General features: G+C 63.5%; 54 protein-coding genes (2 of these 54 cut by a window edge). 10 read left to right on the top strand and 44 right to left on the bottom strand.

All coding sequences use genetic code 11. The features are described 5' to 3' along the window. The 23 genes from J8I82_RS16155 to rfbB form a co-directional block, all read right to left on the bottom strand. Positions 1-701, bottom strand: the 5' portion of a protein-coding gene (locus tag J8I82_RS16155) for an NAD-dependent epimerase/dehydratase family protein (RefSeq protein WP_209759165.1). 235 nt of this gene lie to the left of the window's left edge; 701 of the gene's 936 nt are visible here — the first part of the coding sequence; the start codon lies at positions 699-701; its stop codon lies beyond the left edge, outside the window. A gap of 23 nt (positions 702-724) precedes the next feature. Continuing rightward, a complete protein-coding gene (locus J8I82_RS16150; protein ID WP_209759163.1) occupies positions 725-2,200 on the bottom strand; it encodes a glycosyltransferase family 4 protein in 1,476 nt (491 codons plus the stop codon). A gap of 22 nt (positions 2,201-2,222) precedes the next feature. Continuing rightward, positions 2,223-3,215 carry a glycosyltransferase family 2 protein gene (locus tag J8I82_RS16145; protein WP_209759161.1) on the bottom strand — a complete coding sequence of 331 codons (993 nt, stop codon included), beginning with the start codon at positions 3,213-3,215 and terminating at the stop codon, positions 2,223-2,225. Further along, on the bottom strand, positions 3,212-4,090 hold the full coding sequence (locus J8I82_RS16140) for an alpha-1,2-fucosyltransferase (RefSeq protein WP_209759159.1): 879 nt from the start codon (positions 4,088-4,090) through the stop codon (positions 3,212-3,214). The genes J8I82_RS16145 and J8I82_RS16140 overlap by 4 nt, the downstream gene beginning before the upstream one ends. A gap of 34 nt (positions 4,091-4,124) precedes the next feature. Beyond that, on the bottom strand, positions 4,125-4,991 hold the full coding sequence (locus tag J8I82_RS16135) for a class I SAM-dependent methyltransferase (RefSeq protein WP_209759157.1): 867 nt from the start codon (positions 4,989-4,991) through the stop codon (positions 4,125-4,127). Positions 4,992-5,113: 122 nt separating this feature from the next. Continuing rightward, on the bottom strand, positions 5,114-6,034 hold the full coding sequence (locus tag J8I82_RS16130) for a glycosyltransferase family 2 protein (RefSeq protein ID WP_209759155.1): 921 nt from the start codon (positions 6,032-6,034) through the stop codon (positions 5,114-5,116). Positions 6,035-6,147: 113 nt separating this feature from the next. Beyond that, a complete protein-coding gene (locus J8I82_RS16125; protein ID WP_209759153.1) occupies positions 6,148-6,966 on the bottom strand; it encodes a cephalosporin hydroxylase family protein in 819 nt (272 codons plus the stop codon). Then, positions 6,953-7,723 carry a formyltransferase family protein gene (locus J8I82_RS16120; RefSeq protein ID WP_209759151.1) on the bottom strand — a complete coding sequence of 257 codons (771 nt, stop codon included), beginning with the start codon at positions 7,721-7,723 and terminating at the stop codon, positions 6,953-6,955. The genes J8I82_RS16125 and J8I82_RS16120 overlap by 14 nt, the downstream gene beginning before the upstream one ends. Next, positions 7,713-8,828, bottom strand: a complete 1,116-nt coding sequence (locus J8I82_RS16115) for a DegT/DnrJ/EryC1/StrS family aminotransferase (protein ID WP_284183079.1) — start codon at positions 8,826-8,828, stop codon at positions 7,713-7,715. The genes J8I82_RS16120 and J8I82_RS16115 overlap by 11 nt, the downstream gene beginning before the upstream one ends. A gap of 10 nt (positions 8,829-8,838) precedes the next feature. Beyond that, positions 8,839-10,068, bottom strand: coding sequence for a class I SAM-dependent methyltransferase (locus tag J8I82_RS16110; RefSeq protein WP_209759149.1), 1,230 nt, complete (start codon positions 10,066-10,068; stop codon positions 8,839-8,841). Next, a complete protein-coding gene (gene rfbC, locus J8I82_RS16105; protein WP_209759146.1) occupies positions 10,065-10,616 on the bottom strand; it encodes a dTDP-4-dehydrorhamnose 3,5-epimerase in 552 nt (183 codons plus the stop codon). Before rfbC (J8I82_RS16105) ends, J8I82_RS16110 begins: the two co-directional genes overlap by 4 nt. Further along, the gene (gene rfbG, locus J8I82_RS16100) at positions 10,613-11,692 is read right to left on the bottom strand and encodes a CDP-glucose 4,6-dehydratase (RefSeq protein ID WP_209759144.1); all 1,080 of its coding nucleotides are present in this window, start codon (positions 11,690-11,692) and stop codon (positions 10,613-10,615) included. The genes rfbC (J8I82_RS16105) and rfbG overlap by 4 nt, the downstream gene beginning before the upstream one ends. After that, on the bottom strand, positions 11,689-12,456 hold the full coding sequence (rfbF, locus tag J8I82_RS16095; protein WP_209759142.1) for a glucose-1-phosphate cytidylyltransferase: 768 nt from the start codon (positions 12,454-12,456) through the stop codon (positions 11,689-11,691). The genes rfbG and rfbF overlap by 4 nt, the downstream gene beginning before the upstream one ends. Continuing rightward, positions 12,453-13,775: an ABC transporter ATP-binding protein gene (locus J8I82_RS16090; protein WP_209759139.1), complete on the bottom strand. Its 1,323-nt coding sequence runs from the start codon at positions 13,773-13,775 to the stop codon at positions 12,453-12,455. Before J8I82_RS16090 ends, rfbF begins: the two co-directional genes overlap by 4 nt. Before the next feature lie 3 nt (positions 13,776-13,778). Then, the gene (locus J8I82_RS16085; protein WP_209759137.1) at positions 13,779-14,609 is read right to left on the bottom strand and encodes an ABC transporter permease; all 831 of its coding nucleotides are present in this window, start codon (positions 14,607-14,609) and stop codon (positions 13,779-13,781) included. A gap of 50 nt (positions 14,610-14,659) precedes the next feature. Next, complete coding sequence (gene fcl, locus J8I82_RS16080; RefSeq protein ID WP_209759135.1) at positions 14,660-15,595, bottom strand: GDP-L-fucose synthase; 936 nt, start codon at positions 15,593-15,595, stop codon at positions 14,660-14,662. Between the two features lie 6 nt (positions 15,596-15,601). Continuing rightward, positions 15,602-16,732 carry a GDP-mannose 4,6-dehydratase gene (gene gmd / locus J8I82_RS16075; RefSeq protein ID WP_209759133.1) on the bottom strand — a complete coding sequence of 377 codons (1,131 nt, stop codon included), beginning with the start codon at positions 16,730-16,732 and terminating at the stop codon, positions 15,602-15,604. A gap of 14 nt (positions 16,733-16,746) precedes the next feature. Beyond that, positions 16,747-18,162 carry a mannose-1-phosphate guanylyltransferase/mannose-6-phosphate isomerase gene (locus J8I82_RS16070; protein ID WP_209759131.1) on the bottom strand — a complete coding sequence of 472 codons (1,416 nt, stop codon included), beginning with the start codon at positions 18,160-18,162 and terminating at the stop codon, positions 16,747-16,749. 116 nt (positions 18,163-18,278) lie between these two features. Beyond that, positions 18,279-19,403 carry a glycosyltransferase family 4 protein gene (locus tag J8I82_RS16065; RefSeq protein WP_284183080.1) on the bottom strand — a complete coding sequence of 375 codons (1,125 nt, stop codon included), beginning with the start codon at positions 19,401-19,403 and terminating at the stop codon, positions 18,279-18,281. Between the two features lie 78 nt (positions 19,404-19,481). Next, on the bottom strand, positions 19,482-20,045 hold the full coding sequence (gene rfbC, locus J8I82_RS16060) for a dTDP-4-dehydrorhamnose 3,5-epimerase (RefSeq protein ID WP_209759129.1): 564 nt from the start codon (positions 20,043-20,045) through the stop codon (positions 19,482-19,484). Then, a complete protein-coding gene (gene rfbA / locus J8I82_RS16055) occupies positions 20,045-20,923 on the bottom strand; it encodes a glucose-1-phosphate thymidylyltransferase RfbA (RefSeq protein WP_209759127.1) in 879 nt (292 codons plus the stop codon). Before rfbA ends, rfbC (J8I82_RS16060) begins: the two co-directional genes overlap by 1 nt. An 8-nt stretch (positions 20,924-20,931) precedes the next feature. Continuing rightward, entirely contained in the window at positions 20,932-21,849 is a 918-nt protein-coding gene (gene rfbD / locus J8I82_RS16050; RefSeq protein ID WP_209759125.1) for a dTDP-4-dehydrorhamnose reductase, read from the bottom strand. Beyond that, positions 21,839-22,903, bottom strand: coding sequence for a dTDP-glucose 4,6-dehydratase (gene rfbB, locus J8I82_RS16045; protein ID WP_209759123.1), 1,065 nt, complete (start codon positions 22,901-22,903; stop codon positions 21,839-21,841). The genes rfbD and rfbB overlap by 11 nt, the downstream gene beginning before the upstream one ends. A 254-nt stretch (positions 22,904-23,157) precedes the next feature. On the opposite strand from rfbB, the gene J8I82_RS16040 reads away from it, so the two are divergent. Then, entirely contained in the window at positions 23,158-24,006 is an 849-nt protein-coding gene (locus tag J8I82_RS16040) for a symmetrical bis(5'-nucleosyl)-tetraphosphatase (RefSeq protein ID WP_209759120.1), read from the top strand. Positions 24,007-24,041: 35 nt separating this feature from the next. On the opposite strand, the gene J8I82_RS16035 is transcribed toward J8I82_RS16040, so the two are convergent. The 7 genes from J8I82_RS16035 to J8I82_RS16005 form a co-directional block, all read right to left on the bottom strand. Next, entirely contained in the window at positions 24,042-24,875 is an 834-nt protein-coding gene (locus J8I82_RS16035; RefSeq protein WP_209759119.1) for a lysophospholipid acyltransferase family protein, read from the bottom strand. Continuing rightward, on the bottom strand, positions 24,872-26,179 hold the full coding sequence (locus J8I82_RS16030; RefSeq protein ID WP_209759117.1) for a dihydroorotase: 1,308 nt from the start codon (positions 26,177-26,179) through the stop codon (positions 24,872-24,874). Before J8I82_RS16030 ends, J8I82_RS16035 begins: the two co-directional genes overlap by 4 nt. 68 nt (positions 26,180-26,247) lie before the next feature. Further along, entirely contained in the window at positions 26,248-27,219 is a 972-nt protein-coding gene (locus tag J8I82_RS16025) for an aspartate carbamoyltransferase catalytic subunit (protein WP_115704367.1), read from the bottom strand. Between the two features lie 97 nt (positions 27,220-27,316). Further along, complete coding sequence (pyrR, locus tag J8I82_RS16020; RefSeq protein WP_209759115.1) at positions 27,317-27,853, bottom strand: bifunctional pyr operon transcriptional regulator/uracil phosphoribosyltransferase PyrR; 537 nt, start codon at positions 27,851-27,853, stop codon at positions 27,317-27,319. Beyond that, positions 27,850-28,275, bottom strand: a complete 426-nt coding sequence (ruvX, locus tag J8I82_RS16015) for a Holliday junction resolvase RuvX (RefSeq protein ID WP_209759113.1) — start codon at positions 28,273-28,275, stop codon at positions 27,850-27,852. Before ruvX ends, pyrR begins: the two co-directional genes overlap by 4 nt. Next, the gene (locus J8I82_RS16010) at positions 28,268-28,840 is read right to left on the bottom strand and encodes a YqgE/AlgH family protein (RefSeq protein ID WP_041681585.1); all 573 of its coding nucleotides are present in this window, start codon (positions 28,838-28,840) and stop codon (positions 28,268-28,270) included. The genes ruvX and J8I82_RS16010 overlap by 8 nt, the downstream gene beginning before the upstream one ends. A 122-nt stretch (positions 28,841-28,962) precedes the next feature. Continuing rightward, a complete protein-coding gene (locus J8I82_RS16005; RefSeq protein WP_209759111.1) occupies positions 28,963-29,670 on the bottom strand; it encodes a 16S rRNA pseudouridine(516) synthase in 708 nt (235 codons plus the stop codon). A 150-nt stretch (positions 29,671-29,820) separates the two neighbouring features. Here J8I82_RS16005 and J8I82_RS16000 point away from each other — a divergent pair, with 150 nt between their 5' ends. Further along, the gene (locus J8I82_RS16000; RefSeq protein WP_209759109.1) at positions 29,821-31,389 is read left to right on the top strand and encodes a cryptochrome/photolyase family protein; all 1,569 of its coding nucleotides are present in this window, start codon (positions 29,821-29,823) and stop codon (positions 31,387-31,389) included. 17 nt (positions 31,390-31,406) lie between these two features. Here J8I82_RS16000 and J8I82_RS15995 read toward each other — a convergent pair whose 3' ends face one another. Genes J8I82_RS15995 through hemC form a run of 3 tightly spaced genes read right to left on the bottom strand, consistent with a single transcriptional unit; the run spans position 31,407 to position 35,838 of the window. Next, the gene (locus J8I82_RS15995) at positions 31,407-32,597 is read right to left on the bottom strand and encodes a heme biosynthesis protein HemY (RefSeq protein ID WP_209759107.1); all 1,191 of its coding nucleotides are present in this window, start codon (positions 32,595-32,597) and stop codon (positions 31,407-31,409) included. Positions 32,598-32,601: 4 nt separating this feature from the next. Continuing rightward, positions 32,602-34,809, bottom strand: a complete 2,208-nt coding sequence (gene hemDX / locus J8I82_RS15990; protein WP_209759105.1) for a fused uroporphyrinogen-III synthase HemD/membrane protein HemX — start codon at positions 34,807-34,809, stop codon at positions 32,602-32,604. A 9-nt stretch (positions 34,810-34,818) separates the two neighbouring features. Continuing rightward, positions 34,819-35,838 carry a hydroxymethylbilane synthase gene (gene hemC / locus J8I82_RS15985; protein ID WP_209759103.1) on the bottom strand — a complete coding sequence of 340 codons (1,020 nt, stop codon included), beginning with the start codon at positions 35,836-35,838 and terminating at the stop codon, positions 34,819-34,821. Between the two features lie 70 nt (positions 35,839-35,908). On the opposite strand from hemC, the gene ppc reads away from it, so the two are divergent. Next, on the top strand, positions 35,909-39,004 hold the full coding sequence (ppc, locus tag J8I82_RS15980) for a phosphoenolpyruvate carboxylase (protein ID WP_209759101.1): 3,096 nt from the start codon (positions 35,909-35,911) through the stop codon (positions 39,002-39,004). A gap of 239 nt (positions 39,005-39,243) precedes the next feature. Here ppc and J8I82_RS15975 read toward each other — a convergent pair whose 3' ends face one another. Then, positions 39,244-39,855 carry a ferritin-like domain-containing protein gene (locus tag J8I82_RS15975; protein WP_209759099.1) on the bottom strand — a complete coding sequence of 204 codons (612 nt, stop codon included), beginning with the start codon at positions 39,853-39,855 and terminating at the stop codon, positions 39,244-39,246. A gap of 144 nt (positions 39,856-39,999) precedes the next feature. Here J8I82_RS15975 and J8I82_RS15970 point away from each other — a divergent pair, with 144 nt between their 5' ends. The 7 genes from J8I82_RS15970 to J8I82_RS15940 all read left to right on the top strand — a co-directional run bounded on the left by J8I82_RS15970 (position 40,000) and on the right by J8I82_RS15940 (position 46,337). Then, the gene (locus J8I82_RS15970; protein ID WP_209759097.1) at positions 40,000-40,599 is read left to right on the top strand and encodes an RNA polymerase sigma factor; all 600 of its coding nucleotides are present in this window, start codon (positions 40,000-40,002) and stop codon (positions 40,597-40,599) included. Further along, a complete protein-coding gene (locus J8I82_RS15965; RefSeq protein WP_209759096.1) occupies positions 40,596-41,342 on the top strand; it encodes an anti-sigma factor in 747 nt (248 codons plus the stop codon). The genes J8I82_RS15970 and J8I82_RS15965 overlap by 4 nt, the downstream gene beginning before the upstream one ends. Positions 41,343-41,475: 133 nt before the next feature. Continuing rightward, on the top strand, positions 41,476-42,888 hold the full coding sequence (gene argH, locus J8I82_RS15960; protein WP_209759094.1) for an argininosuccinate lyase: 1,413 nt from the start codon (positions 41,476-41,478) through the stop codon (positions 42,886-42,888). 196 nt (positions 42,889-43,084) lie between these two features. After that, positions 43,085-43,627 (top strand): TRAP transporter small permease subunit, encoded by a 543-nt coding sequence (locus tag J8I82_RS15955; RefSeq protein WP_209759092.1) that lies wholly within the window; start codon positions 43,085-43,087, stop codon positions 43,625-43,627. Then, a complete protein-coding gene (locus J8I82_RS15950) occupies positions 43,624-45,360 on the top strand; it encodes a TRAP transporter large permease (protein WP_209759090.1) in 1,737 nt (578 codons plus the stop codon). Before J8I82_RS15955 ends, J8I82_RS15950 begins: the two co-directional genes overlap by 4 nt. Positions 45,361-45,697: 337 nt before the next feature. Next, complete coding sequence (locus tag J8I82_RS15945) at positions 45,698-45,934, top strand: FitA-like ribbon-helix-helix domain-containing protein (RefSeq protein ID WP_209759088.1); 237 nt, start codon at positions 45,698-45,700, stop codon at positions 45,932-45,934. Next, complete coding sequence (locus J8I82_RS15940) at positions 45,921-46,337, top strand: type II toxin-antitoxin system VapC family toxin (RefSeq protein ID WP_209759086.1); 417 nt, start codon at positions 45,921-45,923, stop codon at positions 46,335-46,337. The genes J8I82_RS15945 and J8I82_RS15940 overlap by 14 nt, the downstream gene beginning before the upstream one ends. Before the next feature lie 56 nt (positions 46,338-46,393). Here J8I82_RS15940 and J8I82_RS15935 read toward each other — a convergent pair whose 3' ends face one another. The 10 genes from J8I82_RS15935 to J8I82_RS15890 form a co-directional block, all read right to left on the bottom strand. Beyond that, positions 46,394-48,664, bottom strand: a complete 2,271-nt coding sequence (locus tag J8I82_RS15935) for an arginine/lysine/ornithine decarboxylase (protein ID WP_209759084.1) — start codon at positions 48,662-48,664, stop codon at positions 46,394-46,396. A 159-nt stretch (positions 48,665-48,823) separates the two neighbouring features. Then, the gene (gene dcd / locus J8I82_RS15930) at positions 48,824-49,390 is read right to left on the bottom strand and encodes a dCTP deaminase (protein WP_012353647.1); all 567 of its coding nucleotides are present in this window, start codon (positions 49,388-49,390) and stop codon (positions 48,824-48,826) included. 121 nt (positions 49,391-49,511) lie between these two features. Beyond that, positions 49,512-50,342, bottom strand: coding sequence for a formate dehydrogenase accessory sulfurtransferase FdhD (locus J8I82_RS15925; protein WP_209759083.1), 831 nt, complete (start codon positions 50,340-50,342; stop codon positions 49,512-49,514). Positions 50,343-50,406: 64 nt separating this feature from the next. Next, entirely contained in the window at positions 50,407-50,790 is a 384-nt protein-coding gene (locus J8I82_RS15920) for a hypothetical protein (RefSeq protein WP_209759081.1), read from the bottom strand. A gap of 36 nt (positions 50,791-50,826) precedes the next feature. Then, entirely contained in the window at positions 50,827-52,059 is a 1,233-nt protein-coding gene (locus J8I82_RS15915; RefSeq protein ID WP_209759078.1) for a formate dehydrogenase subunit gamma, read from the bottom strand. Positions 52,060-52,123: 64 nt separating this feature from the next. Then, complete coding sequence (locus tag J8I82_RS15910; protein WP_209759076.1) at positions 52,124-52,360, bottom strand: hypothetical protein; 237 nt, start codon at positions 52,358-52,360, stop codon at positions 52,124-52,126. Beyond that, on the bottom strand, positions 52,357-53,091 hold the full coding sequence (gene fdh3B / locus J8I82_RS15905) for a formate dehydrogenase FDH3 subunit beta (protein WP_209759074.1): 735 nt from the start codon (positions 53,089-53,091) through the stop codon (positions 52,357-52,359). The genes J8I82_RS15910 and fdh3B overlap by 4 nt, the downstream gene beginning before the upstream one ends. 26 nt (positions 53,092-53,117) lie before the next feature. Next, positions 53,118-56,156, bottom strand: a complete 3,039-nt coding sequence (locus J8I82_RS15900; protein WP_209759072.1) for a molybdopterin-dependent oxidoreductase — start codon at positions 56,154-56,156, stop codon at positions 53,118-53,120. Between the two features lie 69 nt (positions 56,157-56,225). Continuing rightward, positions 56,226-56,441: a formate dehydrogenase gene (locus J8I82_RS15895; protein WP_209759070.1), complete on the bottom strand. Its 216-nt coding sequence runs from the start codon at positions 56,439-56,441 to the stop codon at positions 56,226-56,228. A 122-nt stretch (positions 56,442-56,563) separates the two neighbouring features. Continuing rightward, positions 56,564-56,598: the end of a TorD/DmsD family molecular chaperone gene (locus J8I82_RS15890; RefSeq protein WP_209759068.1), read on the bottom strand. 598 nt of this gene lie beyond the right edge of the window; 35 of the gene's 633 nt are visible here — the last part of the coding sequence; the start codon falls outside the window, past its right edge — the gene reads right to left on this strand; it ends in the stop codon at positions 56,564-56,566.

Here is a 56,598-nt window from a genome sequence, read left to right as displayed (position 1 = left end):
GAACCGATGTTGTAAATCTCACCCACTCCGCCGCTCTCCAAAACCGCCACGATGCCTCTGGCAACATCCGCCACGTGGATGTAGTCACGGACCGTGCCCGACTCGCCAAATACCGTGACTTCCTGCTGCTGCAGGATCGCTCCCATCGCCGTCGCGATAAAGCCCTGGCCCGTAAATGGCTTCTGCCCCACGCCGTATGCGTTGGCGGGCCTGACAATGCTCACCGGTATGCCATGCAGGCGCTGGAACATCAGCGCATATTTCTCCTGCGTAAGCTTGGTGATGCCGTATGGCGAGACCGGGTTGGTGGTGCTTGTTTCCACGAGCGGCAGCCTGTCGGCATGCCCGTAGACCGTGCCTCCCGAGGAAACCACCACCAGCTTACGCAACAGCAGTTGTCGTGCCGCCTCCAGTAGGCCGACCGTCGGCGGGAGGTTGGCGAGGATGTCGAACACCGGATCGGCATAGCTGGTCTGCGGCACGGTAGCGTAGGCGAGGTCGATCACCTCGTCGACGCCCGCCAGCTTGTCGAGCCAGTTCACGTTTTCCTGGCCAACCGACCCATATGCGACGGCGTCAGACAGGCCGGCAGGGCGTTCTGCACGCCGGCCCAGCACAAGCACGTCCCGCCCTGAAGCAAGCAGTTCCCGTACAAGCCACTGGCCAATAAAACCAGCACCGCCAATTACACAACTACGCATGGTAGGTCCACCCTTTCCAGCCTTCATCCCTGAAGGCGAACACAGCCATCATGATCGGGACGGCAAGGCAACACTGCTTCCGTTTCGACAGCTTGCGCACCACGCAGGATCGCCTCGTAGCGATCGGCTATTCGTGCCCAAGTGAATTGCTGCTGCCAGCGCGCGCGCGCTACGTCGCCGAGTTCCGCAAGCTGGGCGGGGGACTCCATCAGACGCTTCATCTCGGCCGCAAACTGCTCCGGAACTGCACGGGTATAGCCGCGCTCATCCTTGGGCGCGGGACATATCACACCGCCACCGGTCCACCGCGCGATCTCGTCGGCGTTGCCAACGGGAACCGAAAGGAAAGGTGTTCCCGCCGCAGCGGTCTCGAACAGGACCAAAGGCGAGTATTCGATATTCGATGCGAACACGAACAGGTCGGCGTTCATGTAGGCCTGGACCAGTTCCTGACGCCCCAGATTGATCTTCAGCACTTGCTTGTTCGCTTGCCCGCTGGCGCGATCCACCCAAAAACGAATGGGATCTGCAGCCTTGCGCATGCGGCCCGGCAGCCAGTTGATGTGCCCAGCAGCTTCAAGCTGCGCTGCTGCAAGTGCATAGATGCGGGTACGGATGCCGGCCCAGCCTTCGCGTCGGATGACGCCAAACGAACGCCATGCAAGTCCCGACACGCGACGCACGCGCCGTCCGAGCGAGCCCAGCAATCGCTTCGCTGCCGTACCCGCGGCGGACGACTCCTTGCTCCCCGCCCCCTCATTCGCCGGCTCGGGAATCACCACCGCCGGTGCTGGTGGAGGATTGCCGTTCAGGATCAGCGTGACATGGCGGCGCCCGTTGCGCAGCCGGGCAAACGCTTCGGCAATCTCCTTGTGGCCCTTGACGCCGGTGACGCTGCCGACGGTGAGGAAGACGAAGCTGCTAGCCGGGATGTTGTGCCGCCGCCGGAACATCTTGTCCTGTTGCACCGAGAATTCGATCTCGCACGCGCCGTTTGGCAGGATGGTGTGATGCTCGAGGTGATGCTGCCGCGCGAAGTCGATATCCCGATACCGTTCAGCATAGAAGATCAGGTGATCGAACTTGCGCAGCACATCCGGCAATGCTTCAAAGTACTCGGCGTAGGACGGCTCATATAGCCCGGAGAATCCGCAAGGTATGAACACCTTGCGAACGCGGATAAGGTCGAGGACAGGCCACAGGGCGTCGAAGGTCCATTGCTGCGCAGCCTTGATCATCAGCGCATCGCCATCAAAGGCCGTCACGAAGTCCCGGTAGCGCTCCACTTCGCCGTGCATGCCGCGCACCGAGTTGCCGGTCACGCCGAACTCGACGATGTGCACGCCGTTGTGCTCGGTGAAGTCGCGCTCAGCCAGACGTGTCGTGGCAACGGTCACGTGATGGCCCCGTTGCACGAGCCGCTCGGCCAGGTGGCGCATGACTTCCTGGACCCCGCCTACACTCGGGTAATAGAACTCGCAGCAGAATAGTATCCGCATGACATCGTCCCTTGATTTGCAGTCAGCGAGTCAGGATCCCAAGCCGACGGCCAAAATCGCGTACCGCGCGCGCGATCGGCCGGGCCCAGCTCATGTTGTGCTTCTGGATCAGATATTGATGGCGCAGGCTCTGGATGCGAGCTTCCATTCTCTGAGGCACGTCCGATTGCGGCGATTGCGCTGCAAGTCTTTGGCCCGCATCGCGCACGACCTGGCACATGCGTTCAATATCCGGTCGAGGGGACAGGCGATGCAGGGCCGAATGCGTCAGCGCCGCAACATCGAGGACGTATTGCGAGGGCTCGCGCTGTCCCAGTACGGCGGCGATATTCTCCGCACAGATCAGCACCAGGCGCTCCATGAACGGATTCGGCCCCGTACGTGACATGCTCGCCGGCACCTCACGATATATCAGCAAGCGCTCGGCCAGGTTAGCCACTCGTCCGCGCCGTGCCATGCGCGACCAGAGTTCATAGTCCTCGGGCGGTTGCCGCGCCGCATCGGTCGTGTATCCACCAACTGCCTCGACGGTGGCTTTGCGCATCATGATCGAGCTATGCACGAACGGATTGTTGAACAACAACTCGAAGCTGAGTGCGCCATGCTCGGTCGGATGATCGTGGGCACGCTCCGTCGGCGTATCGCCAACCCAGATCTGCGCAGCAGTACCCAGCAAGCCATGCTCCGGATTATTCTCCAGGAACTCCACTTGGCGCGCAAAGCGCTCGGGATGAGACAAATCATCCTGATCCTGCCGGGCAATATAGCGCCCGCGTGCCAGGTCGATGCCTCGGTTCAACGTGCCGGCCAGGCCCATGTTGTCCTGGTGGTACAAGCGAATACGCGGATCGCGCAGGGATTCGAGCACGCTGGCCGAATCATCCTTCGAGCCGTCGTTGATGATGATGAGCTCGTAGTCGGTAAAGGTCTGCGTCAGAATGCTGTCGACAGCCTTCTCTACATCGCCGGCACCGTTGTAGACCGGCAGTACCACGCTGATCAAGGGCGTCGTCATAGTCGGGTCCAGGTAGCCGGAATCAGGTCGCTCGTATCGTGGGAAGCACCGCTGAACCAGCGCTCGGGCGCTACCACGATCTTGTCTGCATGAGGATTAAGCCATGCGCCCCACCAGCTGAAAGAGCTGTTGGCGATGACATGGTGGCGGCATGATTTCATCAGCGCCATATCCCAGACGCCACGATCCGCTCCATTCACGTCGACCAGCGTTACGGCATGGTCAAGCCGGAAATTCTCGCTCACCCATGCATGGTCATCGGAGAAGACAAAGAAGTGCGGGGACGAAACTCGTGCCGCGACGTAATTGACGGCGGCGCGGTAGTAGTCGAGCGAGCACACACCGTGGTACTGCGCAGTTTGCGGATTATTCACGTAGTCGCCGCGGCGGATATGCAGTGACACTGCGCTCGCGCCGGCCTCGCTGATCTGAGCACCGATACGAGAATTTGCCGCGTCGGCGGGCTCCTTCAGCATGAATTCCTGCCGCAGCAAGTCCGCAATCTGAACGAAATAGCGTTCGCTTTGCCAGTAGCCATCGAGGTAAACGGGCGGCGTCACCTGCTCGACGCGTGCGTCGTAGGTAAAGGAAGCTTCCTTGAGCTGGTTTGCCGGCCGGTCGAAGCCCAGCGCCTTGCTGACCCGCTTGAACAGCGTTGGCGCACACGGCTTCACGCCGGCACGCGTGAGTTCATCCTCGGTCGCCACCGTAGCCCGGATCGAAAGTTCGCCCAATTCATAACGGCGCAGATCGTAATGGGCGAACCCGCTAGCATCGAGCAGCAACGGCACACCGTAGCGATGCGCGACGGCCCGGCCTGTGGCGTACTGGAACATCTGGTTTCCAAGGCCGCCGATGAGGTTGGCAATGATCATTGGTTCACGTTTAAGTTGGCTTCCTGAATGTGACTCAGGATGCTAAGTCATTTACACACTTGCGAGCCTCGACAAGATAGCCCACCGTGAACTGCTCAACAAAACACTTGTCGTCCATTTCACTGAGTAATCGCGGCAGCCAATCCGTCATCACGAATCGTTGCGCTGGTGACATTGCTTGCTGTGCCGCTTCCATCGTCCGCGCTACCCTATGGACTTCCTGAGCAACGTGGCGTAGCAATCCCCCGATGGGCTTTATTTCGACGACTTCACAGCCAAATTCGGCCAAAAACTTTCGGTAAAAATACGGCGAGAAACCGCCGTAAAAATGGTATGGCTCCTGATGGATGCCGCTACCAAGCGGCGCGGATAGGAACAGTCGCCCGCTGGGGCCAGTGACACGACAGAGTTCGCGCAATGCTGCAATGGGATCCGGCACATGCTCGAGAACCTCGGTGCACACCACAGCATCGAAGCTGCCGTCTTCAATCGGAAGCTGCGTTATGTCACAAATATAATCGAGCTTTGCATAGTTCCAGCTCTCCTGCAGCGGTCCTTGCTCCGTACCTTCGTACTGCGCGAAATCCTGCGCGTGATATTTTGCATGAGCAAACAGTGATTTGTACTGGCACTGCCCGGCTCCTGCGTCAAGGACTCTTGCGCCGGCTGGCAAGGTTGCGGCCTTTTCGGCAATCCATTTATTGCGCCAATATGCTGAGAAATTTACAATCTCGTCGATATCGTTGTGCGAAGTAGGAGAACCCTTGGAGTCCCCAAGCAAATGTTGAAGTACTGCAGTGCAGTCTTCGGGATGGGTCTTGACGAGTATATCCACAACAGGCGCAGCGTCCGCATAACGAATTCGCGTTTCTTCACTCAGCGACTTCGTCAGCAATTTCAACAGGAAATGCTGAAATAGCCCGCGTGATCTCCGGAGCATCGAGCTTCTCTCTCTATTCACTTTGATCCCGATCATACAAATCAAGTACATCCAACGCTCTTAACCTATGCATTCAGCATAGATTAGAGCGACATAAACCATCGTGGCACCAAGGCCCGGCGCCAAAACCGCCAAACCTGCCTTACGAGGAGGGGACGAGGATCGTCACAATTCTCATGATGCCTGATGAGTCCATATATGGTCCGATTGAAAGCCTTTAGGGCTTCCAGCCTTTCTCGCAACGGCAAGCTTCGCGTCAACAGCATCAGCGCGGCAGTCCGCAGATAGAAAGGAGCATAATCAAATTTCTTAGCATGGGCGTCGACATACTTAATCTCATAAGAAACTGCATCGACCCCCGCAGTGTATAGCACATCAGGAATCGTCTTGACGCCCGGCCCTAGAATCTGTCGGAATACAAAATAACAGTCCACGAAGTCGAACGTGGGCAGCTTATTGAAATACTCTAATGAAGCCCGCTTATGCAAGCCGTAAATCAAACTGGGCTGCATGCATTGGAGAAATTCCTTGACGTTAGCGAGCGCACTGCAGGCCGGATTCAGTGTCGGCACGGGATTGCTTTCGCGCCGATCGGCGATTCGAAAGAGCGTGTCGAACTTACAGGCAACGGTCTCCCCTTGCGCAGATGCCGAAAGACATTTCTCGATAAACAGAGGCGACCACTCGTCATCGTCCGCAGCCCACATGAAATAGTCGCCAGTCGCACTTTGCAATACATATTTAAAGTTTGGCATTGCACCGATATTTGCTGGCTGGCGGATATATCGAACCCGACCGTCCTTCGCCGCGAACTCCCTTCCGACTAGTTCGACCTCCGGGTTAGTCGACGCGTTGTCCGAGACGATTACCTCGAGATTCCTGTGTGTTTGAGCGAGGATCTGACATAAGGTCCGCCGCAGGCCTTCCGGACGATTGAAAGTCGGAATTCCCACGCTTACCAATGGCCGGTGTGCATGCTCAGGCGAACTTTCTCCGATAGACATACTAGTTGACGACCTTTTCTTTACAAAAGTTGGAATATCTCAGACCCTCTACACAAAAGCGATCCACATGCATCAACACCTCGGCACCGCCGGGGGATGGAAACCCACCGACTCTATCGAGCGATCCGCTTCAGAAAACCGTCAGGTGCCACAGTAATAAGCAGTTTGTTTTCAACACCCTTGTCAATCTCAAACGCTAGCGGCGCTCCGTCTTTGCCCATCTCCTTCCCTAAATCAAGTCGACGCAGATACTCGTAGACGGCAGTCTTCGGGTTATTGCCCTTACCCCACGGTCGGTTGACAGAGGCCGCGTCCGGCAAGTCTTCGACCACGGTATCGAACACCACGCAATAGCTGTCCATACTAGCCAGCGGCGCGTAGGCCTCCAACTCTTGAAGCACATGATCATGTGTGTGGTTCGAATCGAGGCATACCAGCACCCGCTCGTATCCCTTGGCCATATCGTGCACCTGACGCACGATGGCCGGATCCACCGACGACCCCTGGATCATGTCGATGCGATGAGCCATCGGATGGGCTTCCATGGCCTGCCGGTTATGCTGGCGAATATCGATGTCGATGCCAATGACACGCCGACGGCTGGCCTTTGGATCAAGCACCGTGCCCTTCTCCACCGCTTCGCAATAGTCAAGCAACGCGAGCATGGATGCGCTCATGATCAGCGAGCCGCCGTGCGCAATGCCGGTCTCGATGATCAGGTCCGGCTTGACCTGCCAGATGATCTCCTGCATTGCAACGATATCCTGCGGATACTGGATGATGGGGCGCGACATCCAGGCATAGTGGTACGAATACTCGTACGTATTCGCCAGATCGAACCACTGCCGCGTCAGCCGCTGCAGCGACTCATCCGCCGCGCCCTTTTCGATCAGCTCTGCATTGCGTCGCTGGAATTCTTCAATCGGCCCCATCTTTCACCTCTTTGATTGATATACGCACTTCATATTTCTTTCCCCCATCATGGAAATAACAGGAGGGATTACCTGTGAAGGTCCGCGCCCGCAGAAGGTTCAGCAACTCGCGCCCCTGGTAGCTCCTGTCGAGAAATATCTCGCTTGCCGGATCCAACTCCCTGGCCAGGTGAAAACTCCCGCTCTTCAGGTCTTGCGGTCGTGCGACGTAGTTACCGGTAACCAAGTCTTCGTAGTGCGATTCGAACAGTGCCACCATCGCCTGCTTGGCGGCGTGATAAAGTGAGCCGCCATCATCCTCCCACGTCTTCTCGATCCGGCTCTGGAAAAGGATATCGCCCTGGTCCACGCCTTCATTTACCAGATGCAGCGACACGCCAAACGGAGTGTCTTCTACGATCGTCCAGAAGTTGTAATGCTTGCCGCGGTTGTATGGCAGCAAGCTGGGATGGAAGTTCACGACGCCGCGGCGAGGGATTTCTATCAGGTCTTTCGTCAGAATTCTGGGCCACCAGGCAAGGACCATCAGATCGATATTGCCTAGCTGCTCCGCTGCCGTAGCCTCCGTAATCTCGTCGACGCAGATCACCTTGCACTGGTGCATCCTGCACAATGCCGCGACGTCGTTGTCACCCGTCGTGACTACATAGCGAACGTCTCGCGGGTGCGTCTCCAGCACGTAACGGACGGCTGCAAGGCCGACGTCCTGGTCCGCGAAAAAACCCACCGAACCGTCACGCGTGAGGTTATCTGGCATAGAAATTCTTCAGCACCGTTGCGACGCGCTCCACCTCGGCCTCACCCATGTCGTGGTAGCTGGGAAGGTTAATCGCGCGTGGGGAGATGCTATGCGCGAGCGGCGTCGAGACATCGGTGGGGACGCCCTCTACACCTAGCTTGCTTAACGGCCAGAAGAAAACCCGACCATCAATATTCTCTGCCTTGAACATGCGCAGCAATGCATCACGATCCAGATTGGCATGCTGATCGAACACCAGCGTCGGCATCCAGTAGCAGTTGGTGGTACCGGCATGCTCTACGTTCATCTGGGTCAGCCGTGCCAGAGGCGCCAGCGCAGCCTTGTACAGCGCAAAAATGCGCCGCTTCTTCTCCACCAGCTCCTCGACGCGCTCGAGTTGCGCGCAGCCTATGGCGGCCTGGATGTTCGACATCTTGTATTTGAAGCCAACACGCTCGGACCAGAACTGCCGGGACTCGCCCCTGGCCCGGCCGTGATTGCTGAGCGTGAGTACACGCTCGTACAGCGCGGGATCGTTCGTCACGAACATCCCGCCTTCACCGGTCGTCATGGTCTTGGTGCCGTGGAACGAGAACGTGCCAAAGGCGCCGATCGAGCCGGCCCGCTTGCCGCGATAGACCGATCCAAGCGCCTCTGCTGCGTCTTCAATTACCGGAATCCCATGGCGACCAGCGATCTCCAGCAGCCGATCCATGTCGCAAAGGCTGCCGTAGATGTGTGTGGCAATGATGGCTTTCGTCCTGGGCGTAATGGCTGCCTCGACCTTCTCCGGATCCAGACACCACGTATCCGGCAGGATGTCGACAAGAACCGGCTTCGCGTCCAGGTGCACGACCGGCGATACTGTCGCAATCCAGTTGATGTCTGCAAGAATGACTTCGTCGCCAGCCCCGATACCGAGAGCTGCCAGCCCCATGTGCATTGCTCCCGTGCAGCTCGACGTAGCAATGGCGTAATCCGTACCGAGGTACCCGGCAAAACTGCGTTCGAACCGCTCGATATACGCATAGCACTGATCGCCCCAGCCATTGGCAGCGGCATCGCTTGCATATTTCACCTCGAGTTCGGTAATTGAAGGCTTGGTGTAGTAAATACGGGACACGAGATTCCTTTCAGAAAACGTGAATCGCAGGAACCGCCACCGCGAACTGCCCGCCCCAGTTGCGGATAAACGCAAGCTGGCCGGCCACTTCGCCAGCGATGTTCCACGGCAGGATCAGTACGATGTCCGGTTTTCCTTCCGCCAGTGCGTCGGGGGATACGATCGGTATGTGGCTACCCGGCAGGAACTTGCCTTGCTTTGACGGTGCCGCATCACAGACGAAGGGCAACAGGTCCGGCTTGACGCCGGCATAGTTCAGCAGCGTATTACCCTTGGCGGCCGCCCCGTAGGCGGCCACCTTCTTGCCTGCTCGCTTTTGCTCGATTAGGAAAGTCAGCAAGCCGTCCTTGACCACGTTGGCACGAGCCTGAAAAGATCGGTAGGCTTCACCCCCGAACTGATCGATGCCACTATGGACTTCCGCTGCAAGGATGCGAGCTGGCGCATCGGTATCCTGCCGCGGGTCATCAGCGTGGCAACCGTAGATGCGCAGGCTGCCACCATGCGTGGGCAGTTCCTCCACATCGCAGATGCGCAAACCCGCAGCCCGGAAGATCGTGGCGACGGTACCAAGAGACAAGTACGAGAAATGCTCGTGGTAGACCGTGTCGAACTGCACCTCCTCGACCAGGCGCATCAAGTGGGGAAACTCCAGCGTAATCGTGCCGCCAGGCTTCAGCGCCAGCCTAAGGCCGGTCGTGAAGTCATTGATATCCGGCACATGCGCATAGACATTATTGCCGATGATCAGATCAGCACGCCGTCCCTGCTCTGCCAGCTGACGGGCAACGTCGGCGCCAAAGAACTCGCGCAGCACCGGGATGCCGAGTTGCTCGGCGGCTTCAGCAGTACTTGCAGTCGGCTCGATACCCAGACAGGGGATACCCGCCGCCACGAAATTGCGCAGCAGATAGCCGTCATTGGCAGCGACTTCGATCACCAGGCTTCTGTCGTTCAGCTTCAGCTGGCCGGTAATCATGTCGGCATAGTTTGCCGCATGTGCAAGCCAGCTGCGGGAGACAGAAGAAAAATACGCATAGTCACCGCTGAACAACTGGTCGGCGCTGGCGTAATCCTCAGTTTGAACGAGGCCGCACTGGTTGCAGACAAACAGCTTCAGGGGAAAACTCGTTTCAGGCGCGCAAAGCGCAGCCTCGCTCAAGTAAGCATTGCTGGGCGGTGCAAAGCCAAGGTCCAGAAAGACGTTGGTCAGGGAACTTGCGCAATGGCGGCACTTCATAGCTTGATTCCGGAGAATTCGCTGGTCAAAAGAGGATGCGAGCGGTCGCGCTGCGAAAGATCGGCAACAGGCAGCGGCCAATCGATACCGAGGCGCGGATCGTCATGGCGCAGACCGCCCTCTGCCTGCGGCACGTAGTGCGAGGTATGCAGATACAAGAGCTCTGATTCGGGCTCAAGCGTCTGGAAACCGTGAGCGCAGCCCTCGGGTATGACCAGCAACCGGCCATTCTGTGGCGACAGTTCCACGGCGTGCCAGTGCAAAAACGTGGGTGATCCCTCGCGCAAGTCGACCGCCACATCCCACACCCTGCCGCGCAGGCATCGCACCAGCTTCATTTCTGCATGGGGAGGAAACTGATAATGCATGCCGCGCACAGCCCCTGTCAGGACGGTTCGCGAGTGATTGACCTGCACGACGCGCCGGCTGCCCAGCACGCCCGCCAGCTCTTTGTCACAGTAAAGGCGTTGAAAGGCACCGCGGTGATCTGAAAAAGCCTGGCCACTCGCCACCATCACACCATCGATCGATGTCGCTTCGATATTCATGGCTGACACCACGCCACGCCAGCATTGCCAGCCGCCTGTACATACTGGTCCAACTGATGCTCACTAAGCACTGTGCCGTCGGCCAGGAATGACCGATACCACGTCGCCGTTGCCGCCAGCGCCGCGTCGAAGCCCCATACCGGACGCCAGTTCAGCCCTGCGCGTGCCTTGGCGCTATCGAGGTAAAGCAGCTGTGCTTCATGCGCGCCGTCATTGCGGGCGACATGCCAACGCAACTCCGGCCAGAGCACAGCAATGCGTTCCATGACAGCCTGCACGGGACGGTTTCCTTCTGCTTCCGGCCCGAAATTCCATGCCGCTGCGACATCTTTCTGCCCGCCTAGCAGACGCTGGCCAAGCAACAGGTAACCGCTTAGCGACTCAAGCACGTGCTGCCACGGGCGCGTAGCGCGGGGCGAACGGATCTCTACCTCGGCATGATTACCGACGGCGCGGACGATGTCCGGAATCAGGCGATCTTCGGACCAGTCCCCGCCGCCGATCACGTTACCGGCTCTCGCCGATGCCAGGGCAGCAACTCCGTCCGCTTGGAAGAATGAGTCACGGTAGCTTGAAACGACCAGTTCCGTGGCTGCCTTCGAAGCACTATACGGGTCGTGGCCGCCCAACCGGTCATTTTCACGATAGCCCCACGCCCATTCCTGGTTCTCGTAGCACTTGTCTGACGTCACGACGAGAATGCCCCGCACTGACGAGATCTGCCTGCAGCACTCGAGCACATTAGCCGTTCCCATTACGTTTACTGCCCAGGTGTCGATGGGTTCGCGATAGGAGCGCCGCACCAACGGCTGCGCCGCAAGGTGAAGCACGAGTTCCGGTTGCGTTTGCGCAATCACACGCGCCAGAGTTTCCTTGTCGCGAATGTCAATGAGGTGAGAGGCCATGTCCAGGCCGAGCAAGTCCCAGTGATTCGGGACAGTCTCCGGCGCCAGCGCAATGCCCGTGACGTCCGCACCAAGCCGCGAAAGCCATAGCGCCAGCCAGCTGCCCTTGAATCCCGTATGCCCGGTCAGCAGGACACGACGGCCACGATAGACATCACCAAACTGGATCATGCCCACACCTTCCATGGCGGGTTCGACGCCCACAGGTCTTCCAAATGGTTCTTGTCCCGCAAGGTATCCATGGCCTGCCAAAACCCGCTGTGCTGATATGCCATCAACTCGCCCTCTCCGGCGAGCCGTTGCAACGGCGTGGATTCCCAACTGGTTCGATCGCTCTCGATGTAGTCGAACACCTTCGGCTCGAGTACAAAAAAGCCGCCATTGATCCACGCACCGTCGCCGGCAGGCTTCTCCTGGAAATTGCTGACCGCGGCGCCGTTCAGGTTGAGCGCGCCATAACGGCCGGGCGGCTGGATAGCCGTCACGGTCGCCAGCTTGCCGTGGTCACGGTGAAATTCAATCAATGCGCCGATATCGAGGTTGGTAACGCCATCACCATAGGTGAAGCAGAACGTCTCATCGCCGATATAGTCGCGCACGCGCTTCAGGCGCCCGCCGGTCAATGTCTCGGCTCCAGTATCGATCAACGTCACCCGCCAAGGCTCGGCATAGCGCTCGTGCACCTCCATGTGATTGCGCGCCATGTCAAATGTCACATTGGACATGTGCAGGAAGTAATTGGCGAAGTACTCCTTGATGACGTAGCCCTTGTAGCCAAGGCAGATCACGAAGTCGTTGATCCCATAGTGGGAATAGATTTTCATGATGTGCCACAGGATTGGCTTGCCGCCGATTTCAATCATGGGCTTCGGCTTCAGGTGCGATTCCTCGCTGATACGCGTGCCCAGGCCGCCGGCCAGGATAACGACTTTCATGCCGATGCTCCGATGTGCCATTGCAGGCGGGGGCGGACGACGCCTGGAATCGCCTGCAAATAACCGTTGCGATAAGACACATCCGAAAGATCGTCGACCACCTCAAAAGTCAGCGCATTCGGCAAGTTCGCATGTACCGTCTGTCCGCAATTGAACGACGTGATGGCAGCCTGGACGGTAAATACTCCGTTATTGAGCAAGTTTGCCGGCAGCGTGCAATCCGCAAAATAAGTGCCCGGATCTAGTGGGCGAACCTCGCTACTGGGAGGCGTGACGACCGAAACGTACGTACCATCGATCGTGCGCACGTGAAGATTGGGAACCAATATGTGTTCCGATTTCTCAAGAACGCGAAACGATAGTCGGATTGAAACCGGAGCATCAATCGGCACAGTGCCATTGGTACGCTCTCCGGGCGTCACAACTTCAATTGCCTCAATCTGCACCAATTCATCTCCCGCTGGCTGCTCCAGGACTCGGCTGCCAACAAGTTCGGGCCCGGCTTCCTCCATGCCCGAAGTACTTTGCTGCGTGTACTCTTCGACAACCTCCTGAGCAGGCCCCATCTGCTTGATTCGCCCTTTTTCAAGATAAATTGCCGTGCTGCAAAACTGGCTGATCGCCGCAGCGCTATGGCTTACGAACAAAATCGTGCGACCATCCTCACTGAACCGGCGCATCTTGTTCATGCACTTCTTCTGAAAGCGTGCGTCACCGACAGCTAGAACCTCATCGAGAATCAGTACCTCCGGATCGAGGTGAGCTGATACGGAAAACGCCAGCCGAACATACATGCCACTCGAATAGTGTTTGACCGGCGTATCCAGGAACCGCTCAACTTCCGAGAAGTCGACAATCTCGTCGAACTTCTTCCGGATTTCGCTGCGAGGCATGCCCAGGATCGCACCGTTCAGGAAGATGTTCTCGCGCCCTGTCAGCTCCGGATGAAACCCGGTGCCAACCTCCAGCAGGCTGGAAACCCGGCCGCGGATCGTGATGCGTCCCCTGGTCGGTTCGGTAATACGACTAAGGATTTTCAGCAGCGTCGATTTGCCGGCGCCATTGGCACCGATGATGCCCACGCGCTCGCCCGTCTTCACCTCGAACGAGATGTTGTTCAAGGCATAGAAGTCTTCGGTTGGCTCGACTTCGCTATCCGGCAGCAGAACCGACGTCTTTCCGTTGCGCCCCAGCATTCGTGCGCCGATGGCGCGCACGCTGCGCTCGAGCGCCACACGCAGCGACTCATCGCGATTCGTGCGCTGGTGCGCAATCGTGTAGCACTTGGAGACGTTTTCGACGTGTATTGCAATAGTCATGGTTCAAATCACATCCGCAAATGTGGATTCCGTTTTGCGGAAATACCAGATGCCTGTCGCGACCAGCGTCACGCTTGTTACCGCGGACACCAGCAGCCCGGGCCAGTAGAGTGTGTATTCACCACCAAGTATCGCCCAGCGGAAGCCGTCGATTACCCCGACCATGGGATTCAGCGAATACACCAGTCTCCATTTTTCGGGGAGGATCTGGCTGCTGTAGCCCACGGGCGAAACATAGACGCCAAGCTGAAGCACGAAGGGAATGAGGTGGCGGAAATCGCGAAATCGCACATTGAGCGCCGCGGTCCACAAGCCGAGCCCGAACGAGACCAGGATCGCCAACAGGATAAAGAGCGGTACGAACACAATATGCCAGGGCGGCAGGAAGCGATGCCATGCCATCACCACGAACAGCAGTACGAACGTGATCAGAAAGTCCACGATCGACACCGCGATCGACCCTACGGGCACGATCAGCCGCGGAAAATAGATCTTCGAGATCAGGTGCGAATTGCCAACCAGACTGTTGCTGCACTCACTCAGGGCATTCGCAAAGAAGAACCACGGCAGCAGGCCAGTAAAGACGACCAGCGAGTACGGTACGTTGCCCGACGCCAGATTCGCGACTTTGCCAAAGACAAAGGTAAATACCAGCATCGTCAGGAACGGCCGGATCAACACCCAGCTGGTGCCCACCACGGTCTGCTTGTAGCGCACAATAATGTCGCGCCAAACCATGAACATCAGCAGTTCGCGATGGCGCCAGAAATCCCGCCAGTAATCCTTGGCAGCGCGTCCGCTTTCAAGATAGGTAACGTTTTCTACCGTACTCATATTGCTCGTTTTTCAGCGTCGGGAGCCGAACCGGGCGTACCCGGCCAGCATTAGGCCTTGCCGTAGTGTTCGACGAACCAGGCGTAGGTTTGCGCGACTCCTTCACGAAGGTCGACGCGTGCCTGCCAGCCAAGGCCATGCAGCCTGCCGACGTCCATCAACTTGCGCGGCGTACCGTCCGGCTTACTCAGATCCTGGACGATGCGGCCCTGGAACCCGGTAACTTCCTTGACGATATCGGCGAGTTCACGAATGGACACGTCGCTGCCCACCCCTACGTTGACGAATGCCTCGTCAGAATATGTCTCCATCAGGAAAACAGCGGCAGCGCCAAGATCGTCCACGTGCATGAACTCGCGACGCGGCGTGCCGGTACCCCACACCACCACCTCCTCGTCCCCACGCACTCTCGCCTCATGAAACTTGCGCAGCAATGCCGGCAGGACATGCGAGTTCTGCAGGTCGAAGTTGTCGCCGGGTCCGTACAGATTCGTCGGCATCAAGGAGATCGCATCGAATCCGTACTGGCGGCGGTAGGCCTGGCACATCTTGATGCCGGCAATCTTGGCGATGGCATACCACTCATTGGTCGGCTCGAGCTCACCAGTCAGCAGGCAGCTTTCCGGCATCGGCTGCGGGGCCAACTTCGGGTATATGCACGACGAACCGAGAAAAAGCAGCTTGCGCGCGCCATGCGTCCACGCCGAATGGATGACGTTGGTCTGAATCGCCAGGTTGTCTCGAATGAATTCGGCCGGATATGCGTTATTGGCGTGGATTCCGCCCACCTTGGCAGCAGCAAGGAACACATAATCGGGCCGTTCGCTCGCGAAGAAGCTGTCCACGGCAGCCTGATCGGTCAGGTCCAGCTCCGCATGGGTACGTTGCACCAGGTTGTCATAGCCGCTCGCGCGCAGGCGACGCACAATGGCCGAGCCTGCCAGGCCGCGGTGCCCCGCCACATAGATTTTGGCTTGAGGATTCATGGCGTCTTACTCGTGGTAGTTGAATGCCTTGAAGCCAGCTTCCTTGACCAGGCTGTCGCGGCGCGCCAGGTCGAAATCGGCCTCCACCATTTCACACACCAATTCCGCAAAGCTTGTACGCGGTGTCCAGCCAAGTTTTTCGCGGGCCTTGGTGGGATCACCCAGCAGCGTCTCCACTTCCGCTGGGCGGAAATAGCGCGGATCGACTCGGACAATCTCCTGGCCTACGGCCACCTTCAGGCCCGCGGCGCTCGCCTTTTGCGCGTCCACGCTGTCGACGATGCCGATTTCATTGACGCCCTCGCCCTCGAAGCGAACACCGACACCCAGCTCGGCTGCGGCAGTACGCACGAAATCCCGCACCGAGTATTGAACGCCCGTTGCGATGACGAAGTCTTCCGGCGTCTGTTGCTGGAGCATCATCCACTGCATTTCTACGTAGTCCCGGGCATGCCCCCAGTCGCGCAGGCTGTTCAGGTTGCCCAGGTACAAGCAGTCCTGCAAACCCAGTGCAATACGGCTGATGGCGCGAGTGATCTTACGAGTGACAAAGGTCTCGCCACGCAGCGGCGACTCGTGGTTGAACAGGATGCCATTGCAGGCATACATGCCGTACGACTCGCGGTAGTTGACAGTAATCCAGTAGCCATAGAGCTTGGCTACGGCGTACGGCGAGCGCGGATAGAAAGGCGTGGTTTCCTTTTGGGGAATCTCCTGCACGAGGCCATACAGTTCAGACGTGGAGGCCTGGTAAAAACGCGTCTTCTTTTCCAGGCCGAGGATGCGGATCGCCTCGAGCAGGCGCAACGCACCCAGCGCATCGCTATTGGCCGTGTATTCCGGGCTGTCAAACGACACCGCCACGTGCGATTGCGCACCGAGGTTGTAAAGCTCGTCAGGCTGAACCTGCTGGATGATCCGGATCAGGTTCGTCGAATCGGTCAGATCACCGTAATGCAGGATGAAATTGCGGTGATCGATATGCGGGTCCTGATACAGATGGTCGATACGATCGGTGTTGAAGAGCGAAGCACGGCGCTTGATGCCATGCACTTCGTAACCCTTGTCCAGCAGAAACTCTGCGAGGTAGGCACCATCCTGACCGGTAATGCCCGTAATAAGCGCGACCTTCTTCATTGCGTATCCTGTTCTTAGGTTCTGCCATAGGAGTCCTCGAAGCGGACGATATCGTCTTCTTCGAGATAGTCTCCGCACTGGACTTCGATCATGACTAGCGGCAATTTGCCGGGGTTCTCAAGCCGATGGCGGTTGCCGGCCGGAATGTAGGTGGACTCGTTGGTATTGACCAGCAATTCCTTTTCGCCATTGACGACCTTCGCCATGCCGCTTACCACGATCCAGTGCTCGCTGCGGTGGTAATGCATCTGTAGCGACAGGGACGCACCCGGCTTGACTTCGATGCGCTTGATCTTGAAGCGCGTTCCACCTTCGAGCACCGTGTATGTGCCCCAAGGACGATGCACCTTGCGGTGGATCTTGCTTGCCGCGTGGCCCTGGGAGTTCAACTGGCGAACAATTTCCTTTACCTCCTGCGCTCGCGCCTTGTCGGCAACCAGCAAGGCATCGGCCGTGTCAACCACGATCAGGTCATTGGTGCCGACCAGGGTGACCAGCCGGTCTTCGCTTCGCACATAGCAATTCGCCGAATCGTGAAGCAGCGCCTCGCCTTCGACCTTGTTGCCGCACGAATCCGCATCGGTCATATCGCTGATGGCTGACCATGACCCCACGTCGCTCCAGCCGATTTCGCAAGGCACCACCGCAACGACGGATGACTTCTCCATCAATGCGTAGTCGATCGAAATATTCGGCGTCGGCTCGAAGGTGTGCGGGTCCAAAGTACGCTGGACCCGCTTGTCCCCGCGCAATTGCTGTGAAGCTGACATGCAGGTCCGCATCGCTTCCAGCACGTCTGGGGCATGCTTTTCAAGCTCAGACAGGACGGTGCCAGCGCGAAAGCAAAAGATGCCCGCGTTCCAGAAATATCGGCCGCTTGCGCAATACTCTGTAGCCTTTTCCAGCGATGGCTTCTCGACAAAGCGACACACCGTCGAGCCATCGGCCTCAATGTAGCCATAGCCGGTCTCAGGACCCTCCGGCTGGATTCCCAGCGTAACGAGGTGCCCACGATCCGCCAGCAAACGGGCCTGCGCAATGGCACTGGCAAACGCAGCCTGATCCTTGATGACATGGTCGGCCGCCAGGATCAGCAGCGTCGCATCGTCGCCATGACGCTCGGCGACGTCAATCGCCGCGGCTGCAATAGCGGCAGCGGTATTCCGCCCAAACGGTTCGAGCAGATATGACGTGGCAATGCCGGAGTCATTCACCTCGCGATACTCATCCTCGGTCTTGAAGAACAGTTCACGGTTGGTCACCGTCAGTACTTCACTGACGTCGGGCAATGCCGCCGCCCGCAGGAATGTCTTCTGCAAAAGGCTATGCGTCCCAGAGAGCCGAAGAAAGGGCTTGGGATGAAGCTCTCGGGACACCGGCCAAAGTCTGGTACCCGCTCCACCCGAGAGAATCACAGGAACAAAAATCATAGAGGTTGCAAGCTCCGGTGTCCGGCTAGTATCCAAATCCAACATGTGTCCATGCCATTCCACTAGTGAAATTCGCGGTCATACGGCGCACGGGCATGCCCGTCGCGCGCTTTGCCCTAGACCAGCGCATGGATCACATTCCGATAATGCTCAATGATAAATTTCTCGTCGAAATTCGATTGCATCTTGGCACGTGCCGCGGCACCCATCCGACGCCATCCTTCCTGGTCGCGCTGTACCATCGCCTCCATTTTCGCGGCGAGGTCTCGAGCGTCCCGTTCCCGGCACAGCAATCCAGTCTCTTCGTGATCGACTACATCCATGCACCCCGGCACCGCAGTTGCTACCACCGGCCGCTCCATGGCGGCGGCTTCGAGCAGTGCTCGGGGAATGCCCTCGCGATAGGAGGGCAACACCACACAACTTGCCGCACCAATAACCGGGCGAATATCCCTGACGGTGCCTAGGTATTCGACTATGCCTTCTCTTATCCACGCATCGACCTGGCTTTGCGGGATCGCGCTGGGACTGTCTCCACCCGCTGGGCCCACCATCTGAAATCGCACATGGTTGTACTTGGCCTTCAACGCACGTGCAGCGTCTACATATTCGCCGACGCCCTTATCCCACAGCATTCGGGCGATCAGGACGAAACAGACCTGAACAGGCGCGGTTTCATTTGCCCCGGCCATCGGAGCATAGAATTCAAGATCGATTCCCTCGCCCGGCAGGACGGTGCACTTCTTGCCGTCCACGAGGCCTGCCGATACAAAGGCCAGACGGTCATCCTGGTTGAGGAACCAGACCTGGCCCGAAAACCGTAGCGCGATGCGATACAGCATTTTGCTGACGATCGACACCATACCCTTGTTGATGAAAACGTATCCCAGTCCGGTCGTGACCGCTATCGAGCGGATGCCTGCCAGACGCGCGGCCATCGAGCCATAAATGTTCGGCTTGATGGTGTAGTGAAAAATCAGCGCCGGCTTGACACGTCGATAGAGTGCCAGAAGCCTGGCGACCAGCCCGATGTCCTGGAAAGGATTGCGCCCCTGGGCGGACATCGTCATCGTATGGACGACACACCCCATTGCCTTAAGCGCGGCAACCTCGGGGTCCTCAGGTGCGACCACATGAACTTCGTAACCGTCGCGGATCAGCGCGGCAAGCAGGCCCCGGCGGAAGCGGTACATCGACCAGGCCGTGTTGGCGCAGAACAGGATGACGCGGCGCGCCTGCACGTCACGAGTCGCTCCATGCGCAAGTGATCGATGTCCATCGCCGGGTTGTCGCAGGCAATCTTGCGTCACGACGTCACCTTAGTAAGGACTCACGACATCGCGCAGCAACGGTGCCGCGGCATCACGATCGTGCAGGATGAGGTTTTCGGTCGCTGGCCAGACTATGCCGATATCAGGATCGTTCCATGCAATCGCACGTTCGTACTCCGGATCATAATAGTCCGTCATCTTGTACAGCACGTCGGCATAGTCGGACGTTACCATGAAGCCGTGCGCGAAGCCCTCCGGAATCCAGAGCTGGCGGAAATTCAGCGCCGACAATGTGACACCCACCCACTTTCCAAATGTCGGCGAAGCCTTGCGCAGGTCCACCGCAACATCCAATATCTCCCCGGCTATTACATGCACCAGCTTGCCTTGCGGCTTGCGGGATTGATAGTGCAGTCCCCTGAGCACGTTGCGCACGGACCTGGATTCATTGTCCTGGACGAACTTCCGGCGAATACCGGTTGCGCGCTCGAAGACGCGCTCGTTGAAGCTTTCCAGGAAGTGACCGCGTTGGTCCCTGAACACGCAGGGTTCAAGGACCAGCACATCGGGAATCCAGGTAGGCGTAGCCGTCAGGCCTGACTGCTGTGCCATTACCTGTACCTCTCCGCGAGCAGGCTGTGCAGATACTGGCCATACGAGTTTTTCGCCAGGGAATTGGCCATCTGCTCGACTGCTTCCGCGCCAATCCACTTGTTTCGGAAAGCAATCTCCTCCGGGCACGCAACCATCAGTCCTTGCCGCTTCTGCACAGTGGCAATGAAACTTGCTGCCTCCAGCAAAGAGTCATAGGTGCCCGTATCCAGCCAGGCATAGCCGCGGCCCAGGACTTCCACGTCGAGTTGTGCCATCTCGAGATAGCACTTGTTGACGTCAGTAATCTCCAGTTCACCGCGCGGCGACGGGCAAATATCGGCCGCGATATCGCAAACCTGGTTATCGTAGAAGTACAGTCCGGTGACCGCGTAGTTGGAACGGGGTTCGACGGGCTTTTCCTCCAGCGAGATGGCACGGAATTCGTCGTCGAACTCGACCACGCCATAACGCTCCGGGTCGTGCACGTGATACGCAAACACAGTAGCGCCCGACTGCCGCGACGACACATCCTTCAATTGCCGGATCAGGGCATGACCATGAAAAATGTTGTCGCCCAGAATCAGCGTCGACGGATCGTTCCCCACGAAGTCGCGACCAATGATGAAGGCCTGTGCCAGGCCATCTGGCGACGGCTGGACCGCGTACTGGAGATTGAGACCCCATCTGGAGCCGTCCCCGAGCATCTCGGTAAAGCGTGGCGTGTCTTCCGGCGTGGAGATGATGAGGATGTCGCGAATACCCGCCAGCATCAGCGTCGACAGCGGGTAGTAGATCATCGGCTTGTCGTATACCGGCAGCAGTTGCTTCGAGACCGATCGCGTGATCGGGTAGAGACGCGTGCCGGAGCCCCCGGCCAGAATAATTCCTTTGCGCATGGGTAGTATCAGGAAAGAATCTGATCGATGAGGTAATGAACGCCCGCCTGCCACTCCGGAAGGTGAATGTCGAACGTGTCGCGCAGCTTGCGTGTATTCAGGCGCGAATTTGAGGGCCGCTGCGCGGCACGTGGAAGCGCCATGGCAGGGATCGCCTCGATTCGATCCGGATCAACTCGCAGTACTACGCCTTTGCGCGCCGCGTAGCGCAACACTTCGGTGGCATAGCCATGCCACGATGTCGCGCCTGCGGCTGCCAGGTGGTAAATGCCCGACGGAAACTCGGCGCGGCTTCCGTGGATCCACGCCCGGTCGATGATGCGTGCCGTCACGTCGGCAATCAGCGACGCCGTTGTGGGCGCGCCGAACTGGTCGTTCACCACCCGCAACGTATCGCGCTCGCGTCCCTGCTCAAGGATTGTGCGCGCAAAATTGGTGCCGTGCGCGCCGGCAACCCAGCAGGTGCGCAACACTATTGCCGAAGCATTCGTGCCGGCAATGGCCCGCTCACCCGCGAGTTTGCTCTTGCCGTACACAGACAGCGGTCCGACTTCGTCGGTCTCCACGTGCGGTGTGTCGTGGGAGCCGGCAAAGACGTAATCTGTCGAATAGTGGACCAACAGGCTGCCCAGCGAGCATGCTTCCTCGGCTAGGACACCGGGAGCAACACCATTGACCGCAAAGGCCAACTCGCTCTCGGACTCGGCCTGATCCACCGCGGTATAGGCCGCCGCATTGACTATCACGTCAGGCCGTAGCCGGCGCACCACGGCACGTACAATATCCGGCGCGCCGAGGTCACATGCAGCGTGATCCAGGGCAAACACCTGGCCCAACGTGGCCAAGCTGCGCCGCAACTCGAAACCGATTTGCCCGTTGCTTCCCGTTACAAGAATGCTCGGCGCCTCAGGTCGCTTATGCAGCATATTGCTTGGCCACCCAGGTCCGATATTCACCGGAAATCACATCCTGTACCCATGCCTGGTTCTCGAGGTACCACAGCACGGTCTTGCGCAAGCCTGATTCAAACGTCTGAGCAGGTACCCAGTCCAGTTCGCGCTCTAGCTTGCGGGCGTCGATTGCATAGCGACGGTCATGGCCCGGCCGGTCCTTGACGAACGTGATCTGATCGCGATAAGAGCCAGCCGCCTTGGGCTTCAGCTCGTCGAGCAGATCGCACAAGGTATGCACCACCTCAAGGTTCGTCTTTTCGTTCCAGCCGCCAACGTTGTAAGTTTCCCCGAGCCGGCCTCGAGCAAGCACTTCGCGAATGGCGCTGCAGTGATCCCCGACGTAAAGCCAGTCGCGCACATTCTGCCCGTCGCCATACACAGGCAAGCCCTTGCCCGCCAGCGCGTTGGTGATCATCAGCGGGATCAGCTTCTCAGGGAAGTGATAGGGGCCGTAGTTGTTGGAGCAATTCGTGGTTACGACTGGCAACCCGTAAGTGTGGTGATAGGCGCGGACGAGATGGTCGGAAGCTGCCTTCGACGCGGAGTAAGGGCTGTTTGGTGCGTACGGCGTCGTTTCGGAAAACTGGGGATCCTGCGGCCCCAAGGATCCGAACACTTCGTCCGTGGACACATGCAAGAAGCGGAACCGGGCTTGGTCGCCCTTATCAAGACTGCTCCAGTAGGCGCGCACGGCCTCCAATAGCGTAAAGGTCCCTACGACATTGGTCTGGATGAACTCCGCCGGACCGTGGATGGAGCGGTCAACGTGGCTTTCCGCTGCGAAATGGACGACGGCACGCGGCTTGTATTCAGCCAGCAAGCGATCGAGGGCAGCACGGTCGCAAATATCTGCTTGGGCAAAGACGTGGCGCGGATCTCCGGTCAGCGAGGCCAGCGTCTTGAGATTCCCGGCATACGTCAGCTTGTCAACATTGACAAGGCTGTCTGCCTCAGGCTGGGCCAGCCAGCTAAGGACAAAATTGGCGCCGATAAACCCCGCACCTCCCGTGACCAAAATGTGCGACAAAATGCTTGCTCCCCTGCCTTCGATATGTTTCGAGTAGCCGACAAAAGCCGACCGTCCGCCAGTGCCTGTGGAAGCTGGCGGAATCCTTAAGTCCTCGTGGAAGTGGCGGTATTCTATCTGAGCCGAGCCCTCTGACCCGGCTCAATACCTAACTTTTTGTAGCGTCTTGTAACGCTTCGTCGAATCGATTATGCGATGCTACGTGAATTTCCTGCCGAAACTTCCCGACTATCTGCAATATCGGCGACTCCCCAATGTCCGTTAATCGACTCCGCTCAGAATCGCCCTTCGCCATTGGCGATCTCCAGGGCTGCTCCCCTTCCCTCCGCGACATCCTTGGCAAGCTGCCGCCCGAAGCACCGCTGCGCTTCGTTGGCGATATCGTCAACCGCGGCCCGGCCTCAATGGAGACATTGCGCACTGTCAAGGCGATGGGCTCACGCGCCGAGACTGTTCTCGGCAACCACGACATTCACATGCTGGCAGTCGCCGCGGGCGTGCGCAAGAAGGGTTCGTCTGACACGATCGACGAGATCGTTGCCGCCCCCGATCATGCCGAACTCCTCACCTGGCTCCGCCACCGCCCCCTAGCCCTCAAGGAAAACAACTTCCTCCTAGTCCACGCCGGCGTCCTCCCCCAATGGACCGCCACCCAGGTCATCGACCTAGCCCAGGAAGTCGAAGCCCAACTTCAGGGCCCCAACTGGCAAGGCTTCCTCGCCGACATCTTCGGCAACACCCCCGACCGCTGGCACGACGGCCTGCGCGGCATCGAACGGCATCGCGTGGTGGTCAATGCCCTTACCCGATTGCGCTATTGCACCGTCGATGGCGTGATGGACTTCAAGACCAAGGAAGGGCTCGGCAAGGCGCCGGATGGCTTTATGCCGTGGTTCGATGTGCCGGGACGGCGCACCGGGGATGTGACCGTGGTGTGCGGGCACTGGTCGACGCTGGGCCTGGTGATGCGGCCGGACCTGATGGCACTGGATACCGGCTGCGTCTGGGGCGGCAAGCTGACGGCGGCGCGCATGGCGGCGGATCCGGCAGAGCGGACCGTAGTCCAGGTGGATTGCCCGCAATATTGTGATCCGCTGGCCTGAGGCGCAATCCCGCGTTGGCGGGGACGACAACCGCGCTAGCTGATGACAGCGGAGGCTACCGCAGATTCCGCGGCAGGGTTGGCAGGCTGGTTCAGCCGCTCGACCGTTGCCACGGCCTCGTCACCGGCACCCTGCGCGAGATGCTGCACGACCTCGCGGGCGGCGCTTGCCAGCTCGCGGCGGTCGGCGGACACCGGCGCCAGCGGCGGACCGATGACCACCCGCGCCTTGATGCGCGGGGCGCGCAGGACGGCGTTCAGCGACTGCAGTAGCGTGGTGTCGTCGATATAGGCGGCGGCCAGCGTCGGCTTGCCGGTGGCTGCGTCCAGGTAGTTCAGTCCGATAGGCTGCACCGGCAGCCCGCCGGAGATCGGAGCCTGCATCAGGTTGGCGTGGAACGGCAGCACCCCGGTGCCGTCGGTGGTGGTCCCTTCGGGGAACACGCCGACGAGGTCGCCCTGCAGCATGACATCGGTGATGTCGTGCAGGACCCGGTGGGCGTCGCGCTTGCGCGCGCGTTCGATAAAGATGGTGCCGGTCTTGTCACACAGCCAACCGATCAGCGGCCAGCTGCGGATCTCGGATTTGGCAACGAACCGTACGGGCTGCCAGCTATGGATCACATAGATGTCCAGCCACGAGATATGGTTGGACACGACCAGCGCACCCTGGCGCGCGGCACCGTGCGAGGGCTCGCCGCGAACGTCGACGACTTCGACCTGCACCCCGCAGATGCGCAGCAACCGCCGCGACCAGCGCCGGATGTGCCAGGCGCGCGAGCGCGCGCCGAGCCATGGGAACAGCACCGCGCAGGTCAGCAGCCCACGCAGCAGGTGCAGCACCAGCGCGGTCTTGCGCAGCCAGATCATGCGTTGGCGTGGTTGCCGTTACCGTTGCCGCTGCCGTTGCCATATACGATCTGGCCGCCGACGAGAGTCATGCGCACCCTGCCTTCCATCTCGTAGCCGAGCCACGGCGTGTTCTTGCCCTGGCTCTTGAGCGAGCGGCGATCGACCTTCCACACCTGTTTGGGATCGAACACGCAGACATCGGCGGCGGCACCGGCGGCCAGCGTGCCGGCCTTCAGGCCGCTCACGCGGGCGGGCTCGGAGGTGATGCGGGCCAGCGCCTGCGCCAGCGGCACCTTGTGCTCGGCGGCCCAGCGCAGGGTCAGCGGCAGCAGCAGTTCCAGGCCGGTAGCGCCAGGGGTGGCTTCGGCGAAGGGCAGCAGCTTCTCGTCGTCGTCCACCGGGGTGTGGTCGGAGCACAGCGCGTCGATGGTGCCGTCGGCCAGTGCGGCGACGATGGCGTCGCGGTCGCGGGTGCTGCGCAGCGGCGGCGAAAAGCGCATCTGGGAGTTGAAGTAGCCGATATCCATGTCGGTCAATGAGACGTGATGGATATTGACGTCACAGCTGACCGGCAGGCCTTCGCGCTTGGCCTGGCGCACCAGTTCCAGCCCGGCGGCGGAGGACAGGCGGCACAGGTGCACGCGGGCGCCGGTGGAGCGCATCAGTTCGAAGATGGTGTGCAGGCGCACGGTCTCGGCGATCACGGACACGCCGGACAGGCCCAGGCGCGATGCGACCGCGCCGCTGGCGGCCACGCCGCCGCCCAGGAAGGGATCTTCCGGGCGCAGCCAGACCGTAAAGCCGAAGGTCTGCGCGTACTGCAGCGCGCGCAGCAGCACCTGGGTGTTGCGCACCGGCTCCTCGGCCTGGCTGAAGCCGACGCAGCCAGCCTCGGTCAGCTGGTTCATTTCGGTCAGCACTTCGCCCTTCAGCCCCAGCGTCAGCGCGCCCAGCGGGTAGACGTGGGTCTGGTTCAGCGTGCGGGCGCGGAACTTGAGCATCTCGACCAGGCCCGGCTCGTCCAGCACGGGGTCGGTGTCGGGCGGGCAGATCAGGCTGGTGACGCCGCCGGCGGCGGCGGCGGCGACTTCGGATTCGAGGGTGGCCTTGTACTCGTAGCCGGGTTCGCGCAGGCGCGCGGACAGGTCTACCAGGCCGGGGCACACGATCAGGCCCTTGGCGTCGACGACCTTGTTGGCGGTGAAGTCCGCCGGGGCGCTGCCAACGCCGACGATCTTGCCGGCGGCGAGATAGAGGTCCTGGACGGCATCGGTATTGCTGGCGGGGTCGATCAGGCGGCCGCCCTGGATGTGAATCTTCATAGCTTGGCTTGTCGTATCGGTCGTATCGCTTGGCGTGTTCGGTAGGTCTTGGCTATGCCGCATCGTTGTCAGTCGTTGTTCCCTGCCACGATGCCCATCACCGCCATGCGCACGGCGATGCCGAAGGTCACCTGGTTCAGGATCACCGATTGCGAGCCGTCGGCCACGGCAGAGTCAATCTCGACGCCGCGGTTCATCGGGCCCGGGTGCATCACGATGGCGTCGGGCCTGGCCAGCGCCAGGCGCTCAGGCGTCAGGCCATAGGCCTTGAAGTATTCCTGTGCGGAGGGCAGCAGCGCGCCACTCATGCGCTCGTTCTGCAGCCGCAGCATGATGACTACGTCGACGCCCTTGAGGCCCTCTTCCATGTTGTGGAAGACGCGCACGCCCATCTGTTCCAGGCCGGACGGCAGCAGCGTGCGCGGCCCGATGGCGCGCACCTCAGGCACGCCGAGCGTGGTCAGCGCGTGGATATCCGAGCGCGCCACGCGCGAGTGGAGGATATCGCCGACGATGGCCACCGTCAGGTTGGTGAAGTCCTTCTTGAAGTGCCGGATCGTGTACATATCCAGCAGACCCTGCGTCGGGTGCGCATGGCGGCCGTCGCCCGCATTGATCACGTGCACGTGCGGCGCGACGTGCTCGGCGATCAGGTAGGGCGCTCCCGAGCTGGCATGGCGCACCACGAACATGTCGGCGGACATGGCCGACAGGTTGTTGATGGTGTCGAGCAGCGACTCGCCCTTGCTGGTCGACGACGCATTGATGTTCAGGTTGAGCACGTCCGCCGACAGCCGCTTGGCCGCGATCTCGAAGGTGGTGCGGGTTCGGGTGGAGTTCTCGAAGAACAGGTTGAACACGCTCTTGCCGCGCAGCAGCGGCACCTTCTTGACATCGCGGTCTGAGTCGGACAGCGATACGAACTGGCTGGCGGTGTCAAGGATGTGCGTGATCATGTCACGCGACAACCCCTCGATCGACAGCAAATGCTTCAGTTCGCCGTTCTTGGTGAGCTGCGGGTTGCGGAACGTCTTGGTCATGGCAGGTCGGGCGCGGGCAAAAAACGGGGTGGTCTGGTCTCGTGGCGGTCGCCAGGCGCGCTACAGTGCAATGCAGCGCCTGGCAGGCAACGCCGGCTCAGCCGGCGGCAGTATCGGTGGGTTCGTTGGCGAAGGCGAAGCGCGCGTCAGCGCCCTCGCCCTGGCGCGACAGCACCAGCGTCGTGCCGCGCGGCAGCTCGATCTCGGCGGCCACCAGGTCGGCGGCGATCGGCAACTGGCGCCCGCCACGGTCGGCCAGCACGCCCAGCGCCACGCGCGCCGGGCGGCCGTAGTCGAACAGTTCGTTGACGGCGGCGCGGATAGTGCGGCCGGTAGCCAGCACGTCGTCGATCAGCAGGATGTTGCGGTCTTCCACGGCAAACGGCAGCGTGGTCGACTGGGCCTGGCTGTGCAGGCCTTTCTTGGCGTAGTCGTCGCGATGGAAGGCGACGTTGATCACGCCATGCTCGGGCAGGTTCAGGTCGCTGGCCAGGCGCGCGGCAATCCACGCCCCGCCGGAATGGATGCCTGCCACCGACCAGCGTTCACGCTCGGCGTCGGGGATCAGGGCGCGGGCCTGGTCCAGCAGCTTGCGGTACAGCGCCTCGGCGTCGGGTGCGGAAATCTGCGTCATAGCGGGAATTGGTCGAAATACTGTTGCAGGATGATGCGCGCGGCTTCGGCGTCGAGTTCGCCGCGGCGCGCGCCGGCCATCGACGCGGCGCGCGAGGAATAGCGCTCGTCCACCCATTCCACCGGCAGGTTGAAGCGGCCATTGAGCTGGTTGCCGAAGCGCCGCGCCAGCCGCATCATCGGCTGTTCTTCGCCATCCGGGTTGACCGGCATGCCGACGATCAGCTGCACCGGGTTCCATTCCTGGATCAGCGCACCCACGGCTTCGAAGCGGCCTTCAACGGTGATATTGGGGAGAATGGTCAGCGCACGCGCCTCGCGCGTGATGAAATTGCCCAGCGCGACGCCGATCTTTTTTTCGCCGTAGTCGAATGCCAGGACCGTGCCGTCGCGGGGCAGTTCGCGCCCCACGGCATCAGGCATGCCCGGCCTCGCCAGACAGCATGTTGACGTCGACGCCCAGCAGGCCGATGGCCGCGGCAAAGCGGCCTTCGGGCGGCACGCTGAAGATGATCTCGGGATCGGCCTGGACGGTCAGCCAGCCGTTGCGGCTGAGTTCTTCTTCCAGCTGGCCGGCACCCCAGCCGGAATAGCCTAGCGTCAGCAGGAAGCGGTGCGGGCCGCTGCCGTTGGCCACGGCCTCCAGCACGTCCTTGGAGGTGGTCATTTCGAGCCCGCCGGGCACCGCCAGCGACGAGACATAGACGCCGACCGGGTCATGCAGCACGAAGCCGCGCTCGGTCTGCACCGGGCCGCCGAAGTAGACCGGCTGGTGCGCCACCGGCTGGATTTCAAGCTTGAGGTCGATCTTGTCGAACAGCGTGGCCATGTCGATGTCGATGGGCCGGTTGATCACCAGCCCGAGCGCGCCACGCTCGTTGTGTTCGCAGATATAGACGACGGAACCCGAAAAGGTCGGATCAGCCATGCCAGGCATGGCAATCAGGAACTGATTGGTCAGATTGATGGGTGCTTCGGGCTTCGCCATGCCTTGCATTTTATCAAATCGCCGGGGGTCTTCCGGAAAAGATTGGCGGGCGTTGCAGTGCAGCAATGGGCGCCCGCGCAGGCCGCTTGCCGGGAGTTACGCACCGATGATACGGCCTTTGTTCATCCCTTGCGGGTCAGCGCCGCGAGTTCGTCCGCTGTGAGCCAGCGCCATTCCCCTTCCGCCAGTTCCGGATCCAGTTGCAGGCTGCCGAGCGCGCTGCGATGCAGGGCGCTGACGTGGTTGCCCGCCGCGACCACCATGCGCTTGACCTGGTGGTACTTGCCCTGCAGCAAGGTCAGGCGCAGGCTGCGTTCGCCGGTGATCTCGCAGGCTTCTGCCGCGATCGGCGCCGGTTCGTCCAGCAGCTGTACGCCGGTGACCAGCGCCTGCGCCTGTTCCGGCGTGACCGGCTCCGCGGTCGTCACTTCATACACCTTGGGCACCTTGCGCTTGGGCGAGGTCTGGGCGTGAATGAACTGGCCGTCATCGGTCAGCAACAGCAGCCCGGTGGTGTCGTGGTCGAGCCGGCCTACGGCCTGGACCTCGCGCTGGCGCAGCGGCACCGGCAGCAGGTTGTACACGCTGGGATGGTGGCGCGGGCGCTGCGAGCATTCATAGCCGGCGGGCTTGTTCAGCATCAGGTAGGCCTTGGTACAGGCGATCCAATCCTCGCCGTCGACGGTCAGGCGCAGGCCGTCCACCTCGAACTGGGCGCGCGGATCCTCGCACAGCTCGCCGTTGACTTCGACCAGTCCGGCGGCGACCAGGTCGCCGCAGTAGCGGCGGGTGCCGAAGCCCTGGGATTGGAGGATGCGGTCGAGTGTCATGTGCTTTGTTGCTGATTCGTTGGTCGGAGCGGCGGATCGTGCCGAACCGCTATGTTAGGGTATTGGCAGGACGAATCCGGCGCGCCCCCCGGCGGCAGCCATTTCCCGGCATCATTGCGCGCATTCCTTCGACTCCGTCAGGCAGCGAGCATGCAGCCAGCAGACTCATCGGCATCGGGCCGCAAACCGTACCGTATCGGCCAGGATTTCGAGCGCGGGCTGGTCTGGTTCCGGCGCGACCTGCGCGCCAGCGACCACGCGGCGCTGCATTATGCCCTCAGGCACTGTGCCCGGGTATGGTGTGTCTTCGTGTTCGACCGCGACATCCTCGATCCGCTGCTGGCGCGCGGCCTGCAGGCCGACCGGCGCGTCGAATTCATCCTCGAGTCATTGCGGGAACTGGCCCACACGCTGGCCGTGGGCGGCGGCGGACTGATCGTGCTGGACGATCGCGCCGTCGACGCCATTCCCGCACTGGCGCAAGCACTGGACGTCCAGGCGGTCTTTGCCAACCACGACTACGAGCCTGCCGCCATGGCACGCGATGACACCGTGCGCCAGGCGCTGGCGGCACAGGCGCGCTTGCTGTTCACGTTCAAGGACCAGGCCATCTTCGAACGCGACGAGATCCTGAACGGCCAACGCAAGCCCTTCTCGGTGTTCACGCCCTACAAGAATGCCTGGCTGCGGACGGTGCAGCCGTTCGACCTGCGCCCGTATCCGATCGACCCGTACCTGCAAGCGCTGGCGCCGGTACCCAAGGCGTATCACAAGCCGTTGCCCACGCTCGACCAAATCGGCTTTCGCACCAGCAACCTCGCCGAGATCGCCATGCCGACCGGCGCCGCCGGTGCGCAAGCCCTGTTCGAGGAATTCGCCGAGCGCATCGGCGAATACGGCCGCCGCCGCGACTACCCTGCCTTGCGCGGTCCCAGCTACCTGTCGGTGCATCTGCGGTTCGGCACCATCTCCATCCGCACGCTGGCACGCGCCGCGCATGAAGCGGTGCTGCGCGGCGGCGCGGACAGCGCAGGCGCGGCGGTGTGGCTGTCGGAGCTGATCTGGCGCGATTTCTATTTCATGATCCTGCACCACCATCCGCGCGTGGCCGATGGCGCCGCCTTCCACCCGGCCTACGACAAGATCCGCTGGCAGGACGGCGCAACCGGAGAGCGCTATTTCCGCGCCTGGTGCGATGCGGCCACCGGCTATCCGCTGGTCGATGCCGCCATGCTGCAGATCCGGCAGAGCGGCTACATGCACAACCGGCTGCGCATGGTAACGGCCAGCTTCCTGGTCAAGGACCTGGGCGTGGACTGGCACCGCGGCGAGCAGTACTTTGCCGACCAGCTCAATGACTTCGATTTGTCCGCCAACAACGGCGGCTGGCAATGGGCGGCGTCAACCGGCTGCGATGCGCAACCGTGGTTCCGCATCTTCAACCCGGTGACCCAATCGGAGAAGTTTGACCCGCAGGGGCGCTTTATCCGCAAGTACCTGCCACAGCTGGCGGCGTTGCCGGACAAGTACCTGCATGCGCCATGGACCGCCCCCGACCCTGTGCTGGCGGATGCCGGCGTGCGCCTGGGCGAGGACTACCCGCGTCCGCTGGTGCAGCACGATGTGGCACGCAAGGAAACGCTGGGGCGCTATGGGGTGGTGAAGGAAGCCGGCAAGCGCAGCGCCGCCGGCATGGAACAGGACGGCCCGGACGAATGAGTGTCGGAGCCGGCTGCTCAGGCCGCCAGCATGGCGCTTTCGCGATAGTGCCGCTGCGCGTCCTCGAAACGCTCGGTTTCCTCGAACAGCCGCGCCAGCGCCAGGTGCGTGCGCACGCGCAGCCGGCGCTGCTGGTCGATATCGGCGTACTTCAGCGCGCGCTCGAAGCTGGACTGGGCCTTGCCCCACAGCTTCTCGCCCAGGCACAACACGCCCAGCGTGTAGTAGAGGTCGGCGTCGGCGGGATGCCCGGCCAGCCATTTCTCGGCCTGCTGGATCTGGGGCAGCGCGTGGCCGGGCACGGCGCAGTCGGCATAGCGCAGCACCAGGCGGCTGTCCCAGTTGAACTTGAGCGCGTCCTCGATGATGCGGCGGGCTTCGTTCTGGCGGCCCAGCGCAGCGAAGTAGCGCGCGGCGGGTTCGGCGATGCGCGTGGCGCGGCGTTCGTCGGCGGACAGCGAGCGCCAGAACTCGCCCAGGGCGTCGGCATCGTGGCGGCGCTCGTCGAGCATGGCCTCGACCGCCATCTGCTTGAGCCGCAGCGCCAGCACCGGATGCAGCGCGTTGCGCTTCTCCAGCGAGCGCGCCAGGCGCAGCACTTCTGACCAGTTTTTCAGGTGCTGGTGCGCGCGCAGCGCGATGCGCTGCACGTGGATCTGGCGCGCGCCCTGCGCCTGCAGCTGGGCGATGGTTTCCAGCGCGCCGTCGGCGTCGCGGGCATCGACGAGCAGCTCGGCCATCGACACCAGCCGGGCCTGCTCGCGCTCGGGATCGGTGACCTGCGACATCCAGGCGTCGCGCCGGTCGGTCTCCTGCATCCGGTGCGCGGCGCGCGCGCCGATCAGCGCGGCGGTCTGGGCCTGGTCTTCCCACGACTGGGCCTCGCGCGCGCAGCGTTCGGCGCGGGCAAAGCGGCCGGCGAACAGGTTTTCGATCGACTCGCGCAGCGCCGCCTGCGCCTTGCTCATGCGGCTGCGCTCGCGGTAGGCGGCGGCGCGGCGCGGCATCTCGCCCAGATGGCGGATGGTGGACATCACCGTCCAGACCACGAAGAACAGCAGCAGCAGCAAGGCCAGCGCCAGGTTCAGCGACAGCTCGACGCGGTACGGTGGATAGAACAGCACCACATTGCTGTGGTTGAACTGCGTGAACAGCGCCAGCCCGACGGCGCCGCCGAACAGGACCGCAACCCAGAACAGAAGGCGCATGGGCTTACTCCTTCTTCAGGGCGTTCAACGCGCCCAGGCTCTCGGACATGGTCGGCAGCTGCACCGTCACCGCGCCTGCCTGTGCCTGCCTGAGCAGGGTCAGCACGCCCTGCACGCGGCGCGACTTGGTGTCGAAATAGCGGCCGATCATCGCCTGCGCCGCGGCCAGGTCATTGCGGAACACCGGCTCGTTGCGCGACAGCAGCGCCAGCCGCGCATTGAGCAGGCGCAGCTTGACGTTCTCGCGCAGGAACCAGCCCTGGTCGCCGGACAGCAGCAGCGCCTCGGCATCATCGACCTTGCGGATGCGGACGACCTGGGCCATTTCATCGCGCAGGTAGGTCCACAGGCGGGAGAACCAGCCGTTGGTGGCAGCAGCCGCCGCCGGGGCGCTGGCGCCGCCCTTGCCGGCCGCGCCATCCTTGCGGGCATCGGCCTCGGTGCGTTCGAGCATGCGTTCGCTGGACAGCAGCGGCAGCGCGTCGACCTGGTTGATGGCTTCGTCCAGTTTGATCGCGGCGCCGGTCAGGTCGGTGTCGGGCACGGCCTTCATGCGCGCGATGTCGCGGGCGATGGCACGGCGCAGCAGGTTGTACTGCGGCTTGTCGGCGCGCGCCAGGCGCGCGTCGGCGCTCTGCAGCGCGGCCAGCGCGACCTGCACGTTGCCGGTCAGCTGCAACTGCTGGCCGGCGTTGGTCAGCAGTTGCTGGATCTCGGCGATTTCCCAGTCGTCGCGGTTGCGCATCAGGTCCTGGTAGACCTGCTCCAGCGCCACCTGCTTGTCGCGGGTCTCGCCGACCTGGTTCTCGAGCGCGCCGACCTTGGCCTGCAGTTCCTTGACGGTGTCCTGCGCATTGCGCGTCAGCACGCGCGACTCCTGCACCAGCGCATCGTTGCTTTGCTGGCGCCGGGCCAGTTCGCCGGTCAGGTGGTCCACGCGCTGCTGCAGCCACCAGAAGCCGCCGGCGGTGGCGACCACCAGCACGGCCACCAGGGCCCACAGCGCCGCGGGCTTGCGCGCGGCGGCAAGGTGGCCGGCGGACGAAGCGGGAGCGCCGGGGCCCGGAGCGGGCGCGGAGGCCGCCGAGGGCGGCGGCGTAGCGGAGGAGGACGTGGTTTCTTGCGTCACGCGTTCGACCTTCGTTGACGTTGCAGGGACTGCGACAGCCGGCGCGAGCGCCGGTGCCCCGGCGCGCGCCGGGTCGGTGTCTGTTATCGCGCTGGCGCGGCCGGATGCACCAGATACACCGGACGCACCGCGAGCTTCAGGCACAGCGGGCACCGGGGCCGGCACCGGACCGGCGTGGGCATCCGCCCATTGCAGGCACGCCGCGAGCAGGCCGGCATCGCCCGGCGCGGCGCGCAGGATGTGGCTGAAGCCCAGTGCCAGCGCTTGTTCGGCGATTCTCGCATGCGGCGCGATGCACTGCACCTGCCGCAGGCCGGCATTTTCCTGCGGTGAAAGCTGTTGACGAGCGAGCGTGTCGAGGTTACGCACGGCTTCGGAGCTGGTCAGCAGCCATACATGGGGCGGCGCGCCCGCCTGCAGGCTGTCGCGCACGGCCTGCCATTGCATGGCCCCGGGCTCGGGCAGCGTGCGCCGGTAGGCCTCGACGGCCTCGACCTGGGCGCCGGCTTCACGCAGGCGGTCGCCGAGCCAGTCGCGGCCGCCGTTACCGCGGACGATCAGGACGGGCTTGCCGGCGAGCGCGGCGGGATCGAGCCGGGCCCAGAGTGCCTCGGAATCGAAGCGCGGGCCATCGGCGTCGTGGTTCGAGTCGTGGTTCGAGTCGTGATTGAGGCCATGATGGCCGTTGTCGCCGGCGTCATCGGCGCCCTGCCCGTTCGCGGCGGCGCCGGCCGGCGCGATCACCCGGCAGGTCGGCGGCGCGATGCCACGCTCGGCCAACGCCGCCACGCTGGCCGGACCCACCACAGCGGCCGGCACCTGCGCCGGCCATTGCGCCGTGGCGGCGCCCTGCACGCCGGCCAGCGCATCCAGCGCATAGGCAATGGCGTTGGGACTGACAAAGACCACCAGCGCAAATTGATCTAGCCGCGTCAGCGCCGCGCGCAGCGGCGCATCGTCGGCGGCCGGGCCGATCGCCAGCAGCGGAAAGCTGAGCACGTCGAGACCGGCGGCCTGCAGCGCCTCGGTCAGTTGCCGGGACTGCCCGGCGGGTCGTGTGACAACGACGGTCGGGCGGGGCATCGGTCAGCCTCAGGCGGGTGCTTGCGTGCCGGGCGAGCCGGCTGCCCGATCGTCGAGCGCGGCGAGAATCGCTTCGGCCCCTTGCGCAAGCAGGTCGCGCGCACAGGCCTGGCCCAGCGCCTCGGCGGCGGCCAGATCGGCGGCCGGGCCTGCGGCCGCGGCGCGCAGGCCGCGCGTGCCGTCGGGCATCCCGACAAAGGCATCAAGCTTGAGCTGGTCGCCTTCCCAGTATGCGTGGGCGGCCAGCGGCACCTGGCACGAACCGCCCAGCATGCGCGCCACGGCACGTTCCGCAGTCACGGCCAGCAGTGTCGGCTGGTGGTTGAGCGAAGCCAGCCATGCGGCCAGCTCGGGGCGGTTGGCAGGGATCTCGATGCCAAGCGCGCCCTGCCCGGCAGCAGGCAGCGACGATTCGACGGGGATCAGCGCGCGGATGCGGTCATGCAAGCCCAGGCGCTTGAGCCCCGCGGCGGCCAGGATGATGGCGCCATATTCGCCGCGGTCGAGCTTGCCCAGCCGCGTGTCGAGGTTGCCGCGCAGCGGCTTGACCACCAGGTGCGGATAGCGGGTGCGCAGCAGGGCCTCGCGGCGCAGGCTGGAGGTGCCGACCACGGTGCCGGGCGGCATCTCGTCGAGCGAGGCGAAGCTGTTCGAAACCAGCGCGTCGCGGGGGTCTTCGCGCTCCATGACGGCGGTCAGCGCGAAGCCGGCGGGCAGTTCCATCGGCACATCCTTGAGCGAATGCACCGCCAGGTCCGCGCGGCCTTCGTCCATCGCGAACTCCAGTTCCTTGACAAACAAACCCTTGCCGCCGACTTTCGACAGCGTACGGTCTAGAATCTGGTCTCCGCGCGTGGTCATGCCAAGAATGGACACGTCGCACGCGGGATAGTATTGTTGCAACGCAGCACGCACATGTTCAGCCTGCCACATGGCCAGACGGCTCTCGCGGGAGGCAATGACGAGCTTTTGCGGAAGGTTGCTAGACACGACGGCGGTAGAGGAAGACGGGGTGGCGGATGCTTGCATCCGTGAATGGTAGCACGCGACCCAATAGCCGCTCCGCACCATATATCAGATAAGCAGACGAGGAGATTGCATGACGCAGCACGCTGCGCGCCCCACTGGCCGCAAGACCGCCGCTTCGGGCGCTTCGGGCACATCCGCCGGCGCTTCCGCCGCGAAGAATCCGGCCGCCGGCCTGGGTGAAGCAAATGGCGCATCCGCCACCAAACCGACCCGCGCGGCCCGCCGCAGCAGCACCGAAGGCACCAGCGGCGCTTCCTCACGCACCGCGAAGCGCGTCACCAAACCCCAGCTTTCCATCGTGTCGAGCAACGGAACCACCGTCGCGGCCGCCGCCGGCCGCCGCACCCCTGACAAGGATCTGCCGCTGCGCGAGGACATCCGCTTCCTGGGCCGCCTGCTCGGCGAGTGCCTGCGCGAACAGGAAGGCGACGCCGCCTTCGAGGTGGTCGAGACCATCCGCCAGACCGCGGTGCGCTTCCGCCGCGAGAACGACCGCGCCGCCGGCGCCGAGCTGGACCGCCTGCTCAAGCGCCTGTCGCGCGACCAGACCAACCAGGTTGTGCGCGCATTCAGCTATTTCTCGCACCTGGCCAATATCGCCGAGGACCAGCACCATAACCGCCGCCGCCGCGTGCATGCGCTGGCCGGCTCGCCGCCGCAGGCCGGCAGCCTGCAGCACGCGCTGGAGAAGATCGACGCCGCCGGCGTCACCGGCAAGCAGCTGCGCAAGTTCCTGGACGAGGCGCTGATCGTGCCGGTGCTGACCGCGCACCCGACCGAAGTCCAGCGCAAGAGCATCCTGGACGCAGAGCGCGAGATCGCCCGCCTGCTGGCCGAGCGCGACCTGCCGACCACCGCGCGCGAGCGCGAGCACAACACCGCCCAGCTGCGCGCCAAGGTCACCACGCTGTGGCAGACCCGCATGCTGCGCGACGCGCGCCTGACGGTGGCTGACGAGATCGACAACGCGCTGTCGTACTACCGCACCTGCTTCCTGCGCGGCATCCCGCGACTGATGACGGAACTGGAAGAAGACATCGCCGCGGTATTCCCGGCCACGCGCAAGCGTAAAGGCAACCCGGGCACGCAGCCGGCGCCGCTGGCGCCATTCCTGCAGATGGGCTCGTGGATCGGTGGCGACCGCGACGGCAATCCCAACGTGACCGCCGAGACCCTCGAGCATGCCTCCAGCCAGCAGGCCCAGATGATCCTGGACTGGTACCTGGATGAAGTCCATGCGCTGGGCGCCGAGCTGTCGATGTCGACGCTGATGGTCGATGCCAGCGCCGAACTGCTGGCACTGGCCGAGCGCTCGCCCGACCATTCCGAGCATCGCGCCGACGAGCCGTATCGCCGTGCGCTGATCGGCATCTACGCGCGCCTGGCCGCCACCTGCAAGACGCTGACCGGCCATGCCGCGCCGCGCCGCCCGGTGGCGCCGGCCGAGCCCTATGACAACGCCGAGGCCTTCGCCGCCGACGTGCAGGTGGTGATCGACTCGCTGCGCGAAAACCACGGCCAGGCACTGGCAGGCGCGCGCATCGACGCGCTGGCGCGGGCCATCGGCGTGTTCGGCTTCCACCTGGCGTCGGTCGACATGCGCCAGGTGTCGGACGTGCACGAAGCCGTCATCGCCGAGCTGTTCGCCGCCGCGGGCATTGCCGCCGACTACGCCGCCCTGCCCGAGCAGCGCAAGCTGGAACTGCTGCTGGCCGAGCTGCGCCAGCCGCGCCTGCTGACGCTGCCGTGGCATGAGTACTCCGAGCAGACCCGCAAGGAACTGGCGATCTTTGCCGCCGCGCGCGAGCTGCGCAAGCGCTACGGCAAGCGCATCGCGCGCAACTACATCATCTCGCACACCGAGACGCTGTCGGACCTGGTCGAAGTGATGCTGCTGCAGAAGGAGTCCGGCATGCTGCAGGGCACGCTGGGCAGCAAGTCCGACCCGGCGCGCATGGAACTGATGGTGATCCCGCTGTTCGAGACCATCGAGGACTTGCGCAACGCCGCCGGCATCATGCAGTCGCTGCTGGACCTGCCGGGCTTCGATTCGGTGATCGCTCACCATGGCGTCGAGCAGGAAGTGATGCTCGGCTATTCGGACTCCAACAAGGACGGCGGCTTCCTGACCTCCAACTGGGAGCTGTACAAGGCCGAGCTGGCGCTGGTGCAGCTGTTCGAGGAACGCAAGGTCAAGCTGCGCCTGTTCCATGGCCGCGGCGGCACGGTCGGCCGCGGCGGCGGCCCGACCTACGACGCGATCCTGTCGCAGCCGCCGGGCACGGTCAACGGCCAGATCCGCCTGACCGAGCAGGGCGAGATCATCAACAGCAAGTTCGCCAACGCCGAGATCGGCCGGCGCAACCTGGAGACGGTGGTCGCCGCGACACTGGAAGCGTCGCTGCTGCCGCAGCAGAACGCGCCCAAGGACCTCGACATGTTCGAGGCGGTGATGCAGCAGCTGTCCGACCGCGCCTTCTCGGCCTACCGCGACCTGGTCTACGAGACCCCGGGCTTCAAGGACTACTTCTTCGCCACCACGCCGATCACCGAGATCGCCGACCTGAACCTGGGTTCGCGCCCGGCGTCGCGCAAGCTGATGGACAAGAAGCACCGCCGCATCGAAGACCTGCGGGCGATCCCGTGGGGCTTCTCGTGGGGCCAGTGCCGGCTGCTGCTGCCGGGCTGGTACGGCTTCGGCAGCGCGGTGAAGGCGCTGCTGGACCGCGCGCCGGACGACAAGGCCCGCAAGTCCGCCGTCACCACGCTGCGCCGCATGGTCAAGACCTGGCCGTTCTTCTCCACGCTGCTGTCCAACATGGACATGGTGCTAGCCAAGACCGACCTGGCGGTGGCTTCGCGCTACGCGCAGCTGTGCGACGACGCGGCGCTGCGCCGCAACGTGTTCAACCGCATCAGCAAGGAATGGCACCTGACCAGCGAGATGCTGGCGCTGATCACCGGGCACCAGGACCGGCTGGCGGACAACCCGCTGCTGGCGCGGTCGATCAAGAACCGCTTTGCCTACCTGGATCCGCTGAACCACCTGCAGGTGGAATTGCTGAAGCGCTACCGGGCGGGCAAGGACGGCGACGATATCCGCGTACGGCGGGGGATCCACCTGACGATCAATGGGGTGGCGGCGGGGTTGCGCAATACGGGGTGACGGCCGCGGTCAGGCTGCCGGTTTGCACCCCTCTCCCGCGCAGTGGGAGAGGGGCCGGGGGTGAGGGCTGGCGCCTGCAACGGGCGGGCGGCCTCCCCGGTGCCAGACCCCGATCTGCCGGCAAATCGACCCCCTGCAGGCCTGCCAACGCCTGCCCTCACCCCCTGCCCCTCTCCCGCTAGCGGGAGAGGGGAGCAAACAATCGGCAAGTTTCAGCCAATTCAGCCGATCTAAACGCCTCAGCCCACAAACGCCCCCGGCACCGGGTCCTCGCCCAGGGCATGCAGCAGGACGGCCCAGTGCATTGCCTCGTCCCCGAGGATGCTGCCGGCGGCCCGGGTCAGCTCGCGATTGTGGAAGTTGGGCAGCACCCCAAGGTAGGCGGCGGTCGCGCCCTTCTCCAGCCCGGCGGCGAAGCGCAGCACATCGGCCTGGTTCTTCAGGCTCTCGGTCGGGAACTTGTATTCCGACGCTTTCTTCGCCACCACCGGCGTTCCACCCAGCTTCGACACCGTCCCGGCCAGCACCTGCGCATGGGCCTTGTGGTGGTCCTGGAACTTCACCGCGGTGGCCAGCACCGGCTTCTGCAGCAGCCCGCTTTCGGCGCCGACCTGGTAGGCGGCGATGGCCTGGTATTCCAGCCCCAGCGCGGTGTTCAGGATATTGATGTCGTCCCGGGTGCTGCCCGACTGCGTCTGCGCCCACGCCGGCATCGACTCCCCGAGCGTGATGACGGCCAGCGAGCCGAGCGCGAACAGGCCGGGCGCCTTGAGCAAGCCCCGCCGGCGGGCATCCGGCAGCGTGACGATGGTTCCCGCCTCGTGCGCGGGTGTCTGTGACATGCGGTCCATGGTGTTCTCCTGTGAGGGATGACAACGTGGCGCCCCGTTGGCCGGGGTGCCGGGCTTGCGCCTGTCACTTCTACGCACGCGCCGCGCGTTTGGATGCGGCGCTACCTATAATCCGGCAAAGCTCCCTTGCGAGGACCCGTCCCGGTGCCGTCCGCTTCCCAGCCGTCCTATGCCGCGCCTGCCAGTCCCGATCGGCTGGAGGCACTGCTGCAGGCCGTGGCCGTGGGCGACCGCCAGGCCCTGCGCGGCCTCTATGACCTCACCGCAACGAAACTGTTTGGCCTCGCCCTGCGTATCACCGGCAGGCGCGATTGGGCGGAGGACGTCGTGCAGGAAAGCTTTGTCAGCATCTGGCACCACGCCGGCGACTACCGGCCGCACCTGGCCGCGCCGATGACCTGGATGACCGCGATCGTGCGCAACCGGGCGCTCGACTGCCTGCGCCGCGCCGCCGCCGCGCGCGTGGCGCAGACCGTCGAGCTGGAAGAAGACCTGGGCGAGTGGCTGGCCGACGCCGCCGCCGGGCCCGCCGAACTGGCCGATGCCAGCCAGCAGGCGCGCGCGCTGAACCGCTGCCTGCAACGGCTGGAGCAGCCGCAGCGGCAGGCCATCGTGCTGGCGTACCTGCACGACCTGAGCCATGCCGAACTGGCGGCGCGGCTACGCGTGCCGCTGGGCACGGTCAAGTCCTGGGTGCGCCGCGGCCTGGAACGGCTGCGCCACTGCATGGAGGCGGCGACATGAAGCTGGCCGCCCACCCCGAGCTGCTCGACCGCCTTGCCGCCCAGTACGCGCTGGGCGTGCTGCGCGGTGGCGCGCGCCGGCGCATGGAACACCTCGCGCGCGAAGAGCCGGCGGTGCACGCCGCCATCCTGTGCTGGCAGGACCGGCTGGCCGGCGTTTCAGAGCTGCAGGCGACGGCGGAACCGGTCGACAAGGTCTGGTGCGGCATCGAAGCCCGGCTCGGCTGGAAGCCGCCCGTCGAGGCCAACAAGCCTGCCAGGCCCGCCGAACAACCGGCAGCCGGCTGGTGGCAGCGTCTGTGGTCGACGCCGGTATTCTGGCGCGGCGCGGCGGCGGCAATGGCCGTGGTGACGGTGCTGTCGATCGGAATCGGCATGCAGATAGGACAGCAACGCGAAGCCGCACCGGCTGCGGTCATCGCCGTGCTCAACGACGACCGCGCGCAGCCCGCCATGCTGGTGTCCTGGGACGCGAGCGCACGCAGCCTGATCGTGCGGCGCCTTGATCACCTGAAGCTGAATGAGCGACAGGTGCTGCAGCTGTGGGCCCTGCTGGCCGACGGCAAGCCGCGCTCGCTCGGCGTGATCGGACGGGCGCCGCAGGCCCGCCTGGCGATGGCCGAGCCTCCCGCCGCGGTGCCGGCCCTGGCGGTCAGCATCGAGCCGACCGGCGGCTCGCCCAATGCCGACGGACCGAGCGGCCCGGTGGTCTTCAAGGGGCCTGTGCTCCACAACCCGCTGTAACGGGCGCCCGGCCGGCTCCGCCATGCCCCCGACGGACGATATAATCGCCCTTTTCCCAAATCTCCAATTCGCCAGCACCCGCCGCCGCTCATTTGCGCCGGCCGCCCGCGGCGAGCCACTGCAGCCGACGTCCATGTCCACCTCCCAACTTGCCAAGAAAGGCGAAGCCTGGTCCGCCCGCTTCTCCGAACCGATGTCCGACCTGGTGAAGCGCTACACCGCCTCGGTGTTCTTCGACAAGCGCCTGGCCCTGTTCGACATCCAGGGTTCGCTGGCCCACGCGGCCATGCTGGCCAGGCAGGGCATCATTGCCGAGGCCGACCGCGCCGAGATCGAGCGCGGCATGGCCCAGATCAAGGGCGAGATCGAGGCCGGCAATTTCGAATGGAAGCTGGACCTGGAAGACGTCCACCTGAATATCGAGGCGCGCCTGACCGCGCTGGTCGGTGATGCCGGCAAGCGCCTGCACACCGGCCGCTCGCGCAATGACCAGGTCGCGACCGACATCCGCCTGTGGCTGCGCAGCGAGATCGACAGCATCATCGCCCTGCTTGGCGCGCTGCGCACCGCGCTGCTCGACCTGGCCGACCAGAACGCCGACACCATCCTGCCGGGCTTCACCCACCTGCAGGTCGCGCAGCCGGTCACCTTCGGCCACCACCTGCTGGCCTACGTGGAAATGTTCACCCGCGATGCCGAGCGCATGGCCGACTGCCGCAAGCGCGTCAATCGCCTGCCGCTGGGCGCCGCCGCGCTGGCCGGCACCAGCTATCCGATCGACCGCGAGTTCGTGGCGCAGCAACTGGGCTTCGATGGCGTCTGCCGCAATTCGCTGGACGCCGTGTCGGACCGCGACTTCGCCATCGAATTCTGCGCCGCCGCCGCGCTCGTCATGACGCACGTGTCGCGCTTCTCGGAAGAGCTGGTGCTGTGGATGAGCCCGCGCGTGGGCTTTATCGACATCGCCGACCGCTTCTGCACCGGCAGCTCGATCATGCCGCAGAAGAAGAACCCCGACGTGCCCGAACTGGCGCGCGGCAAGACGGGCCGCGTCAATGGCCACCTGATTGGCCTGCTGACGCTGATGAAGGGCCAGCCGCTGGCGTACAACAAGGACAACCAGGAAGACAAGGAGCCGCTGTTCGACACGGTCGACACCGTCGTGGACACGCTGCGCATCTTCGCCGACATGGTGCCGGGCATCACCGTCAAGCCCGAAGCGATGCGCGCGGCCGCGCTGCAGGGCTACGCCACCGCCACCGACCTGGCCGACTACCTGGTCAAGAAGGGCCTGCCCTTCCGCGATGCCCACGAAGCCGTGGCCCACGCTGTCCGTGCCTGCGACAGCCGCCAGTGTGACCTGGCCGACCTGACCGTGGCAGAGCTGCGCGACGTGTCCGGCCTGGGCGACAAGGCCGCGCTGATCGGCGACGATGTGCATGCCGTGCTGACGCTGGAAGGCTCGGTCGCCGCGCGCGACCATATCGGCGGCACCGCGCCGGACCAGGTGCGAGCTGCCATTGCGGCGGCCCGCGCTGCGCTGTAAGAAGCCGGACAACGCGCTGTAAGTTTCGTGTAAGTTTTACGCAAGAAAAAGCCACCGTGGCGCGAGCCTGGTGGCTTTTTTCATTGGCGCTATCCGCTTTGGCGCAATCTCGCCATCGTCCGTAGGTAGTAGCCCCTAGCGCCGCCACTTTTTGTTACAGATAAACTAGGCGCCGCAAAAACCGGGGAGACAACCCATGTATTACTTGCTTGGTCTGTCACGACAGATCGACAGGTTGAATCAGCACACGGGCAGGCTTGCAAACATCATGATCCTGCTGTCGTGCCTGATCAGCGCAGGCAACGCCCTACTGCGCTACGGCTTCAACTTGAGCGATAACTGGCCACTCGAACTGCAGTGGTACATGTTTGCCATTGCCGTGATGTTCGGCGCCTCCTACACCTTCCAGCGCAATGAACACGTGCGCGTAGACCTGATCTACGGCAACGTGTCGGAACGCGCGCAGCACTGGATCGACATCTTCGGCATCGTGGTGTTCCTGCTGCCGTCGTGCATCCTGTTCACGTGGCTGTCGTGGGAATCGCTGTTCCTGCCCTCGTGGCGCATCCTCGAGCAATCGGGCAACTCCGGCGGCCTGCCGCGTTACCCGATCAAGCTGGTGGTGCCCATCGGCTTCGCCCTGCTGACGCTGCAGGGTGTGTCCGAACTGATCAAGCGCTTCGCCGCCCTCAAGGGCCTGGTGCGCATCGAATCCAAGTACGAGAGGCCGGTTCAATGATTCCGTTGGAATATATGCCGCCGATGATGTTCGGCGGCCTGGTGCTATTCATGCTGATCGGGTTCCCGGTCGCATTTTCCCTGTCGGCGGTGGGCCTGGCCTTCGGCTTCCTGGCGATCGAATGGGGCTACTTCCCGCTCAGTTTCCTGCAGGCCGTGCCTAGCCGCGTGTTCGGCAGCGTGCTGGGCAATGAGCTGCTGCTGGCGATCCCGTTCTTCACCTTCATGGGCGCCATCCTCGAGAAGTGCGGGCTGGCCGAGGACATGCTGGACTCGATGGGCCAGCTGTTCGGCCCGGTGCGCGGCGGCCTGGGCTACTCGGTGATCATCGTCGGCTTTATCCTGGGCGCGATCACCGGCACGGTGGCCGCGCAGGTGATCGCCATGGCGATGATCTCGCTGCCGGTGATGATGCGCTACCGCTACAACATGAAGTACGCCACCGGCGTGCTGGCCGCCTCGGGCACCATCACGCAGCTGGTGCCGCCGTCGCTGGTGCTGGTGGTGCTGGCCGACCAGCTCAAGACGCCGATGGGCAGCGCCGACGTGGGCAGCATGTACCTGGGTGCGTGGGGTCCCTCTGTGTTGCAGATCGGATTCTTCGCGCTGTACACCTTTGTGCTGACCCGCCTCAAACCTGACTGGCTGCCGCCGGTGCCGGCCGAGGCGCGCACGCTGCGCGGCTTGGCGCTGTGGCGCAAATGCCTGCGCGGCATCATCCCGTGCGCGGTGCTGATCTTCCTCGTGCTGGGCACGATCATGCTGGGCATCGCCACGCCGACGGAATCGGGCGCCATGGGCGCGGTCGGCGCGCTGGTGCTGGCGGTGATCCGCGACAAGGCCTTCACCAGGATCGACCGCCAGGTCTACCGTGTCGGCATCGTCGCTACGCTGGTGGCGGCCGCAGTGGGCGTCTTCGCCTTCGGCTCGCACGCGTTCCGCATTCCGCTGGCCGTGGTGTACCTGGTCATCCTCTGGCTGCTGATCCGCGCCGGCCAGATGACCGAGCTGCGCCTGCTGATCGTCGATGCCTACCAGTCCACCGCGCGCATCACCGCGATGGTGGTGTTCATCCTGATCGGCTCCACCTGCTTCTCGGTGGTGTTCCAGGGCGTGGACGGCGGCGCCTGGGTCGAGCACCTGTTCACCTCGCTGCCGGGCGGCTGGATCGGCTTCCTGATCGTGGTGAACCTGTTCATCTTCTTCCTGGCCTTCTTCCTGGACTTCTTCGAGATCGCCTTCATCGTGGTGCCGATGCTGGCGCCCGTGGCGGTCAAGGTGCTGGCGCCGGTGGTGGCCGATTCGATGGGCGGCAACCCGGAAGCCGCGGCGACGGCCGCGCTGGTGTGGTTCGGCGTGATGCTGTGCGTGAACATGCAGACCTCGTTCATGCACCCGCCGTTCGGCTTCGCGCTGTTCTACCTGCGCGGCATCGCGCCGAAGGAAGTGAAGAGCTCCGATATCTACTGGGGTGCGCTGCCCTGGGTCGGCCTGCAGATGGTGATGGTGGTCGCGGTGATGTTCTGGCCGGGCATGGTGACGGGGCTGCTGGACAAGGGGACGCTCAAGCACAGCGGCTCGGCGGAGGTCAGCATCCCGCTTGGCGGGGAGGCGGAAAAGCCCACAGTCCCGGGCCCCGGCGCCGCCTCCGCGCCCGGTACGCTCGAACTGCCTGGCGCTGCCGAGCAGGGCGAGCCGGCCGCGCCGCAGTTCGAGTTCGAGAAGAAGAACTGAGCGTCGCGGTTACCTGCCGCAGCGCCCACGAGCCCCGCAGTGATGCGGGGCTTTTTCATTGCGCCGCCGCTGCGCTTCACAGGTGGCGCAAGCGATGCGCTAGCCAGCGGCGTGGTGCGGGAAATGCGAATCGCCTCATCGACCGGCATTCGGGCGCAGCGCACACTGGGCGCCTGTTCCCGCCAACTCACGGAGCCGCGCCATGCATCCCGTCACGCCACTGCCCTTCCCTCCTGCCGCAAGACCTCGCCACAAGTTGCACGCATCCGGACATATACCTGAGCGGCACGACGCTATCAATGCTAGCATCCGGCCATCCGATAATGAGGAGCGCAAGATGGCAACCCTGCTCGTTCGTGGCATCGATGAATCCCTGGTCCAGCGCCTGCGCGAGCAGGCCGCTGCAAATGGCCGCAGCGCCGAAGCCGAGCACAGGGCCATCCTGGCGCTGGCACTGGGTGGCACGCGACGACGCAGCTTTGCCGAAGCGCTGGCCAGCATGCCGGACGTCGGCGAGGATGCCGATTTTCAACGCGGTCAGGATTCTGGCGAGGCGCCGCGTGTATTTGATTGATACCAATGTCATCAGCGAGGCACGCAAGCGCGAACGCGCCAATCCCGGCGTGCGCGCGTTCTTCCGGCAGGCGGCGCGCGATGGTTCGACGCTCTACCTGTCCGCGCTGGCCGTGGGGGAGTTGCGGCGCGGCATTGCGCTGATCCGCCATCGCGGCGACACGGCGCAGGCCGAGGCACTAGAGCAATGGCTGACGGCCGTGCTGCAGGATTTCAGCCGGCATGTGTTGCCAGTCGACGCGGACGTCGCCCAGATATGGGGACGGCTGCGCGTGCCGCGTCCGGAGCATGCGCTGGACAAGTTCATTGCCGCGACGGCGCTGATCCACGACCTGACGATAGTCACCCGGAATGTGGAGGATTTCAGCGGGACGGGGGTGGAGTTGCTGAATCCGTTCAGCTAGCAAGAAAAAGCCCCGCATGGGCGGGGCTCCTTCCGGTGCCGGATTCGCTGGCAGGTTCAGGCTAACTGCTTCACGCAGTCGACGAAATAAGCTGTCTTGCCGTCCACCTCGTCCTCCACCAGCCCGTGGATATCGGTCTCGAAGCCCGGGAACAGCTTGTTGAACTCTCGTGCAAACTTCAGGTACTGCACGATGGTGCGGTTAAAGCGCTCGCCCGGGATCAGCAGCGGGATGCCCGGCGGGTACGGCGTCAGCAAGATGGCAGTGACGCGGCCTTCGAGGTCGTCGACCGGCACGCGCTCGATCTCGCGGTGCGCCATCATGGCCCACGCATCCGACGGCTTCATCGCCGGCTCCATGTCCGACAGGTACATCTCGGTGGTCACCCGCGCCACGTCGTTGGCCTTGTACACGCTGTGGATGGCATCGCACAGGTCACGCAGGCCCATGCGCTCGTACTGCGGATACTTGCCGACGAACTCTGGCAGCACGCGCCACAGCGGCTGGTTCTGGTCGTAGTCGTCCTTGAACTGCTGCAGCTCGGTCACCAGCGAGTTCCAGCGGCCCTTGGTGATGCCGATGGTGAACATGATGAAGAAGGAGTACAGGCCCGTCTTCTCGATGATGATGCCGTGCTCGGCCAGGTACTTGGTGACAATCGCCGCCGGAATGCCGCGCTCGCTGAACTCGCCATCCACGTCCAGGCCCGGGGTGATGATGGTGGCCTTGATCGGGTCGAGCAGGTTGAAGCCGTCGGCCAGGTCGCCAAAGCCGTGCCAGCGCTCGTTGGCCTTCAGCATCCACTCTTCGCGATCGCCGATGCCATCTTCGATCAGCGCCTCCGGACCCCAGACCTTGAACCACCAGTCGCCGTTTTGGCCGGCGTCGTACTCGCCCTCCACCTTGCGCATGGCGCGCCGGAAGTCCATGGCCTCCTGGATGCTCTCTTCCACCAGCGCGGTGCCGCCCGGGGCTTCCATCATCGCCGCGGCCACATCGCACGAGGCGATGATCGAGTACTGCGGGCTGGTCGAGGTGTGCATCAGGTACGCCTCGTTGAACCGGTAGCGGTCCAGCTTGCGCGTCTCGGAATCCTGCACCAGGATCTGCGAGGCCTGCGACAGGCCGGCCAGCAGCTTGTGCGTGGACTGCGTGGCGAACACCAGCGCGTCCTTGCTGCGCGGGCGGTCCTTACCGATCGCGTGCATGTTGCGATAGAAGTCGTGGAACGCTGCGTGCGGCAGCCACGCTTCATCGAAATGCAGCGTATCGATCTCGGCCGCCAGCATTTCCTTGATCTGCTCGGCGTTGTACAGCACGCCGTCATAGGTGCCTTGCGTGATCGTCAGGATGCGCGGCTTCTGGTTCTTGGCCTTGCTGGCGAACGGGTGGTTGGCGATCTTGCGGCGGATGGTCTCGGGATCGAACTCGCTCTTGGGGATCGGGCCGATGATGCCGTAGTGGTTGCGCGTCGGCATCAGGAACACGGGAATCGCGCCCGTCATCATGATCGCGTGCAGGATCGACTTGTGGCAGTTGCGGTCCACCACCACGATATCGCCCGGGGCCACGTTGGCGTGCCACACCATCTTGTTCGACGTCGAGGTGCCGTTGGTGACGAAGAACATGTGGTCCGAGTTGAAAATGCGCGCGGCATTGCGCTCCGACGCGGCCACCGGACCGGTGTGGTCGAGCAGCTGGCCGAGTTCGTCCACCGCATTGCAGACGTCGGCGCGCAGCATGTTCTCGCCGAAGAACTGGTGGAACACCTGGCCAACCGGGCTTTTCAGGAACGCCACGCCGCCCGAGTGGCCCGGGCAGTGCCACGAATACGAGCTGTCCTGCGCGTAGTCGATCAGCGCCTTGAAGAAGGGCGGCGCCAGCGTGTCCAGGTAGACCTTGGCCTCGCGGATGATATGGCGCGCGACGAACTCTGGCGTGTCCTCGAACATATGGATGAAGCCGTGCAGCTCGCGCAGGATATCGTTGGGGATATGGCGCGAGGTGCGGGTTTCGCCGTAGAGGAAGATCGGCAGGTCAGAGTTGCGGCGGCGCACTTCGGTAACGAAGGCGCGCAGCTTTTCGATCGCGGCGGCTTCGGGCTGGTCGTCGTCGCGCACGAACTCATCGTCGTCGATCGACACGATAAAGGTCGAGGCGCGGCTGGCCTGCTGCGCGAATGACGTCAGGTCGCCGTAGCTGGTCAGCCCCATGACCTCCATGCCCTCTTTCTCGATCGCCTCGGCCAGCGCGCGGATGCCCGAGCCTGAGATGTTCTCGGAGCGGAAGTCTTCGTCAATGATGATGACGGGGAAGCGGAATTTCATCGGGCATCCTTGATGGAAAGCAGGACATAAAGGACTTGAGCCACATGGCCGGCAGGGGTTCCCCTGCGACGGCGACATGTGGCTCTCACGTCAGGTCTGGGCGCCCCGCGCGGTCATCGCGCAGCGGCCCTTCCGGCAAACGCCGGCATTGTAATGCGATCAGGTCTTCGGCAGTGTGACACCGTGCTGACCCTGGTACTTGCCGCCCCGGTCGGCGTACGAGGTCTCGCAGATTTCGTCGCTTTCGAAGAACAGCACCTGGGCGCAGCCTTCGCCGGCGTAGATCTTGGCGGGCAGCGGCGTGGTGTTGGAAAACTCCAGCGTCACATAACCTTCCCATTCCGGCTCGAACGGGGTCACGTTGACGATGATGCCGCAACGCGCGTAGGTGCTCTTGCCCAGGCAGATGGTCAGCACGCTGCGCGGGATGCGGAAATATTCCATCGTCCGCGCCAGCGCAAAGGAATTCGGCGGAATGATGCAGACATCACCCTTGAAGTCCACGAAGGACTTCTCGTCAAAATTCTTCGGGTCGACGATGGTGCTGTTGATGTTGGTGAAGATCTTGAATTCGTCGGCACAGCGGATGTCGTAGCCGTAGCTCGAAGTGCCGTACGACACGATCTTGCGCCCGTCGGCCTCCCGGACCTGGCCTGGCTCGAACGGCTCGATCATGCCGTGCTGCTCCGCCATGCGGCGGATCCATTTGTCGGATTTGATGCTCATAGAGGTTGGGAGGTAGACACACTGGCTCGGAGTGCGCCGCATTGTACAACCATTCCGCCCGCGTTCCGTTGAGACAACACCGCATCCGTTCCCAGGCAATGAAGTGCCCCTTGAGCCACAATCAGGCAACCGCGTCTTCCGGAATCCGATGGCGGAACCGTTCGCGTCCCGTATAGAGCAGGAAATGCTTGCCGGTGCAGCGCGCAAACAGGGTCAGGTTGACCCGCCTGGCCATCTGGTACCCCATCTGCGTCACGCCCGAGCGCGACAGCAGGAACGGGATGCCCATCTGCGCCCCCTTGATGACCATTTCCGATGTCAGGCGGCCGGTGGTGTAGAAAATCTTGTCGGCACCGGTCATGCCTTCCAGCCACATGCGGCCGGCAATTGCGTCGACCGCGTTGTGGCGACCGACGTCCTCGACGAACATCAGCAACTCGGTCCCCTTGAACAGCGCGCAGCCATGGACCGAGCCGGCCTGCTTGTAGACCGACTGCTGCAGCCGGATGGTGTCGATAATGCCGTACAGGGTGTCCTGGTCGAGCATGGCGTCCACCGGCAGGCGGATATTGTCGACCTCGTCCAGCAGCGAGCCGAATACCGTGCCCTGCCCGCAGCCGGTGGTCACCACGCGGCGCGCGGTGCGCTCCTCGATGCGATCGACGCCGGTGCGGGTGGTGACGGCGGCGGATTCCGTTTCCCAGTCGACCTGTACCGCGGCGATATCCTCGACCGATTCGACCAGGCGCTGGTTGCGCAGGTAGCCCAGCACGAGGTGCTCGGGCGCGCCGCCCAGCGTCATCAGCGTGACAAGTTCGCGCTTGTCGAGGTAGACGGTCAGCGGGCGCTCGCCCGGCAGGTAGGCCGCGCGCACGCGGCCCTGCTCGTCGACGACTTCGACCTCTTCGATCAGCGGAACGGCTGCCTGGGTAAGCTCGGGGCGCAGGATCATGACAGGAAGGCTCAGGGCTGCTGGAAGGTGCCCCGTGCCGTCCAGGCGACCATCGGGGCTGCGGTTACGGTGCCTTTGCGGGAGATTGTACCGCGCCGGGCGCAACTGGTTTGGCGTCGGCACCAGTGCTCGCGACCGCGGGCACCGGCGCTGCCGGGGCCGCCGCCACGGGCGCAACGAATGGTCCGGGATCGGCACACGGCGCGGTCTGCACCGCCGCGCGCGCGTCCTTGCCCTGTGCCTGGCGTTCCGCGTAGTAGCGTGTCGCGATCTTGTCCTGCGCACGGCATAGCTGGAAGGCGGCGACCTTGTCCGACCAGGCGGCGCGGGCCTTCGTCTCGGCAGCCTTGGCCTGCTGGGCTTCGCTGGGTGGCGGCAGCTTGGCCAGCGCGCCGGCGCTCAGGGTGGCGCCAGCGGCCAGGGCGATCAGCGTCAGGGTGCGTGTCATGATCCATCTTCCCGAAGTGTTGGGTGTCCTGCCTGATCAAGCTTCGCCGGGAGTATGCCGCGCGGCCCGGCCCGCCGCCTCCGGACTGGCCGGACCGGGGGAGCGCTGCGCCGGAATCTTGCCGGACTGGATGTCGTCGTACCAGAGCTCGTGATGCTCCTTTGCCCACGCTTCGTCGACCCAGCCGTCGCGCATGGCGCGGTATGCGCCTTCCATGCCAACCGTGCCCATGTAGATATGGCCGCACGCCATGGCGATCATCAGCGCGGCGGAAATGCCGTGGATCACGTTGGCGATCTGCATGGTCGCGCGGTAGTAATCCATGCCCGGCACGATCATGTCGAGCACCCAGCCCGAGGCCGACAGCACGATGCCGAAGATAAACACGCCGACCCAGAACCACATCTTCTCGCCGGCGTTGAAGCGCCCGCTCGGCACGTGCTTGCCCGAAGTGAGCCCGCCAAGGCGGGTGATCCAGCGCACGTCATCGCGGCTGGGCAGGTTATCGCGCACGAACACCACGAAGGCAGCGATCACCGACACCGTGAACACCGGCCCGACTACGTTGTGGAGGTTCTTCAGGATGTAGCTGAGCCAGCCGAACAGCATGTGCCCCATCAGCGGCAGCAGGAAATGCTTGCCCAGCAGCATGATGATGCCCGACACCGCCAGCACCACGAACGAGATCGCCATGGTCCAGTGGACGATGCGCTCCAGCGGGGTAAAGCGCTCGATCATGCGTCCGGTGCGCGGCTCGCGCAGCGGGATGGTGCCGCGCCACAGGTAGAAGCCAAGGATAGCCAGCGGGACCACCAGCAGCAGCCAGCCGCCCCAGACGGTGATTACGCCGTTGCGGAACAGGCGCCATTGCTGGCCGGTGCGCTGGATCAGCACGCCGGCTTCCCTGTCGGGGAGGCTGCTGTAGTGGCGCTGGTCGGAGTTGACCTCGCGCCAGACCGGCGCGTTGTTGCCGGGCTGCGTGACAGTGCGTTGCTGCTGCGACTGGGCCTCGGCGGCGATGTCGCGGCGCGGCACATTGAAAATGTTTTCCGAAGCAATGCCGGCCAGCGGTTGCGCCGGATGCGTGGCCGGATTGTTGGCGCCGGCGTTGTCCGACGCCGTGGCCGGGCCGGTCGACGGCCCCGGAGCGGGAGCCTGGGCCGCGGCGCTTCCAGCCACGGCCATCAGTGCCAGCGCGCCGGCCGCCAGCCAGCGGCGCCACCACCCGGCGCCCTGCCCGCTGCGGCATGCATTGTGCGACGGCGTCATACGCCCTCCTTCAGGTCATCGGGAGCCTGCGCGCGGATGGCGGCACCTCCCCACTGCGGCGCTTTCATTGCACGCGGTTGTACTCGTTCTGGTACTGGTTGCGCTGGCGGATCTGGTTATGCCAGCTGGTCTTGTCGCCCGCAGTCCAGCCCTTGGCGACGAAGGGGTCGTCGGGCGCGCCCTGGTAGGCCTGGGCGTCGGCCTTGCGGTGCGACTGGTTGATGGTCTGCGGCTTTTCGCCGCACGCGGCCAGCAGCGCGCCGCACAGTGTCAGCAGGGTGATGGCACAGGCGCGGCTCATGATGTCTGCCCTCCCTGAGCGCCGGTTGCGGCGGGGGTAGTCGGTGCAGCCGGCGCGGCAGGTGCGGCCGGCGTGGAGCGGGCCCCGGGCGCGTCTGGCCCGGCGGGACCAGCCGGCGCTGCCGGCGCCCCTGGCGCGGGCTTGGGCACGCCATAGGCAGTGCCCCAGCCGAACACGTCGCCGCCGGTCCCGCGCTTGATCACACGGTTGCGCAGGATGTCGGCAATCACGTCGCCATCGCCGCCCAGCAGCGCCTTGGTCGAGCACATCTCCGCGCACAAGGGCAGCTTGCCTTCGGCCAGCCGGTTGCGCCCGTACTTCTCGAACTCGGCCTCGCTGCCGTTCTTCTCCGGGCCCCCGGCGCAGAACGTGCACTTGTCCATCTTGCCGCGCACGCCGAAGGTGCCGGCCGACGGGAACTGCGGCGCGCCGAACGGGCAGGCATACGAGCAGTAGCCGCAGCCGATGCACACGTCCTTGTCGTGCAGCACCACGCCGTCGTCGGTGCGGTAGAAGCAGTCGACCGGGCACACCGCCATGCACGGTGCGTCGGAGCAGTGCATGCAGGCCACCGAGATCGATTTCTCGGCGCCGACCACGCCATCGTTGACGGTGACCACGCGGCGCCGGTTCACACCCCACGGCACCTCGTGCTCGTTCTTGCAGGCTGTGACGCAGCTGTTGCACTCGATGCAGCGCTCGGCGTCACAGATGAATTTCATGCGTGCCATGATGTTCCTCTGCTCTGTCCTGTGGCTTATGCAAACCGCTCGATCTGGCAAACGGTGGTCTTGGTCTCCTGCATCATCGTCACCGAGTCGTAGCCATACGTGGTGGCCGTGTTGACGGCTTCGCCCCGCACCACCGGCATCGCGCCTTCGGGGTAGTAGTCCCTCAGGTCCTTGCCCTGCCACCAGCCCGAGAAGTGGAACGGGATAAACGCGGTATCCGGCCCGACCCGCTCGGTCACCAGCGCGCGCACTTTCAGCGCGGCGCCGGTCGGCGTCCTGACCCAGCAGAAGTCGCCGTTGCGGATGCCGCGATCGGAGGCCGCACGCGGGTTGATCTCGACGAAGTTCTCCTGCTGCAGCTCGGCCAGCCACGGGTTGGAGCGGGTTTCCTCGCCGCCGCCCTCGTACTCGACCAGCCGCCCGGAGGTCAGGATGATCGGGAATTTCTCGTAGACCTTGTTCTCGATATTGCGCTGCTGCACCGACTTGTATAGCGTCGGCAGCCGCCAGAACGCCATCTTGTCGTCGTGGGTCGGGTACTTGGCGACCATGTCGGCCCGCGTCGAGTACAGCGGCTCGCGGTGCTGCGGGATCGGGTCCGGGAAGTTCCACACCACCGCCCGCGCCTTGGCGTTGCCGAACGGATGGCAGCCATGGTTCTTCAGCACCACGCGCTGGATGCCGCCGGAGAGATCGGTCTTCCAGTTCTTGCCTTCGGCCTTGGCCTTCTCGGCCTCGGTCAGGTCGTCCCACCAACCCAGCTTCTTCAGCAGCACGTGGTCGAATTCCGGATAGCCGGTGGTGATCTCCGCGCCCGCTGAATACGAGCCGTCCTCGGCCAGCAGGTTGACGCCATCGCGCTCCACGCCAAAGTTGGCGCGGAAGTTGCCGCCCCCGTCCATCACGTGCTTGCTGGTGTCATACAGGTTGGCCGAGCCCGGGTGCTTCAGCTCCGGCGTGCCGTAGCACGGCCACGGCAGGCCGAAGTAGTCGCCGGTCAGGTCGTAGCCCGTGACGGGGTCCTTGCCTTGCTTGCAGCGCAGCGTCTTGACGTCGAACATCTGCATATTGCGCATATGCGACTTCAGCCGTTCGGGCGACTGGCCGGTGTAGCCGATGGTCCAGTTGCTGGCGTTGATTTCGCGCAGGATCGATTCCGGCTCCGGTTCCATCCAGGTGCGGCCGGCGCGCTTGACCTCGATCATCTTGTAGTTCTTCGACAGCTCCTTGCCGAAGCCGAGCTTTTCGGCGAACGCCTGCATCAGCGTGTGGTCGGGCATCGACTCGAACAGCGGCTCGATGACCTTCTCGCGCCATTGCAGCGAGCGGTTCGAGGCCGTGCACGAGCCCGACGTCTCGAACTGCGTGCATGCCGGCAGCAGGTACACGGCGCGGTTCGGGTTGACCTTGTCGCCCTCGGCCGGCGGCATGTTGGCCATGGCCGCGGTCGCCGACGGGTAAGGATCGACCACCACCAGCAGGTCGAGCTTGTCCAGCGCCTTCTTCATTTCCAGCCCGCGCGTCTGCGAGTTGGGCGCATGGCCCCAGAAGAACACGCCGCGCACATTGTTGTCCTGGTCGATCAACTCGTTCTTCTCGGTGACGATATCGATCCAGCGCGACACCGTGGTGCCGGACTTCTCCATCATCGTCTGCGAGACGAACTGCTTCTTGATCCATTCGTAGTCCACGCCCCACACCGCCGCGTAGTGCTTCCACGCGCCGGTGGCCAGGCCGTAGTAGCCGGGCAGCGAGTCGGGGTTGGGCCCGACATCGGTGGCGCCCTGCACGTTGTCGTGGCCACGGAAGATGTTGGCGCCGCCGCCCGACACGCCGATATTGCCCAGCGCCAGCTGCACGATGCACGATGCGCGCACGATCGCGTTGCCGATGGTGTGCTGGGTCTGGCCCATGCACCAGACCAGCGTGCTGGGGCGGTTCTTGGCCATGATCTCGGCGACCATGTAGACCTGCGCCTCGGGCACGCCGGTGACCTCCTCGACCTTGTCCGGCGTCCACTTGGCCAGCACTTCTTCCTTGACCTTGTCCATGCCGTAGACGCGGTCGTTGAGGTACTTCTGGTCTTCCCAGCCGTTCTTGAACACGTGGTACAGCATCCCGAACAGGAAAGCGATGTCGGTGCCCGAGCGGATGCGCACATAGTGGTGCGCCTTGGCCGCGGTGCGGGTGAAGCGCGGATCGACCACGATCATCTTGCAGCCATTTTCCTTGGCATGCAGCATGTGCAGCATCGATACCGGGTGCGCCTCGGCCGCGTTCGAACCGATGTACAGCGCAGCCTTCGAGTTCTGCATATCGTTGTACGAGTTCGTCATCGCACCGTAGCCCCAGGTATTGGCCACGCCCGCCACGGTGGTCGAGTGGCAGATGCGCGCCTGGTGGTCGGTATTGTTGGTGCCGAAGAACGAAACCCACTTGCGCAGCAGATAGGACTGCTCGTTGCTGTGCTTGGACGAGCCGATGAAGAACAGCGAGTCCGGGCCGGTCTGCTGGCGGATCTCCTTCATCTTCGCGGTGATCTCGTCCAGCGCCTGGTCCCATCCGATGCGCTGGTACTTGCCGTTGACCAGCTTCATCGGGTACTTCAGCCGGTATTCGCCGTGGCCGTGCTCGCGCAGCGCGGCGCCCTTGGCGCAGTGCGCGCCCATGTTGAGGGGCGAATCGAACACCGGTTCCTGGCGAATCCACACGCCGTTCTGCACCACCGCGTCGACCGCACAGCCGACCGAGCAGTGGCCGCACACGGTGCGGCGCACGACGATGCCGCTCTTGCCGTCGGCGGCAGCCTTCTTGTCGTCTGCGGCTTCGGCCTTGCGCAGCAGCGTCAGTTGCGACGCCGCCAGGCCGGCACCGACGCCGATGCCCGAGCGCTTGAGAAAGCTGCGGCGGTCCATGGTCGGCATGGCGCCGGCCAGGCTTGCGGCGAGCCGCTGTGAGAGGCGTCCGGTTCCGGCTTGCGCGCCGGCAGGGTCGTGCCGGTTGGCGACGCCGTCAGCGAGGCGGGCGGATGCGCCCTGCGCCGCGCGTTTGCGGGTCAAGATCATGTCTCACCTCAGATGCGGACGAGAGCCGTCCGGTTGCTGGCGGCGCGGCGAACCACGCCGCCCTGGCATTTACACCAGTGTGGTCCGGTAGTACTTGCGAATGTGTTCCGAGACCCGGTAGCCCTTGTTGTCCGACGAGGTGTCGGCGGGTTCCGGCAGAGCGGCGGCCTGGTCCGGTAGTGCCGGCCCACGCGCTGTCAGCGCTGCCGCGCCCGTTGCGGCAGCCACAACTCCAGCGCCCGCGAGAAACGAGCGGCGCGCGACCCGGGTTGGCTTCTCTCTCATGTGGGGGGCTCCTCGGCTGTCAAAGCCCGATGGTTTTCGCCGTTATGCGTTGTTATGCATATTCTAGAATCATCTTGCAGGAAAGACCATGATATGCAAGGGTTTTTCCTGACCTGCGGTCCTCAGTTCATCTCCAGCGCCAGCGCCTCGACATTGG

Origin of the sequence: Cupriavidus consociatus (genome assembly GCF_017814975.1) — a bacterium.
Classification (GTDB): domain Bacteria; phylum Pseudomonadota; class Gammaproteobacteria; order Burkholderiales; family Burkholderiaceae; genus Cupriavidus; species Cupriavidus consociatus.
This window is presented reverse-complemented; position numbering and strand designations above follow the sequence as displayed.

Bases quoted from the DNA above. Each gene is read 5' to 3' on its own strand.
- rfbC (WP_209759146.1), bottom strand. From the start codon at position 10,616: ATGAATATCGAAGCGACATCGATCGATGGTGTGATGGTGGCGAGTGGC.
- J8I82_RS15975 (WP_209759099.1), bottom strand. From the start codon at position 39,855: ATGGACCGCATGTCACAGACACCCGCGCACGAGGCGGGAACCATCGTC.
- J8I82_RS15910 (WP_209759076.1), bottom strand. From the start codon at position 52,360: ATGAGCCGCGCCTGTGCCATCACCCTGCTGACACTGTGCGGCGCGCTG.
- J8I82_RS16070 (WP_209759131.1), bottom strand. From the start codon at position 18,162: ATGATTTTTGTTCCTGTGATTCTCTCGGGTGGAGCGGGTACCAGACTT.
- rfbF (WP_209759142.1), bottom strand. From the start codon at position 12,456: ATGAAAGTCGTTATCCTGGCCGGCGGCCTGGGCACGCGTATCAGCGAG.
- J8I82_RS15965 (WP_209759096.1), top strand. From the start codon at position 40,596: ATGAAGCTGGCCGCCCACCCCGAGCTGCTCGACCGCCTTGCCGCCCAG.
- rfbC (WP_209759129.1), bottom strand. From the start codon at position 20,045: ATGGCACAGCAGTCAGGCCTGACGGCTACGCCTACCTGGATTCCCGAT.
- J8I82_RS16125 (WP_209759153.1), bottom strand. From the start codon at position 6,966: ATGGGGCCGATTGAAGAATTCCAGCGACGCAATGCAGAGCTGATCGAA.
- dcd (WP_012353647.1), bottom strand. From the start codon at position 49,390: ATGAGCATCAAATCCGACAAATGGATCCGCCGCATGGCGGAGCAGCAC.
- J8I82_RS15935 (WP_209759084.1), bottom strand. From the start codon at position 48,664: ATGAAATTCCGCTTCCCCGTCATCATCATTGACGAAGACTTCCGCTCC.
- fcl (WP_209759135.1), bottom strand. From the start codon at position 15,595: ATGAATCCTCAAGCCAAAATCTATGTGGCGGGGCACCGCGGCCTGGCA.
- J8I82_RS15915 (WP_209759078.1), bottom strand. From the start codon at position 52,059: ATGACGCCGTCGCACAATGCATGCCGCAGCGGGCAGGGCGCCGGGTGG.
- J8I82_RS15925 (WP_209759083.1), bottom strand. From the start codon at position 50,342: ATGATCCTGCGCCCCGAGCTTACCCAGGCAGCCGTTCCGCTGATCGAA.
- J8I82_RS15920 (WP_209759081.1), bottom strand. From the start codon at position 50,790: ATGACACGCACCCTGACGCTGATCGCCCTGGCCGCTGGCGCCACCCTG.
- J8I82_RS16030 (WP_209759117.1), bottom strand. From the start codon at position 26,179: ATGAAGATTCACATCCAGGGCGGCCGCCTGATCGACCCCGCCAGCAAT.
- pyrR (WP_209759115.1), bottom strand. From the start codon at position 27,853: ATGACGCAGATTTCCGCACCCGACGCCGAGGCGCTGTACCGCAAGCTG.
- J8I82_RS16010 (WP_041681585.1), bottom strand. From the start codon at position 28,840: ATGGCGAAGCCCGAAGCACCCATCAATCTGACCAATCAGTTCCTGATT.
- J8I82_RS15945 (WP_209759088.1), top strand. From the start codon at position 45,698: ATGGCAACCCTGCTCGTTCGTGGCATCGATGAATCCCTGGTCCAGCGC.
- J8I82_RS16140 (WP_209759159.1), bottom strand. From the start codon at position 4,090: ATGATCATTGCCAACCTCATCGGCGGCCTTGGAAACCAGATGTTCCAG.
- J8I82_RS15955 (WP_209759092.1), top strand. From the start codon at position 43,085: ATGTATTACTTGCTTGGTCTGTCACGACAGATCGACAGGTTGAATCAG.
- hemC (WP_209759103.1), bottom strand. From the start codon at position 35,838: ATGCAAGCATCCGCCACCCCGTCTTCCTCTACCGCCGTCGTGTCTAGC.
- J8I82_RS16090 (WP_209759139.1), bottom strand. From the start codon at position 13,775: ATGACTATTGCAATACACGTCGAAAACGTCTCCAAGTGCTACACGATT.
- J8I82_RS16150 (WP_209759163.1), bottom strand. From the start codon at position 2,200: ATGCGGATACTATTCTGCTGCGAGTTCTATTACCCGAGTGTAGGCGGG.
- J8I82_RS16110 (WP_209759149.1), bottom strand. From the start codon at position 10,068: ATGAAGTGCCGCCATTGCGCAAGTTCCCTGACCAACGTCTTTCTGGAC.
- J8I82_RS16005 (WP_209759111.1), bottom strand. From the start codon at position 29,670: ATGACACTCGACCGCATCCTCCAATCCCAGGGCTTCGGCACCCGCCGC.
- J8I82_RS16145 (WP_209759161.1), bottom strand. From the start codon at position 3,215: ATGACGACGCCCTTGATCAGCGTGGTACTGCCGGTCTACAACGGTGCC.
- J8I82_RS15950 (WP_209759090.1), top strand. From the start codon at position 43,624: ATGATTCCGTTGGAATATATGCCGCCGATGATGTTCGGCGGCCTGGTG.
- J8I82_RS16130 (WP_209759155.1), bottom strand. From the start codon at position 6,034: ATGTCTATCGGAGAAAGTTCGCCTGAGCATGCACACCGGCCATTGGTA.
- ruvX (WP_209759113.1), bottom strand. From the start codon at position 28,275: ATGCCTGATGCCGTGGGGCGCGAACTGCCCCGCGACGGCACGGTCCTG.
- J8I82_RS16120 (WP_209759151.1), bottom strand. From the start codon at position 7,723: ATGCCAGATAACCTCACGCGTGACGGTTCGGTGGGTTTTTTCGCGGAC.
- J8I82_RS16000 (WP_209759109.1), top strand. From the start codon at position 29,821: ATGCAGCCAGCAGACTCATCGGCATCGGGCCGCAAACCGTACCGTATC.
- J8I82_RS15895 (WP_209759070.1), bottom strand. From the start codon at position 56,441: ATGAGAGAGAAGCCAACCCGGGTCGCGCGCCGCTCGTTTCTCGCGGGC.
- rfbD (WP_209759125.1), bottom strand. From the start codon at position 21,849: ATGCTGCATAAGCGACCTGAGGCGCCGAGCATTCTTGTAACGGGAAGC.
- argH (WP_209759094.1), top strand. From the start codon at position 41,476: ATGTCCACCTCCCAACTTGCCAAGAAAGGCGAAGCCTGGTCCGCCCGC.
- gmd (WP_209759133.1), bottom strand. From the start codon at position 16,732: ATGAAGAAGGTCGCGCTTATTACGGGCATTACCGGTCAGGATGGTGCC.
- J8I82_RS15995 (WP_209759107.1), bottom strand. From the start codon at position 32,597: ATGCGCCTTCTGTTCTGGGTTGCGGTCCTGTTCGGCGGCGCCGTCGGG.
- J8I82_RS15900 (WP_209759072.1), bottom strand. From the start codon at position 56,156: ATGATCTTGACCCGCAAACGCGCGGCGCAGGGCGCATCCGCCCGCCTC.
- rfbG (WP_209759144.1), bottom strand. From the start codon at position 11,692: ATGATCCAGTTTGGTGATGTCTATCGTGGCCGTCGTGTCCTGCTGACC.
- J8I82_RS16040 (WP_209759120.1), top strand. From the start codon at position 23,158: ATGTCCGTTAATCGACTCCGCTCAGAATCGCCCTTCGCCATTGGCGAT.
- ppc (WP_209759101.1), top strand. From the start codon at position 35,909: ATGACGCAGCACGCTGCGCGCCCCACTGGCCGCAAGACCGCCGCTTCG.
- rfbA (WP_209759127.1), bottom strand. From the start codon at position 20,923: ATGCGCAAAGGAATTATTCTGGCCGGGGGCTCCGGCACGCGTCTCTAC.
- J8I82_RS16035 (WP_209759119.1), bottom strand. From the start codon at position 24,875: ATGATCTGGCTGCGCAAGACCGCGCTGGTGCTGCACCTGCTGCGTGGG.
- J8I82_RS16025 (WP_115704367.1), bottom strand. From the start codon at position 27,219: ATGACCAAGACGTTCCGCAACCCGCAGCTCACCAAGAACGGCGAACTG.
- hemDX (WP_209759105.1), bottom strand. From the start codon at position 34,809: ATGCCCCGCCCGACCGTCGTTGTCACACGACCCGCCGGGCAGTCCCGG.
- fdh3B (WP_209759074.1), bottom strand. From the start codon at position 53,091: ATGGCACGCATGAAATTCATCTGTGACGCCGAGCGCTGCATCGAGTGC.
- J8I82_RS16085 (WP_209759137.1), bottom strand. From the start codon at position 14,609: ATGAGTACGGTAGAAAACGTTACCTATCTTGAAAGCGGACGCGCTGCC.